Here is a 49,512-nt window from a genome sequence, read left to right as displayed (position 1 = left end):
GGGGGTGGTGGCGGTGTGGGTCGCGACCCACCCCCCCCCCCCCCGGGGGGGGGGGGGGCCCCCCCCCCCCCCTCGACTCTGTTGTGGGAGGAAGAACGGTGGGACGACGGGTTGCCGTGGAGATCGCGGTGCAGGATCCTGCGGGAGTGCGAACGGCGCTCGCCGCCGGCGCAGACCGGATCGAACTGTGCTCGGCGCTCGGTGTCGGAGGACTGACACCGTCGGCGGGGATGATCGCCACGGCCGTGGCTGCCGCGCGAGCGGCGGGCCGTCCCGGTTTCGTCCACGTCCTGGTGCGCCCGCGCGCCGGAGGATTCGTCTACGACGACGATGAGATCGGCCTGACCGTCGCCGACGTCATCGCCGCACGCCAGGCCGGTGCCTCGGGCGTCGTCGTCGGCGCGCTGAACGCCTCGGGCGGCGTCGATCGCGGCGCGATGGAAGCTCTCGTAGCTGTCGCCGGCCCGCTGGAGGTCACCTTCCATCGGGCGCTCGACGTCGTCGAGGACCCGCTCGCGACCGTCGAGACGCTCATCGATCTGGGCGTCACGCGCATCCTGACCTCGGGGGCCGCTCCTCGCAGTATCGAAGGCACCGAGACCCTGGCCGCGCTCGTCGAGCGTGCGTCCGGCCGCATCCAGATCATGGCCGGGGGAGGTGTGTCGGTCGCCGACATCGCCCGGCTCGCGGCGGCAGGAGTCGACGCTGTGCACCTGTCGGCGAGGTCGACGGTCACCGGGCCGCCGAGCGGGCCCGGAGGCGGCGATTCGACCTACGACGTGACCGACGCCGACATCGCCGAAGCCGCGGTCGCCGCGGTGCGCGCGCTCTGAGACGACCGGTCCCTCCGCCACCGTGCAGCGCGGCGTAACGGTGCGAAACCGGGAAGGCGTGTGCCGGTAAAGTGTCTGGTGACCGCGCCCCAATGACCGTGGCGCCAGCATCCCAAGCCTGCTCCAATCGAAGGAACTGCCACGTGACAAAGCCGGTCGTCCTGATCGCCGAAGAACTTTCGCCCGCCACCGTCGATGCCCTCGGGCCTGACTTCGAGATCCGGTCCGTTGACGGGACCGACCGTCCGGCGCTGCTCTCCGCGCTGGCGGATGCGGATGCGGTGCTCGTGCGGTCTGCGACGAAGGTGGACGCCGAGGCCATCGCCTCCGCCCCGAAGCTGAAGGTCATCGCTCGCGCCGGAGTCGGTCTCGACAACGTGGACATCAAGGCGGCGACCACCGCGGGCGTGATGGTGGTCAACGCTCCGACCTCGAACATCATCTCGGCGGCCGAGCTCACGGTCGGCCACATCCTGAGTCTCGCCCGGCACATCCCGGCCGCGCACAGCTCGCTGGCCCAGGGCCAGTGGAAGCGGTCGAAGTACACCGGCGTCGAGCTCTACGAGAAGACCGTCGGCATCATCGGTCTCGGTCGCATCGGCGCGCTCATCACCGCCCGCCTCCAGGCCTTCGGCACCAAGGTGATCGCTTACGACCCGTATGTGACCTCCGCGCGCGCCCAGCAGCTCGGCGTTCAGCTGGTGACCCTCGACGAGCTGCTCGCCGAATCCGACTTCATCACCATCCACATGCCGAAGACCCCGGAGACGACCGGCATGATCAGCGACGACCAGTTCGCCCTGATGAAGCCGACGGCGTTCATCGTCAACGTGGCCCGAGGCGGCCTGATCGACGAGGACGCCCTCTACCGCGCGCTGACCGCCAATGCGATCGCCGGGGCCGGCCTCGACGTGTTCGTGAGCGAGCCGCCTGCCGAGTCGCCCCTCCTCGACCTGCCCAACGTGGTCGTCACCCCGCACCTCGGCGCCTCGACCGACGAAGCGCAGGAGAAGGCGGGCGTCTCGGTCGCGCGGTCGGTGCGGCTGGCGCTCTCGGGCGAGCTCGTCCCCGACGCCGTCAACGTGGCCGGCGGCGTCATCGACCCGTACGTGAGGCCCGGCATCCCGCTGCTCGAGAAACTCGGCCAGGTGTTCTCGGGTCTCGCGAACAGCCCGCTCACCAGCGTCGACGTCGAGGTCCGCGGCGAGATCGTCGAGTTCGACGTGAGCGTGCTCAAACTGGCCGCGCTCAAGGGCATCTTCACGAACGTCGTCAGCGAGACGGTCTCCTACGTCAACGCTCCGCTCCTCGCCGAACAGCGCGGCATCGAGGTGCGTCTCATCACCGACTCGGTGAGCGAGGAGTACCGCAACCTGATCACCCTCCGCGGCGCGCTGAGCGACGGCTCGCAGATCTCCGTCTCCGGAACGCTGACCGGCACGAAGCAGATCGAGAAGCTGACCGAGATCAACGGCTACGACATCGAGGTGCCGCTCGCCGAGCACCTGATCGTGATGATCTACGACGACCGCCCCGGCATCGTCGCGATCTACGGACACGAGTTCGGCCAGGCGAACATCAACATCGCCGGAATGCAGATCGCCCGCACGTCCGCCGGCGGCAAGGCGCTCAGCGTGCTGACCGTCGACTCGCGCGTGCCCGAAGGGCTGCTCGAGACGGTGCGGATCGCCATCGACGCCGACCTGATGCACGAGATCGACATCACCGAGTCGTAGTCGCTGGGGTAGCCTACGAAATGCCCCGGCTCGTCCGAGAACGTTCGTGGTCGCTGTCGATTCCGGGTGGTCTCGCACGTCGTATGGATGTCAACCGATCCAGACCCAGGGAGTGATGATGGCTGAAGAGTACATTGTGCTGATCCGCGAACCGGAGTGGGACCCCTCAACGGTCTCCGAGGACGACTGGAAGGCCGAAACGGCGGCTCATGCTGCGTTCGCGCAAGCGGTGGCGGATGCCGGAGCGCAGATCCTCGGCGGCGACGCGCTCATGCCCACCTCGACCGCAGTGAAGATCACACCGGGGCGTGACGGCGCTCCCGCCGTCTTCACGGACGGGCCTTTCACCGAGACCAAAGAGTACGTGACCGGCTACTACAAGATCGGTGTCCGCGACGCGGCGCAGGCGCGCGAGCTCGCTGCGCTGGTGCCGACCGGGGGCTGGGTGGAACTCTTCCCGGTCATGGACACCAACTCGATGTAGCGGCATCCGCGCGCGGTGGCCGCAGAATGAAGTGTGACCACCGAGCTCGAGAGTGCGTTCCGCGAGGACTGGCCGATCATCCTCGGCGCCGTCGTGCGGTACACCGGCGACCTCCAGCTCGCGGAGGACTCCGTACAGGAGGCCTTCGTGCGCGCTCTGGCGTCCGAAGCCGACGGTGCCGTGGTGAGCAACCCGTCCGCCTGGATCACGACGGTCGCGCGCCGGATCGCGGTGGACACCATCCGCAAAGGGCAGACGCTGGCCCGTACTCTGCCTGCTCTCGCGACCGAGGCACTGCTGTCGAACGAGATCGTCATGCCAGACGAGACCTTCACTTTCACCGGCGACGAACGCCTGGAGCTCATCCTGCTCGTCTGCCATCCTGACCTGGCCGAGGAGGCGCGCGTCGCGATGGCGCTGCGCTTCGTCTGCGGTGTCGCAACGCGTGACATCGCGGCGGTGTTCCTCGTCTCCGAGAGCACGATGGCGGCCCGGCTGACGCGCGCGAAGAAGCGCATCCGCGACTCCGAGGCGCGTTTCGCGTTCGACGACGAGGCCGCGGTCGCCGCTCGCGTTCCGGATGCGCTCACGACGCTGTACCTCCTCTATACCGTCGGGCACGCGGCTCCCGAGGGCAGTCCGCTGTCGACGAGGGAGTTCCGCAGGGATGCGATCGCCCTCGCCCGCGATCTGGTGCGGCTCGCGCCCTCAGATCCCGAGGCATCCGGTCTTCTCGCGCTCCTCCTTCTGACGGAGGCACGCCAGGGCACCCGTTTCGACGCGGATGGCGAACTCCGGTCCCTGGAGGAAGCCGACCGGGCGGTGTGGGACAGGCGCGCGATCGACGAGGGCGTCGAGCTCGCAACCCGTTCGCTTCCCGGTCGCGGACGCTTCGCTCTGCAGGCGGGGATCGCCGGCCTGCATGCGCTCGCCCCGACCTGGCGGGCCACTGACTGGACCATGGTGGCGCGGTTGTACGACCGCCTCATCGAGGTGTGGCCGTCGCCGTCTGCGCAGCTCAGCCGGATCGTTGCGCGGGGTTACAGTGACGACGTCGGCCCCGAGGCGGCCCTGGCGGAGCTCGACGCCGTCGCCGGCGACCTCGGGCAGCAACTCCGGGGACAGGCGGCGGCGGTGCGCGGCGACCTGTTGCGGCGGTCGGATGCTCCGGAGGCCGCTGTCGTCGCCTACCGTGAGGCCATCTCCGTCGAGCCGAACGACCGGGTCAGGCGTTTCCTCGAGCGGCGGGTCGCCGAACTCGGCGGCTGAGCCGCACCTTCGGATCCGCAGCGCTCAGATGTCGGCGTCGTCGCGACGTTCGGTGGTGTTGTAGCGCAGGCCCGTTGCAGGGTCGATGCCCTCCCGCGTGGTGACCGTCGACCGGCGCTTCCTGACCAGCAGGATGATGCCGAGGATGATGATCAGCACCCCCGCGCCCATGAGGATGTAGCCCATCACCTGCAGGTCGATCCAGGAGGGGCTGACTGTGATGGCGAACGCCAGGATCGCGCCCACCACGAAGAGGAAGATTCCGCCGCCGAGGCTCATGACCTCACCATAACCTGTTGCCCCGGTCAGGACCAGAGTCCGCTGCGCGCACCGGTACGCTGGCTGTACTGGAAGCAGATCTACGCAGGAGTGTCATGCCGCAGTCGTTCAAGCTCGCCGTCATCCCGGGTGATGGCATCGGACCCGAGGTCGTCGCCGAAGCCGTCAAGGTGCTGGATGCGGTGACGGAAGGCACCGACCTCACGTTCGAGAAGACGCATTTCTCGCTCGGCGCAGGGCGCTTCCTCGAGACCGGCGATGTGCTGACCGACGGGGACCTCGCTGCGATCGAGCAGCACGACGCCATTCTGCTCGGCGCGGTCGGCGGCGTGCCCGGCGACCCGCGCCTCGCGAACGCGAACATCGAGCGCGGGTTGCTGCTCCGGCTCCGGTTCTCGCTCGACCACTACGTCAACCTGCGGCCCACCCGCTTGTTCCCGGGCATCGCCAGCCCCCTGGCCGACCCGGGAGAGGTGGACTTCGTGGTGGTCCGGGAAGGAACCGAGGGGCCGTATGTCGGCAACGGCGGTGCGATCCGCGTCGGCACGCCGCACGAGGTGGCGAACGAGGTATCGGTCAACACCGCCTTCGGCGTTGAACGGGTGGTCCGCTACGCGTTCGGGCAGGCCGAGTCGCGCCGCGGCAGGCTGACCCTCGTGCACAAGACCAATGTCCTGACGTTCGCGGGCAGTCTCTGGAAGCGCACGGTCGACGCGGTCGCTGCCGAGCATCCGTCGGTCGTCGTCGACTACCTCCACGTCGACGCCGCCACGATCTTCCTCGTGACGAATCCTGCTAGATTCGACGTGATCGTCACAGACAACCTCTTCGGCGACATCCTCACCGATCTCGCGGCCGCGATCAGCGGCGGCATCGGACTGGCGGCCTCGGGCAACATCAACCCCGAAGGCGATTTCCCCAGCATGTTCGAGCCGGTTCACGGGTCGGCTCCCGACATCGCAGGCCAGCAGAAGGCCGACCCCACTGCAGCGATCCTCTCCGTCGCGCTCCTGCTCCGGCACCTCGGAGCGGCCGATGCCGCAGACCGGGTGGATCGCGCTGTGATCGCCGACCTCGCAGCGAGAGGCCCGTCGCATCGCACGACCGCCGAAATCGGCGACACAATCGCGGCCCTGCTGACGCAGAATTAGTTCACCAGCTCTCAAAGGATCGTCATGACCATTCCCGTAACATCCACCGCACCGGCCGCACTCGAATTCGCCGTGACCCGCAATCTCGCCGCCCGCGGCCGTGGGGAGCGCGAGGAGATCCTGGCGAATCCCGGATTCGGCAACCACTTCACCGACCACATGGTCGACATCTGCTGGTCGGCGAAAGGCGGATGGCATCGTCCACGCGTCTCGCCGTACGGCCCCATCCAGCTCGAACCGTCGGCCGCGGTGCTGCACTACGCGCAGGAAGTGTTCGAGGGGTTGAAGGCCTACCGTCACGAGGACGGCTCGATCTGGACCTTCCGGCCCGAGGCGAATGCCGCGCGCATGCAGCGCTCGGCGCACCGGCTCGCCCTTCCCGAGCTCCCGGTCGAGTACTTCCTGGAGTCGCTGAAGCAGCTCATCGCGGTCGACGGCGACTGGGTTCCGGATGCCGCGGAGACGAGCCTCTACCTGCGGCCCTTCATGTTCGCCAAGGAGGCGTTCCTCGGCGTCCGGCCGGCGAACAAGGTCGCCTACTACGTGATCGCGAGCCCGGCGGGCGCTTACTTCCCCGGGGGCGTCAGCCCGGTGTCGATCTGGCTGTCCGACCACTACTCACGGGCGGGCAAGGGGGGCACCGGCGCGGCCAAGACCGGAGGCAACTACGCGTCGAGCCTGCTCCCGCAGTCGGAGGCGTACGATCACGGATGCGCGCAGGTGCTGTTCCTCGACTCGACCGAAGGCAAGTGGCTCGAGGAACTCGGCGGGATGAACGTGGTGCTGGTCTACAAGGACGGCACGCTCGTGACCCCGCAGTCGGAGAGCATCCTCGAAGGCATCACGCTGAATTCGGTGCTCCAGCTCGCCCGTGACCGCGGCCACAAGGTCGAAGAGCGCCGCGTGTCAATCGACGAGTGGCGCGTCGGCTCCGAGTCGGGCGACATCGTCGAGGTCTTCGCGTGCGGCACAGCAGCGGTCATCACGCCGATCGGCGAACTCAAGGCGGAGGGCTTCACCCTCGGCGACATCACGGCGCCTGCAGGTGAGCTCACGATGTCGCTGCGCGACGAGCTGACCGGCATCCAGTACGGCCGTCGCCCGGACCGCCACAACTGGATGACCCGCCTCGACGGCTGACCTCCCGCCTTTCGTTCGCCGGCTGGTTCAGCGGCGTAGCGCTGACACGACGGCGTCGACGTCGTCCGGGGTGTTCCAGAGGTGGAAGGCGACCCGGGCGCGTCCGGCGCGTCCGGACGCCCGGATGCCCGCAGCGGTGAGGGCAGCCAGGTCGCGCCCGTCCACGTCGTGCCAGGTCACGATCGCCTGGCCTTTCGCTTCGAGATCCAGCCGGGCGCACAGCGCATCGCCGAGCCCGGAGGCGTGCGCCTGCACGGCGTCCAGGTCGAGGCGTCGGAAGACGTCGAGGGCTGCAGCGGTGCCCGGCCAGACCGGCCACGCGGGGGAGACGTCGAACTGGCGGGCATCCGTCGCCAAAGGCATGTCGGGTCCGTAGCAGGACTTCCACGGGTCGTCGCCCGCGTACCAACCAGCCTGGATGGGCCGCAGCACGGGCTGGATGCGTTCGGTGACGACCATGAAGGCGGAGCCGCGTGGTGAGCACAGCCATTTGTAGGCGCTGCAGACGGTGACGTCGAATTCGCCGGCGTCGACGGGCAGCCACCCGGCGGCCTGGGTCACGTCGCAGAGCGTGAAGGCGTCGTTGGCACGTGCGGCGCGCGCGACGGCCTGGGCGTCGGCGATCTCGCCGGTCGCCGACTGGACCAGCGAGAAGGCCACGAGCCACGTTCTCGGTCCGATCTCCTCCGCGAGTCGTGCGAGAGGCACGTGGCGCACGCTCACCCCGCGATGCGCCTGGACGAGGAACGGGAAGACGATGGAGCTGAAGTCTCCGTCGACGCAGACGATCTCCGCACCGTCGGGCGCGGCTGCCGCGACGACGCTCGCGAGCGCGGATACCTGCGATCCGATGGCCACGCGGCTCGGCTCGACGTTGACGAGCTCGGCGAACGACGCACGGGCGGATGCGACCGGGATGTCGTAATCGGCCGCGTGGGTGTGCCCACGCTCCCACGTGTCGAGGTCGGCACGTGACGCCTCGAGCGTCTCGCGGAGCGGGAGGCCTTGCGTGCAGGCTGCAAGGTAGCGCGGCCCCGCAGCGAAGTGGGTGCGCGCCTCTTCGATGGTGATGCGGTCGCTGATGCGGTCGGTGATGCGGTCGGGCGTCCGGGTGGGCATGAACCCAGCGTGAGGCAAACTCATACATTCGACCAGAGCCAGTGTGTGATCGAATCCATTGCTTCACGTTATGATTCGTCGCATGACGCGTACACCGGATGCCATCCACCTCGACCTCGATTCGCACGCGCTCCGAGTCGTGCGCGCCGTCGCCGACCACGGAACGATCACAGGAGCCGCATCCGCCCTCGGGTACAGCCAGCCCGCGATCAGCCAGCACCTGAAACGGCTCGAAGCCCGTATCGGCATGCCGGTGGTCTCCCGGGTGGGCCGGGGGGTTGCGCTCACCGAGGCGGGTCGCGTGCTCGCGCGCCACGCGTCGACCGTGACGACCGCACTCGACGCGGCGGCGGGCGAACTCGCGGATCTCTCGGGACTTCGATCGGGCCGGGTGCGCCTCGCAGCCTTCCCGTCGGCGTCATCGACGATCGTTCCCCGCCTGTTGCGGACCATGGCCGGCACGCATCCCGGCGTGCGGATCACCTACACGGAGGCGGAACCTCCGGAGGCCGTGCAGTCCGTGCGCTCGCAGTCCGCAGACCTCGCGATCACGTTCAGCTACCCGGGCGACCGGGTCGATCCGCACAAGGAGAGCGCTCGCGGACTCGCGGTGGTGCCGGTCTGGTTCGACGAGATGGTGATCGCGCTCCCCGCCGGGCATCCGCTGGCCTCCGAACCCACCGTGGACCTCGCGTCGCTGGCCGACGAGCCGTGGATCGCCGGCTGCCCCCGTTGCCGCGGCCACCTTCTCGAACTGACCGACCAGCGCGACTTCAGCCCGCGCATCGCCTACGAGACCGACAACTTCATCGCCGTGCTGAGCATGGTCGCCGAACGTGTCGGCGTCGCCCTCCTCCCGTCGCTCGCGGTCGCATCCGCCGGCCTTCACCCCGGCGTGGTCATCCGTCCCACCTCGAACCGGGATCATCGCACCGTCAACCTGGTCGGCTCGGTGGGGGCAGACCAGGTTCCCGCGATCGCAGCCGTCGCGGAGGTACTGCTGAATCTGGATGCAAGCGAATGGATGCTCAACCCGGCCGATCGCTAGGCTCGGAGAGTGAAGATCGCACGTTTCAGCCACGAAGGCACGTTGTCCTACGGAATCGTCGACGAGAACGAGCTGGTGGTGCTGGCCGGCGACCCGATGTTCGCCGGCTTCGACACGACCGGTGAGCGCGTTCCCCTGGGCAAGGTCAGCTCGCTGCTCGCGCCCGTGATCCCGCGCTCGAAGGTGGTCGCCGTCGGTAAGAACTACCGCGAGCACGCCGCGGAGATGGGTGGGGAGGCCCCGGAAGCGCCCCTGCTGTTCCTCAAGCCCAACACGGCGGTCATCGGTCCGGGCGACACCATCGTGCTTCCTCCGCAGTCGAAGCAGGTCGACTTCGAGGGGGAACTCGCCGTGGTCATCGGTCGCATCGCCAAGAACGTGTCCGCGCAGAATTTCGCCGACTATGTGTTCGGGTACACGGTCGCCAACGATGTCACGGCACGTGACCTGCAGAAGACCGACGGGCAGTGGGCGCGGGCCAAAGGCTTCGACACGTTCTGCCCGCTCGGGCCGATCATCGAGACGGAGTTCGATCCGTCGCAGGCCACTTTGCGCACACGCGTCAACGGCGAGCTCAAACAGGACGGCGTTCTCACGGACATGGTGCACGGCGTCGCCGAGATCGTCGAATACGCGTCGAGCGTCTGGACGCTTCTTCCCGGCGACGTGATCCTGACCGGCACCCCCGCGGGCGTCGGTCCCATCGTCGACGGGGACACGGTCGAGATCGAGATCTCGGGCATCGGCTCACTGAGCAATCCGGTGCGGGCCAGGGCGCAGTAGCCGCCCAGCAGGCAGTAGCCGCCCCATAGAATGGGCACCGTATGTCTGACTCCACTGCGCATCCCTTCTCAACGGCGACCGGCGCCGACGTCCGCGTTCGCTTCTGCCCGTCGCCGACCGGCACTCCGCACGTCGGCCTGATCCGAACCGCCCTGTTCAACTGGGCCTACGCGCGGCACACCGGCGGCAAACTGATCTTCCGCATCGAAGACACCGACGCTGCCCGCGACAGCGAGGAGAGCTACGCGCAGATCATCGACGCGCTCACCTGGCTCAACCTGAACTGGGATGAGGGCGTCGACGTCGGCGGCCCCGACGGCCCGTACCGCCAGTCGCAGCGTTACGACATCTACCGCGACGTGGTCGAGAAGCTGAAGGCGTCCGGCCACATCTACGAGAGCTTCGCCACCGGCGAGGAGATCGAGGCGCGCAACGTCTCGCTCGGGCGCGACCCGAAGCTCGGCTACGACAACTTCGAGCGCGACCTCACCGACGACCAGCGTGCGGCGTACCGCGCGGAGGGGCGCGAGCCCGCTCTTCGTCTTCGCGTGCCTGACGCCGACCTCAGCTTCCATGATCTGGTTCGCGGCGAGATCACCTTCCCGGCCGGATCGTTCAGCGACTTCGTCGTGGTGCGTCCCAACGGGCATCCGCTCTATCCCTTCGTCAACCCGGTGGACGACGCACTCATGGGCGTGACCCACGTGCTCCGCGGAGAAGACCTGCTCTCCTCGACGCCGCGCCAGATCGCGCTCTACCACGCGCTCATCGACATCGGTCTCACGACGTTCGTCCCGCGCTTCGGTCACCTTCCCTACGTGATGGGCGAGGGCAACAAGAAGCTCTCCAAGCGCGACCCCGAGTCGAACCTCTTCCACCATCGTGACCGCGGATTCATCCCCGAGGGCCTCGTCAACTACCTCGCCCTGCTCGGGTGGTCGCTCACACACGACCGGGACGTTTTCTCCGTCGACGAGATGGTGGCCGCGTTCGACGTAGTGAACGTGAACCCCAACCCCGCGCGGTTCGACGTCAAGAAGGCCGAGTCGATCAACGGCGACCACATCCGCCTGCTCGACGTCGACGACTTCGCCGCGCGCACCGTGCCCTACCTGGTCGCAGCCGACGTGCTCAGCGAACCGGTCAGCGAGCACGACGCCGCGATCCTCGCCGAGGCTGCGCCGCTCGTCCAGGAGCGTGTGCAGCTGCTGGGGGAGACCCCGGGGATGCTCGGGTTCCTGTTCACGGATGCGGACTCCCTGGTCGTCGAGGACGACGCACGTGCATCCCTCCCTGCGAACGCCGGGGAGATCCTCGCCGCGTCGCTCGGCGCCCTCGAGCTCGTGCGCGAAGCCGAGTGGACGCACGACACGATCGAATCCGCGCTGCGGGACGCCCTCATCGAAGGACTCGGACTCAAGCCGCGGGTGGCGTTCGGGCCCCTGCGCGTCGCTGTGTCCGGACGCCGCGTCTCACCTCCGCTCTTCGAGTCGATGCAGATCCTGGGGAAATCCGAGACCCTTGCACGCCTCGACCGTCTCAGCGCGGCACTCGCCGGCTGAGCGGAGGGTGCCATGGCACAGGAGACAGCGGATGTCATCGTCATCGGCGGCGGACCGGCGGGCCTCTCCGCTGCGCTGAATCTCGTTCGCGCGCGGCGCCGCACCCTCGTGATCGACAGCAATCGTCCCCGCAACGCGGCTACGCTGCTGGCGCGCGGATTCCTCACCAGGGACGGCGTCTCGCCGCTCGAGCTCCGCAAGCTGGGCCGTGACGAGGTCGAACGCTACGACGAAGGGGACGTCGCGTTCGCGGTGGTGGACGCTGTTCGCCCCCTCGATGGCCGAGGTTTTCGTGTGACGGCACGCGGTGTTCGCGGTGCCGCCGACATCGACGTGGTCGCGACCGCTGTCGTCATCGCGAGCGGGCTCTCCGAGTCGCTGCCCGCCATCCCGAGCCTCCGGGCGTACTACGGCACCCACCTTCACAGTTGCGTCGAATGCGACGGCTACGAGAAATCGGATGCCGCGCTCGCGCTCATCGGCGAATCCGACGACCTCGCCGAGCGGGCGCTCCTGCTCAGCCAGTGGTCGAGCGACCTCGTCGTCTTCACCAACGGTGTGGGGGCGATCACGGCTGACGACGAGGCGCGCCTGGTCGGGCGTGGTGTCGTCGTGGAGCGTCGCCGGATCGACGACGTCGAGGGGGAGCGAGGCGTCATGACGGGCATCCGCCTGCAGGACGGCACCGTCGTCGAGCGGGTCGGCGGATTCGTCCGGCCGGTATGGACTCCGGCGCTCGACTTTGCGGACGGCCTCGGCCTCGAACGTGATGCCGAAGGCCTCATCGTGGTCGATGCTAAGGGACGCACATCCGTGCCCGGCATGTACGCAGCGGGGGACTCCACACCGCCCGGACCGCAGCAGCTGATCGTCGCTGCGGGGGCCGGAGCAGTCGTCGCAGCGACGGTGAATCGTGACCTGATCGGGCAGTCCATTGCCGAGGCGGCGTCGGTTTTGGCTGCGCCCTCCCAGTAGGCTAAAGTTGACACTCGGCCCGGACTTCGGTGTGGGCCAGTGGGGTATGGTGTAATTGGCAACACGGCTGATTCTGGTTCAGTTGTTCTTGGTTCGAGTCCAGGTACCCCAGCTTTCGAGCTGAATGAAGCCCCCGGTTTTCCGGGGGTTTTTCGTTTGTGCTTCCGCTCCACGACTGGGATCGCCGGTAATGTCCTGCGCAGCGACCTTCGAGAGTGATGTCATTGCATCTCATCGGAAAGCACCCAAGTCCACCGGGTTTATGGCGAGTTTATGGAGAGTTTTTGGACAATTCTGGACGCCTGTAAATACGAAACGCCCCGCACACCAGAGCGGTTAGCGGGGCGTTTTCGATGGACGTCAGTCAGCGAAGCTTGACACTTCCTGCGAGAGTGCTGCGCAGCGCGAGTCGCCGCGATCACCGGCAACGGCGTCGCCCGCGGTTCGCCCGTTTGAGGCGCGGTAGCGCTCGGGCCCAGGGCGCCGCGCCGGCCAGGGCGCGGGGCGCGCGGTAGCGCGAACCGGGGTGGGTCGATCGGGTCGGACGGGTGCTTAAGGGTTAATGGAGGCTCGTCGGCTTCGCCTCCTCGCTTCCCTCTACTCCCAACGTCTATTCCGTCAGCACATCCCTCCGCCACTGCTGGTCTGTGGGAGCGTGCACCAGGTCGCGGCCGTTTAGCGGTTCAGGTAGCGTGAGGACGGCACGGCCGATGACTGCCATATCAGCGATCGCGAGGTCACCACACGCGTGCGATAGTGCCGCCACTTCGACGGTCGTCTTCGAGTAGGTGACGGCGAACCCACGGGGCAATTCACAGGTTCCGTTTCCCTGAAGGTAGACAATCTCAAGGTGCCGTCCGTCGAGCGAAATGAACTCCCAAGGCTCGCTTATGAGCGTCCGGGTATCCTGCTGAGTCAAGGTGGGAGCCACGGCGTGCGGAGGAACACCGGTAAACGACGCTGGAACCTTCGTGGCGATTTGCGGGTCAACGTAGGCAGCCCCGTGCCGGATCGGATTGGGCATTGGCGCTGTTGAGACGACGATGCCGATCACCAGGGCCACGAGCGCTACGGCGACGCCTATCGCTACGAGCAGACGCGGGCGCAATCGGGTCGCTTCCATGGCCGCTCCTCACGTGCATCAACGTTGATGGACAGAGCGTAGAGCCCACGGGCTGGTAGCGAGTCGCTGGTTAGCTAATCGTTACCGGCGTTTTCAGCTTCCGCTGAGAGTTTACGGACATTCGCCAAATTGCAGCCCGGAGGAAACATGGAAATTGCAGGTCAACGGTGATTTCCCGAATCGTGGAACCGAGACTCAGTTGTTCTTGGTTCGAGTCCAGGTACCCCAGCTTTCGAGTTGAATGAAGCCCCCGGTTTTCCGGGGGTTTTCGTTTGTAGCGCTTCGTGTCGCACGAGGCAGACGCTGCGATGTTGGAGGCAGCGCCGACCGAGGAACGCTAGACGAACGCAACCGTGCAGCCCCGGATGGAACCTTTTGCGCCCCATCGGACACTTAACGATAGGAGGATAGGGGCCTCCAGCACGTCGGCGTCGGCTGCCGTGATCATGGGGTGGGTTGATCTCTTGGAGGGGTCATGAAGGTTCGGTCGTTCGCATCACTTGTTCTGTCCGTGGTCGTGGTCGCGGTCATGGCGGGGTGTTCCGCCGCCGCGGCCGACTCGCCGGCGCCCACAACAGCGTCCTCGCAAACACCGGCGGTCTCACCGACCCCGACTGACTCAGCCACGCCAACACCGACCGAAACGGCGGCGGCGACCTTGAACGGGTTCGATCTCGCGGCCGTGTACGCGGCGTGTGACGCTGCGGTGCCGGTCAGCGTCTGGGGCGGCCGCGACCCGGTCAAACCTGAGCCGCCCACCGCAGACGCGTTCGGTCAGGCCAGCTCCGACGGGTACGTGAAGGACCACACGAACGGGGACCCGAACGCGATCTACGTCAACGTCACCTACCACTACCCCGAAGGCCCGTACGTTTCGGCGTTGTGCGTCGCCAGCGGCGACCCGGCAGCGCCGACAGTCACGTACATTCGCACGCTCGATTGACGACGATTCGGACTACAGTCAGCACCACGGAGGTCCGACGATGAAGTTCGTTCGAGGTGTTTGGCATGTCCTGGCGGTTGGTTGGCGTATCCTCAGCCGAGCTGTCGAGGTCGTGTTCGATCTCGGTTATGCCTTGAACGGTGGCCATTCCAGCGATCCGAGCGCGCGTGCCATGTTTGAGAAACGAGAAGAGTATCGCCCGTGACGACGCGGCATCGACGAAGGTAGGCAGCCACTCGCGGGAGCCATCATTCCGCGCTGATTACTCCTGCGCCCACTGAGACACTGTGTCTCTGGATTGCGCACCACGATCGAGTCGCGGGTTGCGACCGCGAGGACAGGACGATGAACATGTCTTATCGCGTGATTGTCGGATATCGCCAGCCTTCTGATCCGGCGGCGTTCGATGAGTATTTCCGAACCACGCACGTTCCGATCACCAGTCGAATGCCCGGAATCGTCCGGATGAGCGCAGGCCGCACCGAGTCCTTTGACGGATCCACGCCGGAATTCTACGAGGTCGCGCAGATCCTGTTCGAGTCCAAGGACTCAGCGGTGGCGGCGGTTGGTTCGCCAGAAGGACAGGCCGCCGCCGCAGATATCGGCAACTTCGCCGACGGCGGCTTCGTGATCCTGTTCAGTCCTGAAGAGGTCTCGTTTCCCTGACCTGCCGGCAATAGGGGAGCCGGTGCTGCATCACCAGGGCAGCCGCCGTTCCGGTTCGCTGGCGACGAGGCGGTCCTCCGGAGTGGCAGGTCTGCACGCAGAAGCCTGCGACTATTTGGATCTACCCTGAGGCAGACTGCAGCGTCTATTGTCATCTTCATGAATGATGCTCTGCGGGATGAGGCCAAAGCTGTTCGGCGCTGGAGCCCGCTTGCCGTATTGCTGGTGGCCTGTGGTGCTTTAGCTGCTATCGCGGGTGTCACCTGGACGCTGGCCTCGAACGCATCAGCCGGCAACGTGGTGTTCCGTGCGTCCTCGATTCCCACGCTGCCGGTTCACTCCTACGTCCAGTACACGCAGCACTTCATCGCGCCCGACTCCACAGGGATCCAGTTCGGTCCCCTCGTCGCCGTCCTCGGGCTGATCGTCTTTCTCGTCGGGATCACAGTCGCCGTCACAAAGCGTCGGATCGCGTGAATCGGGCGAGACCGCGCGTTGGCCGAAACGTCACCGTTGCGACCCTGGCCGGGATCGCCACGAGGAACGTCATCGACGTTCACCTTGTCGACACCTACATCGTGCGAGTCGACAGCCAGGGCGATGCGCGTTGGTCGCTCGGGGTCGCCGAAGTGCCCTGAGAGGAGCTCGTCGGCTCGGTAGCATGCAACGCATGGCCATCAAACTGGAGAACGTCGGCATCGCCGTTCGCGACCTCGAAGCGACAATCGCCTTCTTCACCGACCTGGGTCTCACGGTCATCGGCCGTGACACGGTCAGCGGCGAGTGGACCGACACAGCAGTGGGACTCGATGGCAACCACGCCAGAATCGCGATGCTCCAGACACCGGACGGCCACGGTCGCCTCGAGCTCTTCGAGTACCTCCACCCCAAGGCGATCGAGACGGAGCCCACACTCCCCAACGAGATCGGCATGCACCGCGTTGCCTTCTCCGTCGACGACATCGACGAAGCCCTCGAGATCGCCGCGAAGCACGGCTGCCATCCGCTTCGAGGCGTCGCCACCTACGAGGACGTCTACAAGCTGACGTACGTCCGCGGCCCAAGCGGCATCATCGTGATGCTCGCCGAGGAGCTGAAGAAGAACTGACGCAAGCCGATTGGCGGATCACCCGGGGCCGCTCTCCCGACCGCGCAGTTCCGCGACGAGCGCGCGCTGGAAGACGTCATCCTCCGTGTCCGCATCCTTCGAGAACATCGTGCCGCCGGCATGCCGGTCGGCCCGCGCGTTGTAGAACAGGGTGGCGCGGATCTCGTCGGCGGTGACGGTGTCGAGGCGGTCCCGCTCCCACGCCGAACGAACCGGGATGACCGTCTGATGGAAGAGTGCGTCCGGTGTCGCGTCGGCGCCGGTTCTCCCGCTCAGCCACCGGTATCCGTCGAAGGAGTGGGCGAACTCAGCCCACTCGGGTCCGGTCATCGTTACGGGATCGGGGATGTTCGCGGCCATGCGTGCCACCCTAGCCCCCCATCCATGGACCAGCCGGGACCGTAGGACGTCCGCCCCCTTACCCTTACCGCGGTCGGCGCGCATCCTCCAGAGGTCTTTGCGAACTCGAAGGGGATACGGACTGGCGGCCCAGACCCGTCTCGTACAGTCGCCGGATGCCCCCGGTCACACCGGCCGGGGACAACGGAAAGGATCCACGTGAAGAACGACATGAACACCTCCGAGAACACCACCATCCGGACCCGGGGCGCATTCGGCCCGCGACGGCTCGCGGTCGGCGCAGCCTCCGTCCTGGCAGCAGGGGCGCTGGTGTGCGCGGGAGCGCAGGGAGCGATCGCGGCAACAAGCGACACTGCGAATGGTTCCAGCTCCGTCTCGGCCTCCGCATCCGCGGGCCAGGACGGCTTCGATCTCCACGGTCTCTTCTCGGCGCACGGGCACGTGAACGGCGCGAAGGCTCAGGCTCTCGCGAAGCGGATCGTCGCGGACAGGGCCGTCTTCTCCCTCCTGCCGAGCGCGCTGCAGAGCGACCTCACCACGCTGAAAGATGCCCCGCGGCAGCAGCGAACCCACGATGCGGAGAAGATCGTCTCCTCCGCGCTCGCCGGCCGCTACGGAACGGCGATCCAGTCGCTCGCGACGCAGCTGAAGGACAAGGGCAGCGAATCGGGGCTGGCCGACGACCTCCCGTCCCTGGTAAATCAGCTGACCGGCGACATCGACCACCTGGGAGGGTCCCTCGGCTCCGAGGGCGCGCAGGTCGCCAAGGCCGTGACCGGCGATTCGCAGCTCGCCTCGAAGCTGCCGGCCTCGCTTCGCGCCGATCTGTCGACGCTGGCCTCAGCGAACGCCTCAGCGCAGACCGGCGATGTGCAGAAGATCGCGACCACCGCACTGCAGGGCGGCTACGGCGCCCAGGTGCAGCAGCTCGCCAGCCAGATCGGGCAGGAGCTCGTCTCGGGCCACTAGACCCGAGTAATCGCGCGGGGTCCGGCCGAACGGCCGGGCCCCGTTCGCCGTGGGGCGTCACCCGCGCACTCCCGCGAATGGGGCTGATTCACCTTGACGGCCTTCGCATCCGAGTCGTGGACAATGAGAAACGTGACATTCTGGCAGAAGCACAAGCCGACCACGTCGTTGTGGCTGCGGCTGGCGTTCCTCGCCGTCACCACCGTCGTGATCGTCGGGGTCATCATCGCGCTGGCCGACTACCAGCCCCACCCGGCAATTGCCGGGGTTCTCGCCGTGCTGGGGCTCGCGATCTATGCGTTCACGATCTACGGGCTCGTCGTGGAGAACAGGGGGACCGTCGGAGATCGGCCCCGGGCCATGCGAGACGGCCTGCCGGATGCGCAGTTCATCACCTGGCAGTCGCCCGACGGCGAATCGCACGTGGCGACCCGAGTGACCATCGACGGCTCGCCGAAGTGGCGTCATGATGGCGAGACCCTCGACGCAGCGCAGCTCATCGAACTGATCGCCGGCGCTCCCGTCCGGCAGTTGTAGCGCGTATTGTCGCACTATGGTCACGCGTCCGGAGGATGACCGGGCGGCTCGCGCCGCACGCATGGCGCTGTGGGTGTGCGTTCCCGTCCTCGTCGTCGTGAGCCCCGTTGCGATCTACGGCGGCCAGATCCTCGTCGTCTCCGGGGATACCGTCGCCGGTCAGGCGCTCACCATCCTCGGCGCGGTCCTCCTCGTGATGGCGGTGGTCGGTGTCATCGTCCTCATCGTCACCCGCCGGCGGAAGTGACCCGGCCCTGACCGTCCCGGTTTCACTGGAAGTCGTCGGCGCGCGATCCTAGGCTGGATGACGTGGCCGGCAAGAAGAATCGGAGCGACCCGCGGCTGAACGTCGCCCGCTACCAGGTCGACCAGCTCGCGGGCATCCGGAATCCTGAACGTGACGACGACGACGACACGAACACGGCCGGGCAGTCATCCATGGACCAGCGCGCACAGTTCGTCGAGATCTCGATCGCACAGGCGATGCGTCGCGGCGATTTCGACAACCTTCCCGGTGCGGGAAAGCCGCTGACGAACCTGCACGAGATCCATGATCCGAACTGGTGGATCCGCAAGAAGATCGAACGAGAGAGCCTGACGGGCCTCGGACCTCCGGCGCTGACGCTGAGGACCGAGGACGCGACCCTCGACCAGCGCCTGGACGCTGCGCCATCCGAGGGAGCCGTGAGAGAACTGCTGGAGGATTTCAACCTCCGCATCATCGAGGCCAGACGGCAGCTTCAGGGCGGCCCGCCCGTCGTCACCCCGGTGCGGGATGTGGATGCGGAACTCTCGGCGTGGCGTGCGCGGCGCGAGGAGCGCTACCGCGTTGCGGCCGAGGCGCGGGAACGGGAGGCCGCGGAACGGGCCGCGATGACGTGGCGTGAGCGTCGCCGGCACCGCCGGGCGAGCCGTACGGACTGACCGGCGGCCGCGGTCACGCGATCGAACGCGTCAGGCCGTCTGCTGGAATTCGGCGAAATAGGTGATGTGGCAGCCGTCGCCTCCGCACTCCACACAGGCCCGCACCTCGATGCTGTCCTGATCGGGGTCGGCACCCGTGCCGTCGCACCGTTCGCAGATGATCAACGTCTTCATGCCACCGATTGTGCGCTCGCATCCGCACACGCGTCGGAGGCTGCTCGGTGTGTCGGAGCTCGCCGCGCCCACCCCTTGCCGAACCGCAGCGGAGCGCGTACGTTCACTCTCCAGCACCTCGAAAATGACAAGACAGGGCCCGCGATGTCGACACTCATCATTCTCAGCTTCGACAAAGAAGCCGAGGCCACCGCCGCTTTCGACAAGGTCCTCGAACTGCACCGGATCGCGCTCATGCGGCTTGCGGATGCTGCCTGGATCGCCGTGGGCAAAGACGGCCACATCGAGCTGAAGACCGCGCCGCACGACCCGGCGGCACCCCTCGATGCGACTGAGGGGGCTGCCTTCGGCCAGATCCTGGGTGCCCTCGTCACGGCGCCGATCGAGGGCTTCGCTGTGGGCGGCACAATCGGAGCGATCTTCAAGGCGATGGAGACGAGCGACGACACGGTGGATGAGGACATCCGCAAGCAGATCACCAAAGCGCTTCGCCCGGGAGCGTGGGCCGTCGTCGCGTACGCCACACAGGTCGCCCTCGGTGAGATCCGCCGGCAGTTCAGTGAGTCGGACGGCTCCCTGATTGCGGTGGAGCTCGACGGTACAGCGCAGGCGGATCTCGCCCGCGACGGCGGCATCGAAGTCTGAACGAGCGCGTGCCGGGCGGGCTAGACTTCGCGTCATGAGCCAGGTCGAAGCAGGAATCGTCTCATACACGCTCTCGAGCGACTACTACGCCCAGGTCGGTGCGGATTTCGATACCGAGGCGGTCGACGACGCGATCCTCGCGGAGTTGAATCGGATGCTCCCGCTCGGGATCATCGTCGAACGCAACGGTCGCATCCTCGCCGACGAGGACAAGGAGAGCGAGGCGCGGTCCATCGACTGGGCTGCTCTCCTCAAGCGCATCGACGTCGACCAGATCCTCGCAGACCACCCGCGCTGACGCGGCCGTGTAGGCACTACAGGTCGAGCGTGTCGCCCGGCTCGAGGGGGAAGAACTCGCCGCCGTTCTGCTCGGTCGCCCACTGGATCCGGGCGTTCGCCATATCCTTGCCGGCGCGCGACAGCACCATCTCGTGGGTGGGGAAGCTGCGTTTCGGCTTGACCGCGAGCACGTAGTCGATGGTCTCGGCGATCTTCAGCCAGGGAGCGCCGGCCGGCACGGCCAGGGTGTCGACCTCGACCCCTTCGGGGATCGTGAAGGAGTCGCCCGCGTAGTAGAGCTCGTCGTTGACCAGCACCCCGAGGTTGTCGACGACGGGGATGCTCGAGTGGATGACCGCATGCTTGCCCCCGAAGAAGCGGAGGGTGAACGGTCCTGCGGTCACGACATCGCCTGCGTTCACGACGGTGACATTGATGCCGGTCGCGGCCGAAGCGACACCGGCGGGCGCGTAGATCGGAACGTCCGGGTTCAGGTCGAGGATGCGCCCCAGCTGTTCCGGCGTCCAGTGGTCGGCGTGCTCGTGCGTGATGACGACGGCTTCGGCTCCTTCGGTGGACGTCAGGGGAGTCGTGAACGAGCCCGGATCGATGAAGAGCCTCTTTCCGACTTCTTCGAGGATCAGCGCGGCATGTTCGAGTTTCGTCAGTCTCATAGTCTGAGCCAACACCCATCGGCAGAACGCTGCAACTTGAGGAATATACCCCCTAGGGGTACCGTTGTCGGTGCATATGGACGAGATGACGCACGCACACCACGAATCCGAGGCCGCTGGCCTGCACGAGCATGCCGAGCATGACGAGCATGACGCGCATGCCGGGCACGACGAGCATGCCGGGCACGAGGACCACGGCTCGCACGGCGACCACTCGGCACACGACCCGGCAATCTTCCGCCGCAAGTTCTGGGTATCGCTCGCCCTGACCGTTCCGACCCTCGTCTTCTCCCGCGGGCTTCAGCAGATCCTGGGCCTCGACGGGCCCCGATTCCCGGGCAGCCAGTACATCCCTGCGGTCTTCGGCGTCGCGATCTTCGTCTACGGGGGCATGGTCTTCCTTCGCGGTGCCGTCGCAGAACTCCGCGACCGGCAGCCCGGCATGATGACACTCATCTCCCTGGCGATCGTGGTCGCCTTCGGGTACAGCCTCGCTGTCACGTTCGGCCTCTCGGGCATGGACTTCTGGTGGGAGTTGTCGACGCTCATCACGATCATGCTCCTCGGGCACTGGATCGAGATGTCCGCCGTGATGGGGGCGCAGAACGCACTGGGACAGCTGGCGAAACTCCTGCCCGACCAGGCGGAGCGCGTGCTCGGGGGATCCGGCTCCGAACGCACCGAGACCGTGCCGGTGAGTGCTCTTTCGGTCGGCGAGCTCGTGCGTGTGCGGCCGGGCTCCGCCGTGCCGGTCGACGGGGTGATCGTCGAGGGCGAGTCCGACCTCGACGAATCGCTGCTGACCGGAGAGTCGAAGCCCATCGCACGCTCGACCGGCGACGACGTCGTGGCCGGCAGCATGTCCGGCAGCGGATCCCTTGTCGTGCGTGTCACGAGGCTCGGCGGCGACACGGCGCTCGCCGGGATCATGCGACTCGTCGCGGACGCGCAGGCCAGTAAGTCCAAGACTCAGATCCTGGCCGACCGCGCTGCCGCGTGGCTCTTCTATGTCGCGCTGGGCTCGGCGCTCGTCACGCTCGTGGTCTGGGCGTTCCTCGCTCCCGGAGACCCCGCTTTCGTGCTGGAGAGGGTGGTGACCGTGCTCGTCATCGCGTGCCCGCACGCACTCGGCCTGGCCATCCCTCTCGTCGCACAGATCTCAACGGTGCTGGGGGCCAGGAACGGCCTGCTCATCCGCGACCGGCACGCGATGGAGGACGCCCGCCTCATCGATGTCGTCCTCTTCGACAAGACCGGAACGCTGACCGAAGGCCGGCAGGGCGTCGTGTCGGTCGTTCCGGCAGAGGGGGAGAGCGCGGATGAGGTGCTCGCGATCGCGGCGTCGGTCGAACGGCTCTCCGAGCATCCGATCGCTCGTGCCATCGCGGCGGCGGCCGACGATCGCGGTCTTGCCGTCAGGCGGGCGACGGGGTTCGAGGCGCAGGCCGGTCGCGGCGCATCCGCCCTCGTCGACGGCGCCACCGTCACCGTGGGGGCGCCTCGCGTCCTCACCGAGCGCGCACTGACGCCCACCGCCGAACTCGTCAACGCCGCCCGGGATGCCGCCCGCGATGCCCAGACGGTGGTGTTCGTGGTCCGCGACGACGAAGTGATCGGTCTCATCGTGCTCGCAGATGTGGTGCGGCCCGAGTCTGTGGAGGCTGTGAACACGCTTCGCGGCCGGGGAATCCGTGTTGCGATGCTCACCGGCGACTCGTGGGACGTCGGCAACGCCGTCGCTCGGCAGCTCGGGATCGAGGAAGTCTTCGCAGAGGTTCTGCCGGGCGACAAGTCGGGCACGGTCGCGAGTCTGCAGCGCGACGGATCCCGCGTCGCGATGGTCGGGGACGGCGTGAACGATGCTCCCGCACTGGCGCAGGCGGATGTCGGGATTGCGATCGGGGCCGGGACGGATGTGGCGATCGAGTCCGCCGGCATCGTGCTGGCATCCAGCGACCCCCGCGGCGTGGCCAAGGTCATCCGACTGTCGCGTGCCACCTATCGCAAGATGCTGCAGAATCTCGCGTGGGCGACCGGCTACAACGTGATCGCGATCCCCCTGGCGGCGGGGGTGACCATCGGCCTGGGCTTCGTCGTCTCGCCGGCCCTCGGGGCTGTGCTCATGTCGGTATCGACCATCATGGTCGCCCTCAACGCCCAGTTGCTGCGCCGCACCCGGCTCGACTGATCGCGCGGCGCGCCGAACAGCTGGTCTACGCTCCTGAGTCGGCGGATGCGGTCGCGTCCGACATAATCGGGGACTATGACCGTCGCACCCCTCACCGTCGTCGTGGCGATCAACCCCCAGGCGTCCTTCGGCAAGCGCCGCGAGGTCGGACCGCGCGTGGCCGAACGGCTGCGTCAGGCCGGTCACGAGGTCGTTGCGATCGCCGAACCGAACGTGGAGTTGCTGCGGCGGGAGACCATCCGGGCCGTCGAGGCGGGCACCGACGCGCTGGTCGTGGTCGGGGGCGACGGGATGGTCAGCCTCGGCACCAACATCGTGGCGCAGACGGACATCCCTCTCGGTATCGTGCCGAGCGGAACCGGGAACGACCTGGCTGCCGGTCTCGGCATCCGGGTCGACGACGCGGAGGCCGCCACCGACCAGCTCCTGGAAGCCCTGGGCAAGCCGCCCCGCCTCATCGATGCCGGGCTCATCCGGCACGGCGAGCTGACGACCTGGTTCGCGTGCGTCGTCTCGGCGGGATTCGATGCGATCGTCAACGAGCGGGCGAACCAGATGAGCCGTCCGCGCGGGCCTTCCCGCTATGTCTTCGCCATGCTGCGTGAACTCGCCACGCTGAAGCCCATCGAATACGAGGTCGAGGTGGATGGCATCATCTCCCGTCGCCGCGCACTGCTCATCTCCGTCGCCAACAACGTGTCGCTCGGGGGCGGCATGCGTATCGTGCCTCACGCGGAACTCGACGACGGCTACCTCGACCTTTTCGTCGTGGAGCCGATGTCTCGACCGGCGTTCCTCCGCGTCTTCCCGAAAGTATTCCAGGGAACGCATACGACACTCCCTGAGGTCTCCTTCCAGCGTGCGCGGACCGTGAAACTCAACGCGGACGGGGTGATCGCCTATGCCGACGGTGAGCGCATCGGCCCACTGCCGATCGAGATATCCCTGGTTCCCGGCTCGCTGCGGGTGCTCTCCTGAGCGGAGGAGGCGCGTCCGCGCATCCCTCGGTTTGGTCGCGACCCGCGGGGTATGGCATACTCGATGAGTTGCAAAGCGGCCCCATCGTTTAGCGGCCTAGGACGTCGCCCTCTCACGGCGGTAACGCGGGTTCAAATCCCGCTGGGGTCACCAACACACCGAAAACCCTCCGAGACCACGTGTCTTCGGGGGGTTTTCTGCTCGTCCGGAGGGTGGCCGGGCGCCGGCCGGCTCCGTGCCCCAGGAATTCAGGACTTCGTGAAGCGGATGTGGCTGCCGAACGCGCGGTCCAGGCAAGACCCCCGATCGGATGCTCGTCCCGCGCGCATCCGGCCCGATCTTCCTGAATTCCTGACGGCACCCCCATCCGCACGGAGCGGCAGCCGGGGATCGATTCCGATAGGATCGGAGACGCGAAGGGGAGTATCCCGAACGGCCCGGCGAGGGCCCGCGTTGTGAACGTCATCACGGATCGTCCGTACGGTCCCGGGCACAGCGGCATCCGTCAAGAACGGATGCGGGAGAGACTTTCGGGCCGTTTCCGGCACCCTTCGAAAGGCTTCCCTTGGAACTCGCCCTCCCCGCCTGGTTCGAGATCACGTCGGCGATCGTCCTGGTCCTGATCCTGGTCGCCGACCTGCTCATCGTCGTCAAGCGCCCGCACATCCCGAGCCCGAGGGAGTCCACGCTCTGGGTGGCCTTCTACGTGGCCCTGGCGCTGGTCTTCGCGCTGCTCATGTATCTCATCGGCGACGCCGAGCACGCAGGGCAGTTCCTCGCCGGCTGGCTGACGGAGTACAGCCTGAGCATCGACAACCTGTTCGTGTTCGTGCTGATCATGACCCGGTTCGCGGTGCCCAGGAAGAACCAGCAGGAAGTGCTGATGGTGGGGATCCTCATCGCCCTGGTCTTCCGTGGCGTGTTCATCGTCCTGGGTGCATCGCTGATCGCGAACTTCAGCTGGATCTTCTATTTCTTCGGGGCTTTCCTGTTCTACACGGCAGTCCACCAGGCCTTCAGCTCGCACGACCCGAACGAGGACGAGGAGAACGCGTTCGTCCGGTTCATGCGCAAACGGCTCAAAGTGTCGAACCAGTACGAAGGCTTCAAGCTGCGCACGACCATCGACGGACGGCGGATGTTCACGCCGCTGATCATCGTGTTCCTGGCGCTCGGCACGACCGATCTGCTGTTCGCGCTCGACTCGATCCCCGCGATCTTCGGAATCACGACCAGCCCGTTCATCGTCTTCGCGGCGAACGTCTTCGCCCTGATGGGGCTCCGGCAGCTGTACTTCCTGCTCGGCCACCTGCTCGACCGACTCGAATACCTCAAGTACGGGATCGCGTTCATCCTCGCGTTCATCGGCGTCAAACTCGTCTCGCACGCGTTGCACACCAACGAGGTTCCGTTCATCAACGGCGGTCATCCCGTGGAGTGGGCGCCCGAGATCACGACCTGGACTTCGCTCGCGGTCATCCTGATCTCCATGACGGTCGCTACGATTGCAAGCCTGGTGAAGCTCCGGATCAGCGGTGTCAGTATGGCTGAAGCCATTCACGGCGACGACGCGACCGACGCGTCGGCGAACGAAGAGAGTGCGGGTCGATGACCTCCAGCGTCGAATTCTGGGCGAAGACGGACGTCGGACGCGTCCGCTCGCTCAACGAAGACTCCTTCCTCGCGCGACGGCCGGTGTTCATCGTCGCAGACGGACTCGGGGGTCATGCGCGAGGCGACGCGGCCAGCCAGGCGGCGATCCGCGTCTTCGCCGACGCGTTCCCGGATGACACGCCAGCGCATCCGGATGCGGTGGTCGCGGCGATCGCGGCGGCCAATGCCGAGGTGCGGGCGCTCTCCCTCCCCGACGACTTCGGCGCGGCCGTGTCGGGAACGACCCTGGTCGGCCTGGTCGAGGTGGCCGATGACAGCGGGAGGGCGTGGCTGGCCCTCAACGTCGGCGACTCGAGGCTCTACGGGTGGGACGGCCAGCGCCTCGAACAGCTGAGCGTTGACCACTCAGCGGTGCAGGAACTGTACGAGGCGGGTCTCATCTCGGCCGCCGAGATGGACTCGCATCCTGAACGCAACATCATCACGCGTGCACTGGGGGCCGAGGACGACGTCGAGGCCGACACCTGGATCCTGCCGGCGGAAGGCGAGCACACCTTCCTGGTCTGCTCCGACGGGCTGACGCGGGAGCTCTCGGACGACCGGATCGCCGGGATCCTCGCGGAGGCGCTGGCCGACGAGTCGGCCGATCCGGCCGAACGACTGGTCGACGCGGCCGTCGCCGCAGGCGGTCGCGACAATGTGACCGTCATCGTCGTGCGCTCGCGAAGCTGAGCGACCCCGGTGATAAACTGCCGACGTGCTGTACGGTCTGCTTCTCCTTAGCTGCCGCGACGAGTCCTGACCTGAGGCCTCACTCGTCGCGGAGTTTGTCGTTGGCTGACCACCAAGCAAGCAAGGAGCATTCGCTGACATGAGCAACACCGTTGAGACAAGCGCGACCGAAACCACGCCGGGCCCGCTGACCCTGGCCGAGAAGGTGTGGCGCGACCACCTCGTCGTCAAGGGCGAGGACGGCTCGCCCGACCTGATCTACATCGACCTCCACCTGGTGCACGAGGTGACGAGCCCGCAGGCCTTCGACGGCCTCCGGATGGCGGGCCGACCGGTTCGCCGCCCCGACCTCACGATCGCCACGGAAGACCACAACACGCCGACGATCGGCATCGACCGGCCGATCGCCGACCTCACGAGCCGCACCCAGATCGAGACGCTCCGTCGCAATGCCGAGGAGTTCGGCATCCGGCTGCACTCGCTCGGCGACATCGAACAGGGCATCGTGCACGTCGTGGGGCCGCAGCTGGGGCTCACCATGCCGGGCATCACGGTCGTCTGCGGCGACTCGCACACGTCGACGCACGGAGCGTTCGGCGCCATGGCGTTCGGCATCGGAACGAGCGAGGTCGAGCACGTGATGGCGACCCAGACGCTGCCGCTGAAGCCGTTCAAGACCATGGCGATCACGGTCGAGGGCGAGTTGCGCCCCGGTGTCACGGCGAAGGACATCATCCTCGCGGTCATCGCCAAGATCGGAACCGGCGGCGGGCAGGGCTACGTGCTCGAGTACCGCGGCAGCGCCATCCGCGCCCTCTCGATGGAGGGGCGGATGACCATCTGCAACATGTCGATCGAGGCCGGCGCCCGCGCGGGCATGGTCGCGCCCGACCAGACGACCTTCGACTACCTCGAGGGTCGACCGCACGCGCCGCACGGACAGGACTGGATCGACGCGGTCGAATACTGGAAGACGCTCCCGACTGACGACGACGCGGTCTTCGACGCGGAGGTCTACCTCGACGCGAATGAACTCGAACCGTTCGTGACGTGGGGAACGAACCCCGGCCAGGGCGTCTCCCTGAGCGAGTCCGTTCCCGACCCGGCAACGATCGCCGACCCGAACGAGCGCGCCTCGGCGGAGCGGGCGCTCGAGTACATGGACCTGGCGGCGGGAACGCCGATGAAGGCGATCCCTGTGGATGCGGTCTTCATGGGCTCATGCACCAACAGCCGCATCGAAGATCTGCGCGCCTTCGCCTCGGTGATCAAGGGTCACAAGAAGGCCGAGGGTGTCCGTGTCATGGTCGTTCCCGGCAGCGCACGCGTACGCATCGAGGCTGAAGCCGAGGGCATCGACAAGATCGTAGAGGAGTTCGGGGCGGAATGGCGGTTCGCGGGGTGCTCGATGTGCCTCGGGATGAACCCCGACCAGCTTGCGCCGGGGGAGCGGTGCGCATCCACGTCGAACCGCAATTTCGAGGGCAGGCAAGGCAAGGGCGGACGCACGCACCTCGTGTCGCCGGTGGTCGCAGCGGCGACCGCGATCCGCGGAACGCTGTCAAGCCCGTGGGATCTCGACGGTGATGAAGGTGGCGACATAGCCCGCGCTGGAGCTGAGGGGATTGCGTGGCAATCCCGCGACGCCAGCGCCGACGGAGCTATGCTGCGTCGGACAAGCGACGGCACGAACGAGGTGAACGCCTGATGGACAAGATCTCGACCCTGACCGGAGTCGCCGTGCCGCTGAGGCGGTCGAACGTCGACACCGACCAGATCATCCCTGCCGTCTTCCTGAAGCGCGTCACGAAGACGGGATTCGACGACGCCCTGTTCTACGCCTGGCGCCAGGACCCGGAGTTCGTCCTCAACCAGGAGCCGTACCGCGCCGGCAAGATCCTCATCGCCGGTTCGGACTTCGGCACGGGCTCGTCGCGCGAACACGCCGTGTGGGCGCTCCGCGACTACGGTTTCACCGCCGTGCTCAGCCCGCGTTTCGGAGACATCTTCCGCGGCAACTCCGGCAAGCAGGGCCTTCTCACGGGGCAGATCAGCGAGGAGGACGCCGAGCGTCTCTGGAGGGCGATCGAATCGAGCCCGGGAATAGATGCGACGGTCGATCTGGTTGCCAAGACTGCGAGCATCAGTGACCTCACGGTTTCGTTCGACATCGATGATTACACTAGGTGGCGGTTGCTCGAAGGCCTTGACGACATAGGCCTGACCCTGCGTGACGAAGCGCATATCACAGAATTCGAAGCCCGCCGCGAGAGCTGGCGGCCCAAAACGTTACCGGTGAAAACGCAGTGAACTCACTTCTTCAGGACGCACAAGCCGCAGGGGCGCACGTGGGACTCAAAGGCGATCGGATCACGATCAACGGAGGGATCCCACTCCGCGGACGGATCGAACTGAAGGGTGCGAAGAACCTCGTCACCAAGGCGATGGTCGCGGCGCTGCTGGGCGAAGGCCCGAGCGTGCTCCGCGATGTCCCCGATATCAGCGACGTCCGCGTCGTGCGCGGGCTTCTCGAGATCCACGGTGTCAAGGTCACCGACGGCGCCGACGAGGGCGAACTGCTGCTCGACCCGAGCAACGTCGAGAGCGCCCACATGGCCGACATCGACGCGCACGCCGGTTCCAGCCGCATCCCGATCCTGTTCTGCGGTCCGCTGCTGCACCGTCTCGGCGAGGCGTTCATCCCCGACCTCGGCGGCTGCCGTATCGGCGACCGCCCGATCGACTACCACCTCGAGGTGCTGCGCAAGTTCGGCGCGATCGTCGACAAGCTTCCAAGCGGCATCCGGATGACCGCTCCGAGCGGCCTGCACGGCGCGAAGGTCGAGCTTCCGTACCCGAGCGTCGGTGCGACGGAGCAGGTGCTGCTCACGGCGGTCCGGGCCGAGGGGATCACCGAGCTCAAGGGTGCGGCGATCGAGCCCGAGATCATGGATCTCATCAACATCCTGCAGAAGATGGGCGCGATCATCACGGTCGACACCGACCGTGTGATCCGCATCGAAGGCGTCGACCACCTCGACGGCTTCGCGCACACCGCACTCTTCGACCGCAACGAGGCAGCCAGCTGGGCAGCCGCAGCCCTTGCGACGAGCGGTGACATCTTCGTCGGCGGCGCCCGCCAGCCCGAGATGCTGACCTTCCTCAACGTCTTCCGTAAGGTCGGCGGCGCGTTCGAGATCCACGACGACGGCATCCGCTTCTACCACCCGGGCGGCGAACTCCGGCCGGTCGTGATCGAGACGGACGTGCATCCCGGGTTCATGACCGACTGGCAGCAGCCTCTCGTCGTCGCGCTCACCAAGGCGAACGGTGTGTCGATCGTCCACGAGACGGTCTACGAGCAGCGCTTCGGCTTCGTCGACGCGCTCGTCGAGATGGGCGCCACCATCCAGATCCACAAGGAGTGCCTCGGCGGTCACCCGTGCCGCTTCGGGCAGCGCAACTTCAACCACTCCGCCGTGATCACCGGTCCGACGCGCCTGCACGGCGCTGACATCGAGGTTCCCGACCTCCGGGGCGGCTTCAGCCACCTGGTCGCGGCGCTCAGCGCCGAAGGAACCTCGACGGTGAGCAACGTGGGAATCATCAGCCGCGGGTACGAGAACTTCATCACCAAGCTCGAGCTGCTGGGGGCCGACTTCGTTCTCGAAGGATAATAGGTTCGTGCCCGAACCGTCTTCAGAGCAGAAGCCTGCCGCCCAACCGCCGTCCACCCCGCCGTCAGCGCCCGCCAAACCGGCCAGGCAGCCGCGATCGGAACGGTCCCGGCCGTCGATCTTCTGGGTGCTCGCCGCGCTGATCCTTCCGATCGTCGGGCTCATGGCACGTTTCACGATCACCGACCGCGAGAAGTTCCCGCGCACCGGCGCCTTCATCGTCGCGCCGAACCATTACAGCGAGATCGACCCGGTGATGATCGGCGCGGTGACCTGGAAGCTCGGCCGTGTGCCGCGCTTCCTCGCGAAGGGAAGCCTTTTCAACGTGCCCGTCGTCGGGTGGTTCCTGCGGAAGTCGGGGCAGATCCCGGTCGAACGCAGCAACGCGCGTGGCAACGCCTCCCTCGTCGCGGCGGAGAAGCTGGTCGACTCCGGCGGCGTGGTCATCATCTACCCGGAGGGTTCGCTCACCCGCGACCCCGATCTGTGGCCCATGCGCGGCAAGACCGGCGCAGCCCGGATGGCGCTCGAGCACGACATCCCGGTGATCCCCGTCGCCCACTGGGGAACCCAGCAGGTCATGGCGCGCTATTCGAAGAAGATCAGCTTCTTCCCGCCCAAGAAGATCGCCGTCAAGATCGGCGACCCGGTCGACCTCTCGGCCTTCCGCGGTCGCAATCTCGACGCGGCCACGCTCAACGAGGCGACGACGGTGATCATGGACAGCATCACCGAACTGCTCGCCGACCTGCGTGGTGAGAATCCTCCGGCCGAACGCTGGAACCCCGCCGAACACGACCAGAAGGAGACCGGCCGCTTTGAAGGCTAGCGATAAGAAGGTCGTTCCTCCCCGTCGTGTGGCCGTCCTCGGCGCAGGAAGCTGGGGCACCACGTTCGCCAAGATCCTCGCCGACGGCGGCGCTGACGTCGTCCTGTGGGCGCGGCGTCCCGAACTGGCCCGTGAGATCACGGAAGGCCGCCGCAACAGCGACTACCTTCCCGGCATCAACCTGCCGCGCAACCTGCGGTCGACGTCGCGGCTCGCTGAGGCGCTGACGGGCGCCGAGCACGTGTACATCTCGATTCCCAGCCAGACGCTGCGGGACAATCTGGCCGCAATCGCCCCGCACCTCGGGCCGACGACCGTTGTCGTGAGTCTCATGAAGGGTGTCGAGAAGGGTACGGGGCTTCGCATGAGCGAGGTCATCGCCCAGGGCCTCCCGATCGACGAGAGTCTCATCGCCGTCGCCTCCGGGCCGAACCTCGCCCTCGAGATCGCCAAGGAGCAGCCGACGGCGGCTGTCGTCTCGTCGGCGAGCCTCGAGACCGCTCAGGCTGTCGCCATGGCGGCGACGAACCGCTACTTCCGGAGCTTCGTGAACACCGACGTCATCGGCACGGAGTTCGGCGGTGTGCTCAAGAACCTGATCGCCGTCGCGATCGGCATCGTCGACGGCGTGGGCTACGGCGAGAACACGAAAGCCTCGATCATCACGCGGGGACTGGTCGAGATGACCGACTTCGCTGTCGCCTACGGCGCGCATCCGGAGACGCTTTCCGGGCTCGCCGGTCTCGGCGACCTCATCGCGACATGCGAGTCCTCGCTTTCGCGGAACAACACCGCGGGAAGACTGCTCGGCCAGGGCTACAGCTTCGCCGACGTCGTCAAGCAGATGAACCAGACGGCGGAGGGCCTCGCGTCGGTCGCGCCCATCCTGAAGCTGGCGGAGGCGCGCGGCGTCGAGATGCCGATCGTGCGGCAGGTGAGCCAGGTGCTCGCCGGTACGCTCGAACCGAAAGACATCGCGCCGCATCTCACCACGGATTCGGACGAACCCCAGGGTGAAAGGACCACGGATGACGGACAAACTCGTAGTCGCTCTTCTGTTTGGGGGTCGATCAAGCGAGCATTCGATCAGCTGCGCGACGGCGGCGGGAGTGCTCGACGCGATTGATCGCGAGCGGTACGACGTCATCCCGGTGGGCATCACCAAGGAGGGTGCCTTCACCCTCCAGCCCGACGACGCGGCATTCTTCGCGCTGAACCCCGAGGCGATGCCCGTGGTGCCCGACAACGCCACGCGCGTGCACTGGCCGGAGAGCGCGGTGACCCGCGAACTCACCGTCACTGCGGCCGACGGCGCCGTCCGTTCGCTGGGCGATGTCGACCTCGTCTTCCCGATCCTCCACGGCCCGTGGGGTGAGGACGGAACCATCCAGGGGATGCTCGAACTCGTCGACCTTCCGTACGTCGGAAGCGGTGTGCTCGCGAGCGCACTCGGCATGGACAAGCACTTCACCAAGACGGTGTTGCAGCACGCAGGCATCCCCGTCGCGCCGTGGGTGACGATCTCGGCCTATGAGTGGTCGACCGATCCGGCTGCGGTGCGCGCCCGGGCCGCAGAGCTCGCGGTGCCGGTGTTCGTAAAGCCCGCACGCGCGGGGTCGAGTGTCGGCGTCAGCAAGGTCTCCGATCTCTCGATGCTCGACGAGGCCCTCGCAACGGGTTTCGCGGAAGACGACAAGGTCCTCGTCGAGTCCGGCCTGGTCGGGCGGGAGGTCGAGGTCGCGGTGCTGGGCGGCCGTCCGGGTCAGCCGACCCGCGCATCCGTCGCCGGCGAGATCGTGATGACCGGCCGCGAGTTCTACGACTTCGCCGCGAAATATCTTGATGCTCCGGGGGTCGAGCTGGTGTGCCCGGCCGAGCTGAGCGCCGGCGAACTCGCGACGATGCAGGATCTCGCGATCCGAGCGTTCGACGCGATCGGCGGGGAAGGGCTGGCGCGCGTCGATTTCTTCCTGACCGCAGACGGTTTCGTGGTCAACGAGATCAACACGATGCCCGGCTTCACCCCGATCTCGATGTTCCCGCGGTGCTGGCAGGAGTCGGGGCTCAGCTACCCGGCGCTGATCGACGAACTGATCGCCGTGGCGCTCGCCCGCGCGGCAGCCTGAGGCCCTCCTACTTCGAAGGAGAAGGGCTGGGAGTCGCGCCGGACGTCCCGGTGTCGAGGGTGTCCAGGCATTTCTGCGTCTGTTTGATGGTGGCGATCGCGCTCGCGAACTCCGGGAGGACGCTCGAGTCGGAGACGCCGTGCACGTGATCGATGATGACCTCGGTCGCAGGGGTCCGGCCGAAGGTCTGGTAAACGATCGACTTTGCCGCGGGGTCCGTCATGAGCACCCAGTCGATGCCGTTCACGGTGACGCACGGCTTCGTGGTCGGCCCGATCGGCGGGACGCCGCAGCGGAGGAGGACGACGGCCGGGTCGCCCCAGGCTCCTGTCGCCTGCGCATCCGTCTCGCGCTTCTGTTCGCCCGCCACGGTGTCGGGCAGCCGAACGGAGATCTCCGCGCATCCGGGATCGTTGGCCTGGGCCGCGGGGTCGAGGGAGACGATCGGTGTGCATCCCGTAAGTGCCAGCCCTGCGCCGGCGAGGATGACCGCGAGCAGGGCGGCGGGACGAAGTGACATCGCATTCAGGCTACCGTTTGATGCATGACGATGGCTGACAGCCCGGAGACCGACGACGACACGCTCGGGTCGGTGCACGAGCGGGAGGCGCTGCGCCGGATCTTCCCTCGACTGCCCGAGTCGTCCGTCACGGTGATCGGCCCCGGCGACGACGCCGCTGTCCTCGCCGCGCCGGACGGCCGATACGTGGTGACGACCGACATGATGGTGCACGGTCCCGACTTCCGCTGGGGATGGTCGGCTCCGTACGACCTGGGCTGGAAGGCCGCGGCGACGAACCTGTCGGATATCGCGGCGATGGGTGCCGTGCCCACCGCGCTGGTGGTCGCCATCGCGGCGCCGGCAACGACACGTGTCACAGAGCTGGAGGCCATCGCGGACGGCCTGCGCGAGGCCTGCGCCGAGCTGGCTCCGGGCTGCGGCGTCGTCGGCGGCGACCTGTCGGTGTCGGCGACGTTCACGATCGCCGTCACCGCGTTCGGCGACCTCGAAGGGCGGGCGCCCGTCCTCCGCAGTGGCGCACGGCCCGGCGACGTCGTCGCCGTCTCGGGTCCGTTGGGGGCCGCGGGCGTCGGGCTCCGGCTGCTGTTCGAGGCGGGCGTGGATGCGCAGGGTCGGCCAAGCCCGGAGCGAGCGGCAGAGCTGAGGCGCGATCACGCCGAGGTCGTCCTCGCGCAGCTGCGACCGCATCCGCCGATCTCGGACGGCCCACTCGCGGCGCGGGCCGGGGCGACCGCGATGCTCGACCTGAGCGATGGACTCGCGCTCGACGCTCGCCGTGTCGCCGAGGCCAGCGGCGTCGCTATCGACATCGACTCCTCGGCTCTCGGCGCCGATCCTCTCGCGGCGCTCGCCAGTGGCGAGGACCACAGCCTGCTGGCGGTCTTCGCACCGGGAACCGAGCTGCCTGGTGGGTTCCGCCACATCGGCTCGGTCGTGGAGGGAACCGGCGTCCTCGTCGACGGCCGCCCGTACGACGAGCTCGGAGGATGGGATCCTTACGTCGGCTGGGATGGTCGGAGCGGCTGATCCACGCTGAGCCACCAGACGGCGGTCTCGCCGTAGTCCTTGCGCCGGTCGAGCAGGAGGCCGGCGGGCCAGTCCGGTTCTCCGGAGCGCGTACTGCGTTCGACGCACACGATCGCCTCTGCCGACAGCCGCGGTTCGAGCGTCTTCAGGGCATGGACCAGTTCGTCGTCGGAGAGCTCGTAAGGCGGGTCGACGAAGACGAGATCGAATTCGGCGGTGGATGCGGCGAGGAACGACTGCACGGTGGTCGCCGCCACGTCGATCGTGGGTTTCGCCGCCGCCGGCGCCGCCTGCAGGACCGCAGCGGCATTTCGGCGACAGATCGCCGCAGCCGCGCTGCCGCGTTCGACGAGGGTCACCGTCGACGCACCGCGGCTGGCTGCCTCGAGGCCGAGCGCGCCGGAGCCGGCGAAGAGATCAAGCACGCGGGCGTAGCGAATCGCGTCGCGCGATTCGAGCGCTGAGAAGATCGCCTCACGCACCCGGTCGCTGGTGGGGCGTGTGCCGGATTTCGGGACCTGGAGCCCGAGCGACCCGGCGAATCCGGCGACAATGCGTGTCATGGTGCCTAGAGCCTATCGGCGGGGTGCGATCGCGAGCGATGATGGGTGTGTGACGGATGCGCGTCTCGGCCAGGCCGAGCTCGACGAGCTCTGGGACCACGGCGATGCGGCCGAGTCGGAGCGCCGGTTCCGCGCGGCCGAGGAGGCCGAGACCCGCGGTGATGCCGTCCGTGCGGAGCTCGCCACCCAGCGTGCCCGGGCGCTCGGCCTTCAGGGGCGTTACGACGAGGCCGAGGTCGTCCTCGAGGGCATCCCGCGATTCGGCCCCCTCGTCGCTACGCGCGTCGACCTCGAGCGGGGGCGGATCCGCCTCTCTTCCGGCGACCCGGCCGACGCGGTGCCGCTCTTCCTGGCAGCGCTCGAGTGGGCCCGCGAAGCGGATTCGCCGTACCTGGCGGTCGACGCCATGCACATGCTCGCCCTGTCCGACCCGGGCAAGGAGGATCACTGGACGAGGCTGGCGCTCGTCGAATTGCACCACATCGACGATCATCGGACCCAACGGTGGCAGATCGCCCTTCACAACAACCTGGGCTGGCACCATTTCGACGCCGGCCACGCGGCGACGGCGCTCGAGGAGTTCGCTGCGGCGCTGGTGGCCGCCCGCGACTACGGGACGAGCGACCAGCGCTTCATGGGCGAGTGGACGGTCGCACGCTGCCTGCGTGAGCTCGGCAGGGATGTCGAGGCGCTCGCCATCCAGAGACGCCTGGCGGCCGAGCGGCCGGACGATCCCGATGTCGCCGCCGAGATCGCCGCTTTGACGGAGGCGACCCGTACGATCGAAGAATGAGCGGAACACCGGTCGCAGCCGTCGACGGTGTGCTGTCGCTCGACACCCGGCTCTCCGGCGTGCTCGGCGGCCGCACCTCGAACGCCTTCGCGAAGGCCTTCGGCATGGACACCGTCGGAGACCTGCTGAGCCATTACCCGCGGCGGTACGCGCGCCGCGGTGAGCTGACGGCGCTGACCCAGCTCCCCGTCGACGAGAACGTGACGATCGTCGCCGAGGTCCTGGAGGTGCGCGAGAGGCCGATGCGGGCGCGGCGCGGATCCATCCTCGAGGTGCGCATCTCCGACGGCAAGGGCATCCTGACCCTCACGTTCTTCAATCAGGCGTGGCGCGCCCGTGAACTCCATCCCGGCGTCCGGGGGATCTTCGCCGGCAAGGTGTCCGACTACAAGGGGGCGCTGCAGCTGGCGCATCCGGACTACGAGCTGTTCGAGGCGGATGCAGGGGGAGCGGACGCGGCGACCGCGCGTTCGTGGGCCGAGACACCGATACCCATCTACCCGGCGACGGGCACGGTGGCCAGCTGGCAGGTCCAGAAGGCCGTAGGCCTCGTGCTCGACGGGCTGGGGGACGTGCCCGACCCTGTGCCGGACGAACTGGTGCTGGAGCGAGGGCTGCTGCCGTTCCGTGAGGCGCTTGAGCTCATCCACCGCCCGGAGAAGGATGCGCACTGGCAGCGGGCCCGCGACGCCCTGAGATTCCAGGAGGCCTTCGTCCTTCAGGCCGCGCTGCTGCAGCAGCGTGCGACGGCCCGGGAGCAGCACGCCGACCCGAGGAGGCCGGTCGCCGGCGGTTTCCTCGAACGATTCGACGCGGCCCTGCCGTTCGCGCTGACGGGCGACCAGACCACGGTCGGCGAGGCGATCGCCTCCGACATCGCACAGGATGCTCCGATGAACCGCCTCGTGCAGGGTGAAGTCGGCAGCGGCAAGACCCTGGTTGCACTGAGAGCGATGCTGGCCGTCGCCGATTCGGGCGGCCAGTCCGCCCTTCTCGCCCCGACCGAGGTGCTGGCGGTACAGCACCTCCGGTCGATCGTGAAAGTGCTCGGCCCCGACCTCGCCGCAGAGCTCATGCCGACCCTGCTCACCGGCCAGCTCGCCACGGCGGAACGCAAGAAGGCACTGCTGCGGACCGTCTCCGGCCAGTCACGGATCGTGGTCGGAACCCACGCCCTGATGGGCGATGCCGTGACCTTCTTCGACCTCGGCCTCGTCGTCGTCGACGAGCAGCACCGGTTCGGCGTCGAACAGCGCGAGGCGCTGCGGCTCAAGGCGGGCGCACCACCGCACGTGCTCGTGCTCACCGCCACGCCGATCCCGCGCACCGTGGCAATGACCGTCTTCGGCGATCTCGACGTGTCGACCATCGCCGAGCTTCCCGCGGGCCGGCAGGGGATCGAGAGCTTCGTCGTGCCGCTGGCGGACCGGCCGGGATGGGAGCGCCGGATCTGGGAACGCGCCGCCGAGGAGATCGCGAAAGGGCGCCAGGTGTTCGTGGTCTGCCCGGCGATCTCGGGCAAGGAAGCGGAGGACGACGGCGAAGGTCTCGAAGACGAGGACACGGGTTCGGGGGCGCCTGCCCCCACGGCATCCGTCGAGAGCATCGCCGCGCAGGTCCGGGCCGACCCGCTGTTCGCGGAATCGCGGATCGGCGTGTTGCACGGCAGGCTCCCCGGAGACGCCAAGGACGAGATCATGCGGGCCTTCGCCGACGGCAGGCTCGACCTGATCGTGGCGACGACGGTCATCGAGGTCGGCGTCGATGTGCCGAACGCATCGGCGATGGTGATCCTCGACGCCGACCGGTTCGGGGTGTCGCAGCTCCACCAGCTGAGAGGCAGGGTCGGCCGCGGCGGCGTTCCCGGTCTGTGCCTGTTCGTGACCAACGCGGAGCAGGGCAGCCTAGCGCGGGAACGGGTCGACGCTGTCGCCGCGACACTCGACGGCTTCGAACTCGCCACGATCGACCTCGAACTGCGCCAGGAGGGCGACGTGCTCGGCAGCAGGCAGTCCGGCGGACGGTCCTCGCTCCGGCTGCTGAGGGTCGCGAAAGACGGGACACTGATCGCGGATGCGCGCGCCGCCGCCCAGGGAGTCCTCGAGTCGCCCGGTGGGCTGGCCGGACATCCGGCGCTCGCTGACGCGCTCGCTCGGCGGCTGGATGCGCAGGAGCGGGAGTTCTTGGGGAAAGGGTGACCGAGCGAGCACAGCTCGCTCGGCGCTGGCGTCGCGGAATCGCGATGCGATCCTTTCAGCTCCAGCGCGCTGGCGTCGCGGGATCGCGATGCGATCCTTAGAGCTCCAGCGCGGGTAACAGATTCACAACGAAATGCCGGGATCGTCCAGCTATTCTGGAGACCTATGAACAGGATCGCCGTTGTCCCTGGCTCGTTCGACCCGGTCACTCTGGGGCACCTCGATGTGATCGAGCGCTCTGCGGGCCTGTTCGATGAGGTCCACGTCCTTGTGGTGCACAATCCCGACAAGGCCGCGATGCTGCCGATCGCCCAGCGGGTGGCGCTGATCGAGCGGTCCATCGAAGACGCGGGCATCGCCGGCAACATCATCGTCGCATCCTGGAGCGTCGGACTGCTCGTGGACTACTGCACCGACGTCGGCGCGCACGTCCTGGTCAAGGGCATCCGTTCGCAGGTCGACGTGGCCTACGAGACGCCGATGGCCATCGTCAACCGCAACCTCGCGGCCGTGGAGACGATCTTCCTCCTCCCCGATCCCGCGAACGCACACGTGTCGAGTTCGCTCGTCCGACAGGTCTCAGCCCTGGGTGGGGACGTCAGCCCGTACGTTCCCGCCGCCGTCTACGACTATCTGCAGGAGACATGAACAGCTACCCGACGCGCCAGCCGACGGACTCGTCCGTCGCGCCGACCGATATCACTGAGCTCGGCGACTCCGACGAGATGGGCCTGACCGAGCTGCGACGCTCGGCCGAGCAGATCATGGCGAACGTCGAATCCGTCATCGACGGCAAGCACGACGCAGTGCAGACGGCGCTGACGGTGCTGCTGGCAGAAGGCCATCTCCTCATCGAGGACGTGCCGGGGGTCGGCAAGACGATGCTCGCCAAGTCGCTCGCCAAATCGGTCGACTGCACGGTGAGCCGCATCCAGTTCACGCCAGACCTGCTGCCCAGTGACGTGACCGGCGTCTCGGTCTACAACCAGGCGGAGCGTCGTTTCGAGTTCAAGCCGGGCGCCGTGTTCGCGAACATCGTCATCGGCGACGAGATCAACCGCGCCAGCCCGAAGACCCAGTCCGCGCTGCTCGAGTGCATGGAGGAGCGCCAGGTCACCGTCGACGGCTCGACCTATCGGCTGACGTCGCCGTTCATCGTCGTCGCCACCCAGAACCCCGTCGAGATGGAGGGCACGTACGCTCTGCCTGAAGCCCAGCGGGACCGCTTCATGGCGCGGATCGCCATGGGGTACCCCGACGACGAGTCCGAACTGGCGATGCTGAACACGCGCGACACGTCGAGTCCGCTGTCGCGCATCGGCCCGGTCGTCAGCGCCGAGCAGCTGAGGGCCATGATGGCGACAGCGCGCGGCGTCTTCGCATCGGCGCCCGTGAAGCAGTACGCGGTCGACCTCGTGCGCGCGACACGTGAGGACAGGGATCTCCGCCTGGGCGCGAGCCCACGCGCCACCCTTCAGCTTGTGCGTGCGGCGAAGGCGAAAGCGGCCCTCGACGGGCGCGACTTCGTGCTGCCGGATGACATCGACATGCTGGCGGTCGCGGTACTCGGGCACCGCCTGCTTCCCACGAGCAGGGCACTCGGCCATCACCACGAGAGTGCCCCTGTGATCGCGGAGATCGTCCGGCGCATCGTCGCTGCGACACCGGTTCCGGTCGGATCGGGCTCGGCGAGCTAGCCGGCAATGTCCGGGCGCCAGCGTTCGTCGTCGCCGGTCCGCAAACCGCGGCCGACCGCACGCGGCTGGACCTTGTTCGGGGTCGGGGTCGCAGCCCTCATCGCCGCGATCAGCTTCGGCCGCTCCGACGTGCTGTTCCTGGGGCTGTTCCTTGTCACGGTGCCGCTGGCCGCCATGATCTCGGTCACGGTCGACCGGCCCCGGCTGAGCGTCTCGCGCACGTTCCACCCGGATGTCGTGGCCGTCGGCGAGAACGCGACCGTCTCGACGACGGCCCGCAACGAAGCGCCCCGCCCCAGCCCGCCCGCCCAGTGGCGGGAGTTCGCCCCGCCCGGCCTGGACGTCCAGCCGCCGGCGCCCTTCCCGCGTCTCGACGCGCACCAGCCCGCCATCCATCGCGCCAAGGACACCGTCACGCTCCGCCAGGACATCCGCGCGAACCATCGGGGATCGCACGGAATCGGGCCGCTGATCGTGAGCCGGACCGACCCGTTCGGCCTCGCCTACGCGGAGTATGCGCTCGGTCAGCCCCGTCAGCTCATCGTCACTCCTCGCGTGCGCCCCCTCGCGCGCGGCGAACTGGACATCGCCCGGAGCGAGGGAACCGAGCACGAGCTGCTCCGGCACAGCATCCCGAGCGCAGACGAGCTGATCGCCCGCGAATACCGCCCCGGCGATCCGTTGCGGCGCGTGCACTGGAGGGCGACGGCCCGCCACGACAAGCTCATGGTGCGCCAGGAGGAGCAGCGCAGCAACCCTGAGGCCTGGATCCTGTTCGACACGCACGTTCAGCAGCGGGACCGTTTCGTCATCCCCGGGGCAGCCGAGCGGGCGGACGCCGAATTCGAAGAGCTCGTCGAACTCGTGGCGTCGGTCGGCGTGCACCTGCTCGACGAGGAGTTCGTCGTCAGCATCGTCGAGACCGCCCCGCGGCAGCTCGGCGGCCGCACGGGCGCCGGTCGCTCCGGCACGATGGGCAGCACGACGCCGACCTACGACCTCGGGGGAGCCGACCGGCTCCTGCTCGCCGACCTCGCGAGCGTCGAACAGACGACGGAGGCCCGCGACGAAGCGGTGTCCGAGCTCTCGGCGGGGCTCCGCCGCAGCGGGAGAGCGGTACCCGTCTTCGCCATGCTGCTCGCCGGCTCCACGGAAGAGATCGGCGCGCTGGCCGCCCTGCGGCCGATGTGCGATCCGGCGGTCGCGTTCGTCGGGGCGAGCGCCGACCCGTCCGTGACGGAGACCCTCACCGATGCCGGATGGATCTGCGTCGCGTTCAGCAGTGCGGAGGGGACGGTCGCAGCCTGGCAGCAGGCGCTCGGGCGCCACCGGACGGCGGTGCAGCGTGGTTAGCGTCGCAGCCGCCCCGGCACGGGTCGGGGTCGCGCGCAGGAACGGCTATTGGCGGCTCACCAGTGCCCTGCTGATCATGGTCCTCGCCGTGAGTTTCGCGCTCATCGGCCTGATCGACGGTTTCGGCTGGTGGTTCCTGATGCTGTTCGTCGCATCGCTGATCCTGGTCGCCGGCGCCGGGCTCCGGATGATCGGCGTGCCGCCCAGGATCGTGCCGCTGCTGCTGGCGGTCGAATTCGCGATCATCATGACCGTCGGGTTCGGCGGTGGCACGGGGCTGCTCGGGTTCATCCCGACGCCTGCGACGTTCGGCAAGTTCGGCGACCTGTACGGCCAGGCCATGCTCTCGATCTACCAGCAGGGCACCCCGGCTCCTCCGCTGCCCGAGTTCATGTTCCTGATCGTCGCAGGGTCGGGTCTCCTTGCGATCTACCTCGATACGACCGCGATCGCGTTCCGCATCCCGACGTTCTCGGCGATCGGCATCATCGCCGTCCTCATCGTGCCGGCCGCCCTCCTCGGTGACGGCGTCGCTCCTGTCGCGCTCGCCGAGTCGGCTGCTGCCTTCCTCTACCTCCTGCGTTGCGATGTGCGGGCGCGACGGCCGGGGACTTCGCGGCCGGCCGCATCCCTGTCGATCGCCGCCGGATCGATCATCGTGGCCCTCATCCTGTCGGCGACGGCTCCTGGCCTCGATCGTGGCGGCGCCAGTTCATTCACCGCGGGCGGGATCTCCATCGGTGGCACGGTCACGCCGTTGATCGACCTCGGGCGCGACCTGCGCCGGCCGGCGGCGGTCAAGGTGCTGACATACACGACCACCGCCAGCACTCCGGAGTATCTGAAACTCGCATCGCTCGACCAGTTCACGGGGACGGTCTGGAGGCACCGTGAGCGCGACACCAAGCGGCTGCCGGTCGGCAACTCGATCGGCCCGGTCACCGGGCTGTCGGATGCGGTGAAGACGTCGAAGGTGAGCACCAGCATCCAGATCGCCAACATGCAGAGCCGGTGGCTCCCCGTCCCGTTCCCGGTGAAGGGTGTGCATGGCCTGAACGGTACGTGGTCGTGGGATCCGGACGACCTGACCATCGGCGGCGTCGGCACGTCCACCGAAGGCCAGCAATACACCGTGAACAGTGTCCAGCTCGAACCGACCGCCGAACAGCTGAAGGCCGCAGGCGGCTTCGTCCCGGCCTCGATCCAGCGCGATCTCTTCGTGACGACGACGCTTCCACCGACCATCAAGACGACAGCGCTCAAAGCGACCGCGGGAGCGACCAACGAGTACGAGATGGCCGTCGACCTCCAGAACTACTTCCGCAACAACGGCTTCGTGTACTCCACGTCGACGCCGCTCAAGCAGGGGTACGACGGCGACGGCGGCGCAGTGATCGCCAAGTTCCTCGAAGTGAAGAGCGGGTACTGCGTGCATTTCGCGTCCGCGATGGCGCTCATGGCCCGGACGCTCGGCATCCCGTCGCGTGTCACGATGGGTTACCTGCCCGGGACCTCGAACGGCGGTTCGGTCAACAACCCGGGCATCTACACCGTGACCAGCGACGATCTGCACGCGTGGCCGGAGCTGTACTTCGCCGGGGTCGGTTGGGTGCCGTTCGAGCCGACCGTGTCGCGCGGGTTCGTCCCGGCGTACACCGTGCCGCAGACCGCCGGGAACACGTCGAGCAACAACCCGAGCGCGTCGGGCGCGGCGGGCCGCGCATCGCTCGCCCCCGAGATCACCGGAGGGCCCAACAGCGCGACCGGCGCAACCGCCAACCCGGCACAGCCGATCGCTTCGGCGTTCGGGGTGACGCTGCTGGTGATCGCGCTGCTCCTGACCCCGGCGTTCTTGCGCAGGCTGCGCCGGCGCAGCCGCTTCCGGAAGCTCAGGGACGAATGGGGTCTCGCAGGGCTCGCATGGGATGAACTCCGTGACACGGCGCGCGACCTCGGCTGGTCCGTGCCCGACACCGAGACGCCGCGGGCGTTCGCGGAACGGGTGACGGATGCGGTGGGCCCGGGAGCGCGCTCCGATGCGGTCCGAAGGCTTCTGACCGCCGTCGAGCGCGAATCGTTCGGACCGCCGGGACGATACATCGCCCACGGAGTCCCCGACGACCTGCAGGAGGCGCTCGCCGGAATCGAGGCGCGCGCCGGACGCGCGCTGAGAGTGAAGGCGCTGCTCGCCCCGGTCTCGCTCATCCCGCCCTCATGGTCGCCCACCGCAGGAGTGCGCCCGACGAACGCGTAGAATAGTTCATCGTGACCAAATTCAGAACGACCCCGTACACGCTTCATGTGTACGACCTCATGCATCGCCCCGGAGAGATGCGGGAGCAGCAGATCGCCTTCCCCGTCGACGCGAAGATGGGGGAGGGTCTGGTCGGCGTTCCCGCAGGCTCCACCATCGACGCGGACGTCCGGTTCGAGTCGATGCACGAAGGAATCCTGGTCAGCGCAGAGCTCTCCGCGACCGCCGTCGGCGTGTGCGGACGGTGCCTCACCGACATCGAGGTGCCGGTCCAAGTCGATTTCCAGGAACTTTTCGCGTATTCTTCTGACGAAGCTTTTGATTTTGAGGTTCACGACGACCACGTGGATCTTGAACCTCTGATCAGGGACGCGGTAGTGCTTTCACTTCCGTTTCAGCCGGTATGCCGGCCAGATTGCCCCGGTCTCGACCCCGAGACAGGGGAACGGCTGGCGGAGAGACCGGACCACAAGCCACGAGAAATCGCAGATCCGCGATGGTCTGCGCTTGCAGGTTTCCAGGCTTCCGAAGACACCAGTGCTGGCAATGCCGGCCCTGCAGACAGAGAAGAGAGATAGTCATGGCTGTTCCGAAGCGGAAGAAGTCACGCGCCAACACGCACGCTCGTCGTTCGCAGTGGAAGGCCGAGGTCCCCACGCTCGTCAAGACCGTGGAGAACGGCAAGGTCACCTACAGCCTCCCGCACCGCGCGAAGGTCGTCGAGGACTCTGCCGGAACCGCCCTGTTCCTCGAGTACAAAGGCCGCAAGGTCGCCGACGTCTAGTCAGCACGCACCCGAAGACGGCGTACGCGAGATCACCACGATGACGAGCGTACGGCCCGACCGCAGCGTCCTTCTCGAGAAGCTCGGAGTCGACATCGACTCGGAGCTTCTCGAACGCGCGCTGACCCACCGCTCGTACGCGTACGAGCACGGGGGCATCCCGAACAACGAACGCCTGGAGTTCCTCGGCGACTCGATCCTCGGGCAGGCCGTGACGGTCAAGCTCTTCCGCGAGAACCCGGACCTCGACGAAGGCGACCTGGCCAAGCGCCGGGCGAGCCTCGTCAGTTCCGTAGCTCTGGCCGAGGTCGCGCGCGGCATCGGCCTGGGCGAATTCCTGCTGCTCGGCCGCGGTGAAGACCAGAGCGGCGGCCGCGACAAGGCGTCGATCCTCGCCGACACGGTCGAGGCGATCATCGGCGCGGCCTACATCGACGCCGGTGGTGAAGCCGCTACGGCGCTCGTACTCCGGCTCGTCGAGCCCCTGCTCGGCGACCCGGACCGTTTCGGGGCGGCGATGGACCCCAAGACCAGCCTGCAGGAGGCCGCAGCGCACCGCGGTGCCGGGCTGCCGCACTACACGGTGACGAACACGGGTCCCGATCACAGCAAGCTGTTCCACGCGACGGTCGAGGTCGCGGGCCTCGTGGTCGCCACAGGCGAGGGCACGAGCAAGAAACAGGCCGAGATGTCCGCCGCCCTGTCGGCCTGGACCCAGCTCACCCAGCGACGTGCCAGAACTCCCCGAGGTTGAAGTCGTACGCGCGGGGCTCGAGCCCGCGGTAACAGACGCGACCATCACCGGAGTCGAGGTCTTCGAGGTGCGCTCGCTACGGCGGCACGACAGCGCGGCCGGCGACTTCGCAGCGCTCCTCACGGGCCGCGTCATGCGCGCCCCGGCTCGCCGCGGCAAGTTCCTCTGGATCCCGCTCCGCACCCGGACGGCGGATGAGCCCGACCGCGCCATCGTGGCCCACCTGGGCATGAGCGGCCAGATCCTCCTGAGGGAGCCCGGCACGACCGCCGAGGGGCTGTTGCGCATCCGCCTCCACGTCGACAACCCGGCGCACGGCGAGCTGTGGATCGATTTCGTCGACCAGCGGATCTTCGGATCGATGGCCGTCGACCTGCTCGTTCCGACGGCGGACGGCCTCCCGGGCGGCTTCGGCACCGACGATCCGCTCGTCCCCACGCAGGTCGCGCACATCGCCCGTGATCCGCTGGACCCGGCATTCGACGACGAACGATTCGCAGCCACGCTCGCCCGCAAGAACTCCGGCATCAAGCGCGTGCTCCTCGACCAGACGGTCGTGAGCGGGATCGGCAACATCTACGCCGACGAAGCCCTGTGGGCTGCGAAGATGCACTACGCGCAGCCGGCGTCGAGCCTCAGCCGGCCGCGCATCCGGGTGCTCCTCGCCGAGATCAGGCTCGTGCTGGAGCGTGCACTCGCCGAAGGCGGGACGAGTTTCGACGCGCAGTATGTGAACGTGAACGGTGCATCCGGATACTTCTCGCACAGCCTGAACGTCTACGGTCGGGAGGGCCGCCCGTGCCCGCGCTGCGGTCGCCCCATCGTCCGCGAGCAGTTCATGAACCGCTCGTCGCACCTGTGCCCCTACTGCCAGCGGCTTCGCTGAGTCGCGCTCGGGGAACTACAGCTAGGCGAGCGACTTCTGCCAGGTGCCGACCAGCCCGTGCAGACGGAACCCGAACGCGTCGTTGACCGCGAGCATGTGCTCGTTCTCGTCCGCGTTCCAGGTGAGGATGCGCGTGGCGTTCGGTTCCACCTCGGCGAGGCGGCGGATGTTCTCGGCCTTCACCAGCATCCCGAGCCGGTGGCCGCGGTGCTCCCGGACGACGAGCGTGTCGTGCTGCTCCACCTTGCCGCCCCCCTCCGGTACGACGAGGTCGGTGTACGCGACGAGACGGCCGGTCGGGATGTGCTGCGCGACCGAGCAGAGGAACGGCTCGCCGCGGTCGATCATCAACTGCTCGAGCTCGCGCACCCGCGACGGCGTCCACTCCTCGTCGTCGAGGGCGATGCCCGACTGGGGGACGTCCCGGGTCATCCGGGCGCGCAGTGACGCGAACCCGGCGACGTACTCCTCCGGAGCGTGGCGCCACCAGCCGAGCACCCGGTAGTCGGAGCCCGCTGCCCGCATGGCCTCGTCGTAGAGCGCGTCGAACCTCTCGGCCGGCATGGGGAGGGGCAGCTCGCTCGAACGCTCGATCTGGCCGAGCCGATAGCCGTGGGCGAGAGCGAACCGCGTATCGGGCGAATCCGCGGGGACGCCGTTCGGGCCGACCTGCGGGCGGATGAGGGGGCCCGCCCCGGTGAGTGTCGCTGCCGGATACTCTGTGAAGGCTGCGATGACGGTCCGGCCGCCGTCGGCCACCAGCTCCTCGCCTTTCGCCAGAAGCGCCGAGCCGATGCCGCGGCCTCGCGCGGCCGGTACGACATCGACCAGGAGCGTGGCGGTGACCGCATCCGGTTCCAGCGGGAACTCGGCGATCACCCTGCCCACCATGATCCCGTCGAGCCGGGCGACGAACGTGATGCGCTCCAGGAACTCCTGCGGGCGGAACGCCGGGAGCTCCGCCTCGGCCGAATAGACGAAATCGTGGTTGCCCCACAATTCGACCGCGATGCCGTTGACCATGGCCACCAGCTCCTCGAACACCGCGGAGCCCGGAGCGCCGATCCGCTCGGGCACGACGAGTTCGGTGAGGGTGAGGCCGGGTACCGCTGCCACGTGCGACCTCCTCACGCGCCGGCGCGTGTGTGCCGAGCCGATCAGCATATCGCCTTGCATACGCGGGCAAAAGGCCTCTATCGGTTTGGTTTCGATCGTGTAAATCTGCGTGTGGAAACACGATGCAGATGCCCGCAATCCTTGTAGGCTCAGGGCACATATTCGTGGGCGAGGCCGCAAGCTCGTGGTCTCATTACGGATTCACGTCGAGAGGCAGAATCACATGTTACGAAAGAAAGCACTAGTGGGAATGGCCGTCGCAGCGTCGGTCGCCCTCTTCCTCGCAGGTTGTGCCAACCAGGCATCGACCGGGGGATCGACAAGCACCAGCGGCAGCGGGAAGGTCAACATTCCGGCGATCACCTCCATCTCCACCCCGGCGGGCGCTGTCCTGCCGGCTGGTGACGGCAAGGCGACCTGCCCGAGTGGCCTGACCATCGGCTACATCGGTGCTGAGACTGGTCCGAACGCACAGCTCGGTGTCAACATCTACAACGGTGTGCAGCTCGCAATCGACCAGCACAACCAGGCGAACTCCGGATGCAAGGTCGCATTCAAGAAGTTCGACACGGAAGGCGACCCGAACAAGGCGACCGGACCGGTGACCCAGGCGGTCAACGAGAAGGACATCATCGGCGTCGTCGGTCTCCCGTTCTCGGGTGAGTCGAAGGCGACCGGCAACATCTTCCAGCAGCAGGGTCTGGTGCACATCACGCCATCGGCGACCAACCCCGGCCTGACGAAGAACGGCTGGACGACCTTCTTCCGCGGTCTCGGCAATGACGCAGTGCAGGGTCCGGCAGCGGCGAAGTTCCTCACCGACAAGCTGAAGGCCAAGAAGGTCTACCTGGTCCAGGACGACTCCGACTACGGAATCGGTCTGGCGGGAACCACCTCCTCGGCCCTGGGCAGCGCACTCATCGGCACCGACAAGGTGACGACCGGCCAGAAGGACTTCTCGGCAGTGATCTCCAAGATCATCAACGCGAAGCCTGACGCGGTGTACTACTCGGGCTACTACGCCGAGGGCGCTCCGTTCGACCAGCAGCTGGTCAACAAGGGCTACACGGGCACGTTCGTCGGCCCTGACGGTGTGAAGGACGACCAGTTCATCAAGCTGGCCGGCGATGCCTCGGGCAACGCCTACTTCACCTGCCCCTGCATCCCCGGAGAGCTGATCCCGGACTTCGAGAAGGCGTACAAGACGGCATTCAGCGCTGAGCCCGGAACCTACTCGATCGAAGGCTACGACGCGGCGACTGTGCTGCTGTCGGGCATCGACCAGGGCAAGACCACTCGTGCCGACCTGCTCGGCTTCGTCAAGTCCTACGACAAGGACGGCCTGAGCAAGCACTACAAGTGGGACTCCACCGGTGAACTGCAGGCGCCGACCGTCTACGGCTACAAAGTGGACAACGGCAAGATCGTCCCGATCGGTACCATCGGATAGCCATCAGTGATGAGGATGCCGCGGGCGCGCCCGTCGCAGCCCGCGGCATCCTCATCACACCCCGGCCGCTATCCACTCGGATCAAAGTCGATCCGTGTCATCTAGATCTGGATGCCTGAATGCTCGAAGCACTGATTCTCCACCCGGTCCTCGACAACTCGTGGATCAATTTCGATGTCACCGCCCTGGTACAGAATTTCTGGAGTGCGACCTTCGACGGTCTCACTTTCGGGGCGATCTACGGCCTCATCGCCGTCGGCTATACGCTCGTCTACGGCGTGCTGAACCTCATCAACTTCGCCCACTCCGAGGTCTTCATCATCGGCGCCTACGGCGTCGTGATCACCCTGACCACGCTGGGCTTCGGTCCCTCAGCGCCCAACCTCTCGGTTCCGGCGATCGTGGGAGACCTCCTTCTCGCCCTCATCGTCGGCATGCTGGCCTCCGCGGCCGCCGCCTTCCTGCTCGAACGCGTGGCCTACCGACCGCTCCGAAAACGCAATGCGCCACGGCTCGCGTTCCTCATCACGGCCATCGGCGCGTCGTTCGCGATCCAGTACACGATCTTCCTCGTGCGCGGCGCGAACGCCGAGCCTGCGGTGACGATGTTCCGGGCGATTCCCGTGTTCGACGTCTTCAACACCACCATCTACATTCAGTCGCTCATCATCGTGATCGCGGCGGTGATTCTCATGGTCCTCACCGACATGTTCATCCGCCGCACCCGCACCGGCCGCGGCATCCGTGCCGTTGCACAGGATCCGGACACGGCGACCCTCATGGGCGTGAACAAAGAGCGCATCATCGTGATCACGTTCGTCGTCGGCGGCCTGCTCGCCGGTGCCGCTGCGCTCTTCTACGTGATGCTGGTGCCGTCGGGCGTGATCTACAACGGTGGCTTCATCCTCGGGGTCAAGGCGTTCGCGGCTGCCGTCCTCGGCGGAATCGGCAATGTGAGGGGCGCGCTGCTCGGCGGCCTGCTCCTCGGCGTGATCGGCAACTACGGGCAGATCCTGCTCGGCGACTCCCAGTGGACCGATGTCGTCGCGTTCGTCGTCCTGGTCCTCGTGCTGCTCATCAAACCCACCGGAATCCTCGGAACGTCACTGGGAAGGAGCAGAGCATGAGCACCAACGACGGGCCTCGCGTCCTGCCCGACGCTCGCACCGAACAGGCTGTCGACAACATCG

At 67.4% G+C, this 49,512-nt stretch carries 54 protein-coding genes and 2 tRNA genes (1 of these 56 running past the window's edge); 47 read left to right on the top strand and 9 right to left on the bottom strand.

Annotated elements, in window-relative coordinates:
• Positions 1-98: 98 nt before the first annotated feature.
• From G3T36_RS12865 to G3T36_RS12850, 4 genes are all read left to right on the top strand, one after another.
• Positions 99-833: a copper homeostasis protein CutC gene (locus G3T36_RS12865; protein ID WP_163290137.1), complete on the top strand. Its 735-nt coding sequence runs from the start codon at positions 99-101 to the stop codon at positions 831-833.
• Between the two features lie 143 nt (positions 834-976).
• Entirely contained in the window at positions 977-2,569 is a 1,593-nt protein-coding gene (gene serA, locus G3T36_RS12860; protein WP_163290136.1) for a phosphoglycerate dehydrogenase, read from the top strand.
• 118 nt (positions 2,570-2,687) lie between these two features.
• The gene (locus G3T36_RS12855; RefSeq protein ID WP_163290135.1) at positions 2,688-3,053 is read left to right on the top strand and encodes a YciI family protein; all 366 of its coding nucleotides are present in this window, start codon (positions 2,688-2,690) and stop codon (positions 3,051-3,053) included.
• 33 nt (positions 3,054-3,086) lie between these two features.
• Positions 3,087-4,322, top strand: a complete 1,236-nt coding sequence (locus tag G3T36_RS12850) for a sigma-70 family RNA polymerase sigma factor (protein WP_163290134.1) — start codon at positions 3,087-3,089, stop codon at positions 4,320-4,322.
• A 24-nt stretch (positions 4,323-4,346) separates the two neighbouring features.
• Here the strand turns inward: G3T36_RS12850 and G3T36_RS12845 are convergent, their stop codons facing one another.
• Entirely contained in the window at positions 4,347-4,601 is a 255-nt protein-coding gene (locus tag G3T36_RS12845; protein WP_163290133.1) for a DUF6458 family protein, read from the bottom strand.
• A gap of 95 nt (positions 4,602-4,696) precedes the next feature.
• On the opposite strand from G3T36_RS12845, the gene G3T36_RS12840 reads away from it, so the two are divergent.
• Both G3T36_RS12840 and G3T36_RS12835 read left to right on the top strand, forming a co-directional pair.
• Positions 4,697-5,752 carry a 3-isopropylmalate dehydrogenase gene (locus G3T36_RS12840; RefSeq protein ID WP_163290132.1) on the top strand — a complete coding sequence of 352 codons (1,056 nt, stop codon included), beginning with the start codon at positions 4,697-4,699 and terminating at the stop codon, positions 5,750-5,752.
• Positions 5,753-5,776: 24 nt separating this feature from the next.
• The gene (locus G3T36_RS12835; protein ID WP_163290131.1) at positions 5,777-6,892 is read left to right on the top strand and encodes a branched-chain amino acid aminotransferase; all 1,116 of its coding nucleotides are present in this window, start codon (positions 5,777-5,779) and stop codon (positions 6,890-6,892) included.
• 27 nt (positions 6,893-6,919) lie between these two features.
• Here the strand turns inward: G3T36_RS12835 and G3T36_RS12830 are convergent, their stop codons facing one another.
• Entirely contained in the window at positions 6,920-8,011 is a 1,092-nt protein-coding gene (locus tag G3T36_RS12830; RefSeq protein ID WP_163290130.1) for an aminotransferase class V-fold PLP-dependent enzyme, read from the bottom strand.
• A gap of 82 nt (positions 8,012-8,093) precedes the next feature.
• Here G3T36_RS12830 and G3T36_RS12825 point away from each other — a divergent pair, with 82 nt between their 5' ends.
• The 5 genes from G3T36_RS12825 (at position 8,094) to G3T36_RS12805 (ending at position 12,491) form a co-directional block, all read left to right on the top strand.
• Complete coding sequence (locus tag G3T36_RS12825; RefSeq protein ID WP_163290129.1) at positions 8,094-9,059, top strand: LysR family transcriptional regulator; 966 nt, start codon at positions 8,094-8,096, stop codon at positions 9,057-9,059.
• Between the two features lie 9 nt (positions 9,060-9,068).
• A complete protein-coding gene (locus tag G3T36_RS12820) occupies positions 9,069-9,842 on the top strand; it encodes a fumarylacetoacetate hydrolase family protein (protein WP_163290128.1) in 774 nt (257 codons plus the stop codon).
• Positions 9,843-9,883: 41 nt separating this feature from the next.
• Complete coding sequence (gltX, locus tag G3T36_RS12815; RefSeq protein ID WP_163290127.1) at positions 9,884-11,404, top strand: glutamate--tRNA ligase; 1,521 nt, start codon at positions 9,884-9,886, stop codon at positions 11,402-11,404.
• A gap of 12 nt (positions 11,405-11,416) precedes the next feature.
• Entirely contained in the window at positions 11,417-12,379 is a 963-nt protein-coding gene (locus G3T36_RS12810) for an NAD(P)/FAD-dependent oxidoreductase (RefSeq protein ID WP_163290126.1), read from the top strand.
• 40 nt (positions 12,380-12,419) lie between these two features.
• Positions 12,420-12,491 (top strand) — tRNA-Gln (locus tag G3T36_RS12805).
• A gap of 498 nt (positions 12,492-12,989) precedes the next feature.
• Here G3T36_RS12805 and G3T36_RS12800 read toward each other — a convergent pair.
• Entirely contained in the window at positions 12,990-13,502 is a 513-nt protein-coding gene (locus G3T36_RS12800) for a hypothetical protein (RefSeq protein ID WP_163290125.1), read from the bottom strand.
• 475 nt (positions 13,503-13,977) lie between these two features.
• Between G3T36_RS12800 and G3T36_RS12795 the strand changes: the two genes are divergently transcribed.
• From G3T36_RS12795 to G3T36_RS12775, 5 genes are all read left to right on the top strand, one after another.
• Complete coding sequence (locus G3T36_RS12795) at positions 13,978-14,445, top strand: hypothetical protein (protein WP_163290124.1); 468 nt, start codon at positions 13,978-13,980, stop codon at positions 14,443-14,445.
• A gap of 345 nt (positions 14,446-14,790) precedes the next feature.
• The gene (locus G3T36_RS12790) at positions 14,791-15,111 is read left to right on the top strand and encodes an EthD family reductase (protein WP_205245057.1); all 321 of its coding nucleotides are present in this window, start codon (positions 14,791-14,793) and stop codon (positions 15,109-15,111) included.
• Positions 15,112-15,270: 159 nt separating this feature from the next.
• The gene (locus tag G3T36_RS12785) at positions 15,271-15,588 is read left to right on the top strand and encodes a hypothetical protein (RefSeq protein ID WP_163290123.1); all 318 of its coding nucleotides are present in this window, start codon (positions 15,271-15,273) and stop codon (positions 15,586-15,588) included.
• The gene (locus G3T36_RS12780) at positions 15,585-15,749 is read left to right on the top strand and encodes a hypothetical protein (protein ID WP_163290122.1); all 165 of its coding nucleotides are present in this window, start codon (positions 15,585-15,587) and stop codon (positions 15,747-15,749) included. The genes G3T36_RS12785 and G3T36_RS12780 overlap by 4 nt, the downstream gene beginning before the upstream one ends.
• Before the next feature lie 32 nt (positions 15,750-15,781).
• The gene (locus tag G3T36_RS12775) at positions 15,782-16,219 is read left to right on the top strand and encodes a VOC family protein (RefSeq protein ID WP_163290121.1); all 438 of its coding nucleotides are present in this window, start codon (positions 15,782-15,784) and stop codon (positions 16,217-16,219) included.
• A gap of 18 nt (positions 16,220-16,237) precedes the next feature.
• Here the strand turns inward: G3T36_RS12775 and G3T36_RS12770 are convergent, their stop codons facing one another.
• The gene (locus tag G3T36_RS12770; protein ID WP_163290120.1) at positions 16,238-16,579 is read right to left on the bottom strand and encodes a hypothetical protein; all 342 of its coding nucleotides are present in this window, start codon (positions 16,577-16,579) and stop codon (positions 16,238-16,240) included.
• Between the two features lie 198 nt (positions 16,580-16,777).
• Between G3T36_RS12770 and G3T36_RS12765 the strand changes: the two genes are divergently transcribed.
• From G3T36_RS12765 to G3T36_RS12750, 4 genes are all read left to right on the top strand, one after another.
• On the top strand, positions 16,778-17,548 hold the full coding sequence (locus tag G3T36_RS12765; protein WP_163290119.1) for a hypothetical protein: 771 nt from the start codon (positions 16,778-16,780) through the stop codon (positions 17,546-17,548).
• A gap of 132 nt (positions 17,549-17,680) precedes the next feature.
• Entirely contained in the window at positions 17,681-18,085 is a 405-nt protein-coding gene (locus G3T36_RS12760; protein ID WP_163290118.1) for a hypothetical protein, read from the top strand.
• A 16-nt stretch (positions 18,086-18,101) separates the two neighbouring features.
• Complete coding sequence (locus G3T36_RS12755; protein ID WP_163290117.1) at positions 18,102-18,332, top strand: hypothetical protein; 231 nt, start codon at positions 18,102-18,104, stop codon at positions 18,330-18,332.
• A 62-nt stretch (positions 18,333-18,394) separates the two neighbouring features.
• A complete protein-coding gene (locus G3T36_RS12750) occupies positions 18,395-19,009 on the top strand; it encodes a DnaJ family domain-containing protein (protein WP_338031572.1) in 615 nt (204 codons plus the stop codon).
• 30 nt (positions 19,010-19,039) lie between these two features.
• Here the strand turns inward: G3T36_RS12750 and G3T36_RS19535 are convergent, their stop codons facing one another.
• The gene (locus G3T36_RS19535) at positions 19,040-19,183 is read right to left on the bottom strand and encodes a hypothetical protein (RefSeq protein ID WP_193571087.1); all 144 of its coding nucleotides are present in this window, start codon (positions 19,181-19,183) and stop codon (positions 19,040-19,042) included.
• 144 nt (positions 19,184-19,327) lie between these two features.
• On the opposite strand from G3T36_RS19535, the gene G3T36_RS12745 reads away from it, so the two are divergent.
• Together G3T36_RS12745 and G3T36_RS12740 are read left to right on the top strand one after the other, a co-directional pair.
• On the top strand, positions 19,328-19,828 hold the full coding sequence (locus G3T36_RS12745) for a DUF1269 domain-containing protein (RefSeq protein ID WP_163290116.1): 501 nt from the start codon (positions 19,328-19,330) through the stop codon (positions 19,826-19,828).
• A gap of 34 nt (positions 19,829-19,862) precedes the next feature.
• The gene (locus G3T36_RS12740; protein ID WP_163290115.1) at positions 19,863-20,126 is read left to right on the top strand and encodes a hypothetical protein; all 264 of its coding nucleotides are present in this window, start codon (positions 19,863-19,865) and stop codon (positions 20,124-20,126) included.
• Between the two features lie 16 nt (positions 20,127-20,142).
• Here the strand turns inward: G3T36_RS12740 and G3T36_RS12735 are convergent, their stop codons facing one another.
• Complete coding sequence (locus G3T36_RS12735; RefSeq protein WP_163290114.1) at positions 20,143-20,781, bottom strand: MBL fold metallo-hydrolase; 639 nt, start codon at positions 20,779-20,781, stop codon at positions 20,143-20,145.
• Between the two features lie 76 nt (positions 20,782-20,857).
• Between G3T36_RS12735 and G3T36_RS12730 the strand changes: the two genes are divergently transcribed.
• From G3T36_RS12730 to G3T36_RS12680, 11 genes are all read left to right on the top strand, one after another.
• A complete protein-coding gene (locus G3T36_RS12730; protein WP_163290113.1) occupies positions 20,858-22,969 on the top strand; it encodes a heavy metal translocating P-type ATPase in 2,112 nt (703 codons plus the stop codon).
• Between the two features lie 75 nt (positions 22,970-23,044).
• The gene (locus G3T36_RS12725; RefSeq protein WP_163290112.1) at positions 23,045-23,947 is read left to right on the top strand and encodes a diacylglycerol kinase family protein; all 903 of its coding nucleotides are present in this window, start codon (positions 23,045-23,047) and stop codon (positions 23,945-23,947) included.
• Between the two features lie 77 nt (positions 23,948-24,024).
• A tRNA-Glu gene (locus tag G3T36_RS12720) sits at positions 24,025-24,100 on the top strand.
• 412 nt (positions 24,101-24,512) lie between these two features.
• Positions 24,513-25,559: a TerC family protein gene (locus G3T36_RS12715; RefSeq protein WP_163290111.1), complete on the top strand. Its 1,047-nt coding sequence runs from the start codon at positions 24,513-24,515 to the stop codon at positions 25,557-25,559.
• Positions 25,556-26,293: a PP2C family protein-serine/threonine phosphatase gene (locus G3T36_RS12710; RefSeq protein ID WP_163290110.1), complete on the top strand. Its 738-nt coding sequence runs from the start codon at positions 25,556-25,558 to the stop codon at positions 26,291-26,293. The genes G3T36_RS12715 and G3T36_RS12710 overlap by 4 nt, the downstream gene beginning before the upstream one ends.
• Before the next feature lie 139 nt (positions 26,294-26,432).
• Complete coding sequence (gene leuC / locus G3T36_RS12705; RefSeq protein ID WP_240148448.1) at positions 26,433-28,001, top strand: 3-isopropylmalate dehydratase large subunit; 1,569 nt, start codon at positions 26,433-26,435, stop codon at positions 27,999-28,001.
• A complete protein-coding gene (leuD, locus tag G3T36_RS12700) occupies positions 28,001-28,603 on the top strand; it encodes a 3-isopropylmalate dehydratase small subunit (protein WP_163290109.1) in 603 nt (200 codons plus the stop codon). Before leuC ends, leuD begins: the two co-directional genes overlap by 1 nt.
• Entirely contained in the window at positions 28,600-29,970 is a 1,371-nt protein-coding gene (gene murA / locus G3T36_RS12695) for a UDP-N-acetylglucosamine 1-carboxyvinyltransferase (protein WP_338031570.1), read from the top strand. The genes leuD and murA overlap by 4 nt, the downstream gene beginning before the upstream one ends.
• A 7-nt stretch (positions 29,971-29,977) precedes the next feature.
• Positions 29,978-30,799 (top strand): lysophospholipid acyltransferase family protein, encoded by an 822-nt coding sequence (locus tag G3T36_RS12690; RefSeq protein ID WP_338031569.1) that lies wholly within the window; start codon positions 29,978-29,980, stop codon positions 30,797-30,799.
• Positions 30,789-31,925: an NAD(P)H-dependent glycerol-3-phosphate dehydrogenase gene (locus G3T36_RS12685; protein WP_163290107.1), complete on the top strand. Its 1,137-nt coding sequence runs from the start codon at positions 30,789-30,791 to the stop codon at positions 31,923-31,925. The genes G3T36_RS12690 and G3T36_RS12685 overlap by 11 nt, the downstream gene beginning before the upstream one ends.
• Positions 31,828-32,925 carry a D-alanine--D-alanine ligase family protein gene (locus tag G3T36_RS12680; protein ID WP_163290106.1) on the top strand — a complete coding sequence of 366 codons (1,098 nt, stop codon included), beginning with the start codon at positions 31,828-31,830 and terminating at the stop codon, positions 32,923-32,925. The genes G3T36_RS12685 and G3T36_RS12680 overlap by 98 nt, the downstream gene beginning before the upstream one ends.
• A gap of 7 nt (positions 32,926-32,932) precedes the next feature.
• Here G3T36_RS12680 and G3T36_RS12675 read toward each other — a convergent pair whose 3' ends face one another.
• Positions 32,933-33,445: a DUF3515 family protein gene (locus tag G3T36_RS12675; protein ID WP_163290105.1), complete on the bottom strand. Its 513-nt coding sequence runs from the start codon at positions 33,443-33,445 to the stop codon at positions 32,933-32,935.
• 24 nt (positions 33,446-33,469) lie between these two features.
• Here G3T36_RS12675 and thiL point away from each other — a divergent pair, with 24 nt between their 5' ends.
• Positions 33,470-34,474 carry a thiamine-phosphate kinase gene (gene thiL / locus G3T36_RS12670; RefSeq protein ID WP_420811044.1) on the top strand — a complete coding sequence of 335 codons (1,005 nt, stop codon included), beginning with the start codon at positions 33,470-33,472 and terminating at the stop codon, positions 34,472-34,474.
• Here thiL and rsmD read toward each other — a convergent pair.
• Positions 34,444-35,037: a 16S rRNA (guanine(966)-N(2))-methyltransferase RsmD gene (gene rsmD, locus G3T36_RS12665; protein WP_163290104.1), complete on the bottom strand. Its 594-nt coding sequence runs from the start codon at positions 35,035-35,037 to the stop codon at positions 34,444-34,446. The genes thiL and rsmD overlap by 31 nt on opposite strands.
• A gap of 49 nt (positions 35,038-35,086) precedes the next feature.
• Between rsmD and G3T36_RS12660 the strand changes: the two genes are divergently transcribed.
• The 10 genes from G3T36_RS12660 to mutM all read left to right on the top strand — a co-directional run bounded on the left by G3T36_RS12660 (position 35,087) and on the right by mutM (position 45,756).
• The gene (locus G3T36_RS12660) at positions 35,087-35,830 is read left to right on the top strand and encodes a tetratricopeptide repeat protein (protein ID WP_193571086.1); all 744 of its coding nucleotides are present in this window, start codon (positions 35,087-35,089) and stop codon (positions 35,828-35,830) included.
• The gene (locus G3T36_RS12655) at positions 35,827-38,028 is read left to right on the top strand and encodes an ATP-dependent DNA helicase RecG (protein WP_163290103.1); all 2,202 of its coding nucleotides are present in this window, start codon (positions 35,827-35,829) and stop codon (positions 38,026-38,028) included. The genes G3T36_RS12660 and G3T36_RS12655 overlap by 4 nt, the downstream gene beginning before the upstream one ends.
• Positions 38,029-38,193: 165 nt before the next feature.
• Positions 38,194-38,676 carry a pantetheine-phosphate adenylyltransferase gene (gene coaD, locus G3T36_RS12650; protein WP_163290102.1) on the top strand — a complete coding sequence of 161 codons (483 nt, stop codon included), beginning with the start codon at positions 38,194-38,196 and terminating at the stop codon, positions 38,674-38,676.
• Positions 38,673-39,725, top strand: a complete 1,053-nt coding sequence (locus tag G3T36_RS12645) for an AAA family ATPase (RefSeq protein WP_163290101.1) — start codon at positions 38,673-38,675, stop codon at positions 39,723-39,725. The genes coaD and G3T36_RS12645 overlap by 4 nt, the downstream gene beginning before the upstream one ends.
• A gap of 6 nt (positions 39,726-39,731) precedes the next feature.
• Entirely contained in the window at positions 39,732-41,078 is a 1,347-nt protein-coding gene (locus G3T36_RS12640) for a DUF58 domain-containing protein (RefSeq protein ID WP_163290100.1), read from the top strand.
• Positions 41,071-43,332, top strand: coding sequence for a transglutaminase TgpA family protein (locus tag G3T36_RS12635; protein WP_338031568.1), 2,262 nt, complete (start codon positions 41,071-41,073; stop codon positions 43,330-43,332). Before G3T36_RS12640 ends, G3T36_RS12635 begins: the two co-directional genes overlap by 8 nt.
• A gap of 59 nt (positions 43,333-43,391) precedes the next feature.
• On the top strand, positions 43,392-43,910 hold the full coding sequence (locus G3T36_RS12630; RefSeq protein ID WP_163290334.1) for a YceD family protein: 519 nt from the start codon (positions 43,392-43,394) through the stop codon (positions 43,908-43,910).
• A 2-nt stretch (positions 43,911-43,912) separates the two neighbouring features.
• A complete protein-coding gene (gene rpmF / locus G3T36_RS12625; protein ID WP_077053432.1) occupies positions 43,913-44,116 on the top strand; it encodes a 50S ribosomal protein L32 in 204 nt (67 codons plus the stop codon).
• Between the two features lie 40 nt (positions 44,117-44,156).
• Positions 44,157-44,870, top strand: a complete 714-nt coding sequence (gene rnc / locus G3T36_RS12620; RefSeq protein WP_163290098.1) for a ribonuclease III — start codon at positions 44,157-44,159, stop codon at positions 44,868-44,870.
• Entirely contained in the window at positions 44,848-45,756 is a 909-nt protein-coding gene (gene mutM / locus G3T36_RS12615; RefSeq protein ID WP_163290097.1) for a bifunctional DNA-formamidopyrimidine glycosylase/DNA-(apurinic or apyrimidinic site) lyase, read from the top strand. The genes rnc and mutM overlap by 23 nt, the downstream gene beginning before the upstream one ends.
• Before the next feature lie 21 nt (positions 45,757-45,777).
• Here the strand turns inward: mutM and G3T36_RS12610 are convergent, their stop codons facing one another.
• Positions 45,778-46,872 (bottom strand): GNAT family N-acetyltransferase, encoded by a 1,095-nt coding sequence (locus tag G3T36_RS12610; protein ID WP_163290096.1) that lies wholly within the window; start codon positions 46,870-46,872, stop codon positions 45,778-45,780.
• Between the two features lie 250 nt (positions 46,873-47,122).
• Between G3T36_RS12610 and G3T36_RS12605 the strand changes: the two genes are divergently transcribed.
• The 3 genes from G3T36_RS12605 to G3T36_RS12595 all read left to right on the top strand — a co-directional run.
• Positions 47,123-48,322: a branched-chain amino acid ABC transporter substrate-binding protein gene (locus G3T36_RS12605; RefSeq protein ID WP_240148526.1), complete on the top strand. Its 1,200-nt coding sequence runs from the start codon at positions 47,123-47,125 to the stop codon at positions 48,320-48,322.
• Between the two features lie 119 nt (positions 48,323-48,441).
• The gene (locus G3T36_RS12600; RefSeq protein WP_163290094.1) at positions 48,442-49,449 is read left to right on the top strand and encodes a branched-chain amino acid ABC transporter permease; all 1,008 of its coding nucleotides are present in this window, start codon (positions 48,442-48,444) and stop codon (positions 49,447-49,449) included.
• Positions 49,446-49,512, top strand: the beginning of a protein-coding gene (locus G3T36_RS12595) for a branched-chain amino acid ABC transporter permease (protein WP_163290093.1). 1,133 nt of this gene lie beyond the right edge of the window; only the first 67 of its 1,200 coding nucleotides appear in the window; it begins with the start codon at positions 49,446-49,448; the stop codon falls past the right edge of the window. The genes G3T36_RS12600 and G3T36_RS12595 overlap by 4 nt, the downstream gene beginning before the upstream one ends.

It is taken from the genome of Leifsonia tongyongensis (assembly GCF_010686705.1).
In the GTDB taxonomy this organism is placed as follows: Bacteria; Actinomycetota; Actinomycetes; order Actinomycetales; family Microbacteriaceae; genus Diaminobutyricibacter; species Diaminobutyricibacter tongyongensis.
The sequence above is the reverse complement of the archived record's forward strand: the minus strand, read 5'-3'. Positions and strand labels throughout refer to the sequence as shown.

Bases quoted from the DNA above. Each gene is read 5' to 3' on its own strand.
- G3T36_RS12845 (WP_163290133.1), bottom strand. From the start codon at position 4,601: ATGAGCCTCGGCGGCGGAATCTTCCTCTTCGTGGTGGGCGCGATCCTG.
- G3T36_RS12785 (WP_163290123.1), top strand. From the start codon at position 15,271: ATGAATGATGCTCTGCGGGATGAGGCCAAAGCTGTTCGGCGCTGGAGC.
- rpmF (WP_077053432.1), top strand. From the start codon at position 43,913: ATGGCTGTTCCGAAGCGGAAGAAGTCACGCGCCAACACGCACGCTCGT.
- G3T36_RS12645 (WP_163290101.1), top strand. From the start codon at position 38,673: ATGAACAGCTACCCGACGCGCCAGCCGACGGACTCGTCCGTCGCGCCG.
- G3T36_RS12855 (WP_163290135.1), top strand. From the start codon at position 2,688: ATGGCTGAAGAGTACATTGTGCTGATCCGCGAACCGGAGTGGGACCCC.
- thiL (WP_420811044.1), top strand. From the start codon at position 33,470: ATGACGATGGCTGACAGCCCGGAGACCGACGACGACACGCTCGGGTCG.
- G3T36_RS12725 (WP_163290112.1), top strand. From the start codon at position 23,045: ATGACCGTCGCACCCCTCACCGTCGTCGTGGCGATCAACCCCCAGGCG.
- G3T36_RS12675 (WP_163290105.1), bottom strand. From the start codon at position 33,445: ATGTCACTTCGTCCCGCCGCCCTGCTCGCGGTCATCCTCGCCGGCGCA.
- G3T36_RS12735 (WP_163290114.1), bottom strand. From the start codon at position 20,781: ATGAGACTGACGAAACTCGAACATGCCGCGCTGATCCTCGAAGAAGTC.
- G3T36_RS12790 (WP_205245057.1), top strand. From the start codon at position 14,791: ATGAACATGTCTTATCGCGTGATTGTCGGATATCGCCAGCCTTCTGAT.
- G3T36_RS12835 (WP_163290131.1), top strand. From the start codon at position 5,777: ATGACCATTCCCGTAACATCCACCGCACCGGCCGCACTCGAATTCGCC.
- G3T36_RS12740 (WP_163290115.1), top strand. From the start codon at position 19,863: ATGAGCCAGGTCGAAGCAGGAATCGTCTCATACACGCTCTCGAGCGAC.
- rsmD (WP_163290104.1), bottom strand. From the start codon at position 35,037: ATGACACGCATTGTCGCCGGATTCGCCGGGTCGCTCGGGCTCCAGGTC.
- rnc (WP_163290098.1), top strand. From the start codon at position 44,157: ATGACGAGCGTACGGCCCGACCGCAGCGTCCTTCTCGAGAAGCTCGGA.
- leuC (WP_240148448.1), top strand. From the start codon at position 26,433: ATGAGCAACACCGTTGAGACAAGCGCGACCGAAACCACGCCGGGCCCG.
- G3T36_RS12810 (WP_163290126.1), top strand. From the start codon at position 11,417: ATGGCACAGGAGACAGCGGATGTCATCGTCATCGGCGGCGGACCGGCG.
- G3T36_RS12710 (WP_163290110.1), top strand. From the start codon at position 25,556: ATGACCTCCAGCGTCGAATTCTGGGCGAAGACGGACGTCGGACGCGTC.
- G3T36_RS12830 (WP_163290130.1), bottom strand. From the start codon at position 8,011: ATGCCCACCCGGACGCCCGACCGCATCACCGACCGCATCAGCGACCGC.
- G3T36_RS12630 (WP_163290334.1), top strand. From the start codon at position 43,392: ATGCATCGCCCCGGAGAGATGCGGGAGCAGCAGATCGCCTTCCCCGTC.
- G3T36_RS12775 (WP_163290121.1), top strand. From the start codon at position 15,782: ATGGCCATCAAACTGGAGAACGTCGGCATCGCCGTTCGCGACCTCGAA.
- G3T36_RS12605 (WP_240148526.1), top strand. From the start codon at position 47,123: ATGGCCGTCGCAGCGTCGGTCGCCCTCTTCCTCGCAGGTTGTGCCAAC.
- G3T36_RS12795 (WP_163290124.1), top strand. From the start codon at position 13,978: ATGAAGGTTCGGTCGTTCGCATCACTTGTTCTGTCCGTGGTCGTGGTC.
- G3T36_RS12800 (WP_163290125.1), bottom strand. From the start codon at position 13,502: ATGGAAGCGACCCGATTGCGCCCGCGTCTGCTCGTAGCGATAGGCGTC.
- G3T36_RS12655 (WP_163290103.1), top strand. From the start codon at position 35,827: ATGAGCGGAACACCGGTCGCAGCCGTCGACGGTGTGCTGTCGCTCGAC.
- gltX (WP_163290127.1), top strand. From the start codon at position 9,884: ATGTCTGACTCCACTGCGCATCCCTTCTCAACGGCGACCGGCGCCGAC.
- G3T36_RS12640 (WP_163290100.1), top strand. From the start codon at position 39,732: ATGTCCGGGCGCCAGCGTTCGTCGTCGCCGGTCCGCAAACCGCGGCCG.
- G3T36_RS12840 (WP_163290132.1), top strand. From the start codon at position 4,697: ATGCCGCAGTCGTTCAAGCTCGCCGTCATCCCGGGTGATGGCATCGGA.
- leuD (WP_163290109.1), top strand. From the start codon at position 28,001: ATGGACAAGATCTCGACCCTGACCGGAGTCGCCGTGCCGCTGAGGCGG.
- coaD (WP_163290102.1), top strand. From the start codon at position 38,194: ATGAACAGGATCGCCGTTGTCCCTGGCTCGTTCGACCCGGTCACTCTG.
- G3T36_RS19535 (WP_193571087.1), bottom strand. From the start codon at position 19,183: ATGAAGACGTTGATCATCTGCGAACGGTGCGACGGCACGGGTGCCGAC.
- G3T36_RS12680 (WP_163290106.1), top strand. From the start codon at position 31,828: ATGACGGACAAACTCGTAGTCGCTCTTCTGTTTGGGGGTCGATCAAGC.
- G3T36_RS12770 (WP_163290120.1), bottom strand. From the start codon at position 16,579: ATGGCCGCGAACATCCCCGATCCCGTAACGATGACCGGACCCGAGTGG.
- G3T36_RS12755 (WP_163290117.1), top strand. From the start codon at position 18,102: ATGGTCACGCGTCCGGAGGATGACCGGGCGGCTCGCGCCGCACGCATG.
- G3T36_RS12745 (WP_163290116.1), top strand. From the start codon at position 19,328: ATGTCGACACTCATCATTCTCAGCTTCGACAAAGAAGCCGAGGCCACC.
- G3T36_RS12730 (WP_163290113.1), top strand. From the start codon at position 20,858: ATGGACGAGATGACGCACGCACACCACGAATCCGAGGCCGCTGGCCTG.
- G3T36_RS12600 (WP_163290094.1), top strand. From the start codon at position 48,442: ATGCTCGAAGCACTGATTCTCCACCCGGTCCTCGACAACTCGTGGATC.
- G3T36_RS12825 (WP_163290129.1), top strand. From the start codon at position 8,094: ATGACGCGTACACCGGATGCCATCCACCTCGACCTCGATTCGCACGCG.